The organism is Streptomyces durhamensis (assembly GCF_000725475.1).
Taxonomy (GTDB): domain Bacteria; phylum Actinomycetota; class Actinomycetes; order Streptomycetales; family Streptomycetaceae; genus Streptomyces; species Streptomyces filipinensis.
On record NZ_JNXR01000038.1, the window covers coordinates 1 to 55969 of the forward strand.

The following is a 55969-nucleotide window of genomic DNA, read 5'->3' on the forward strand; positions in this document are numbered from 1 at the left end:
CCTCACCACCCGCCCCGACTCGCCGCCACTCCCACCACCCCGAGCCCCTCACGGCCCGGCCCACCATTCCCGTCACCAGCCCGCTCCCGGCGACGACCCACGGCCGCTCCCGCCGCTCCAAGTCCCTCACCGTCCGGCCCACCGTCCCCCGCCCCGTCACCCAGCCCGCGCCCGCCGCTCTGGGCCCCTCGCCTCCGGCCCGTCAGCCGCCGGTCTCGCCGCCGGGCTGCGGCCGCCCGCTTCCTCGCACCACCCGGTCGCTGCCACCCGACCCAGTCGCCGAAGCCCGTCGCCCGGGTCCGCCCCACACCGCTCCACACCGCCCCTCAGCGAGAGGGGGCCGCACCAGCCCCGCCCCCGCCCGGAGGGCTACGGCTCCTGTGGGCCCCCTGCCCGGACCGGCTCGGCCGGGAGGGTCCAGGGAAGTTCGATGGAGACCGTCTTGCCGCCCTCGCGCGTGGGGCGGACGCGGAGCCTGCCGCCGCACTCGGCGGTGAGACAGCGGATGATGACCATGCCGCGACCGTTGTCCTGCTGGACCGCCGCGGGCAGTCTCTTCGGGAAACGGGGGTGGCTGTCCGTGACGCCGATGCGCAGATGTTCGTCACGGTCCAGCGCGACGTCGACCGTGAAGGTGGGTGACTGGCCGAAGGTGTGCTGTACGGCGTTCGTGGCGAGTTCGGAGACGATGAGCCGCACGGTGTCGGCCACGTCGGTGTTCGCCGGCAGGCCCCACTCCTCAAGCGTGCTCACGACATAGGAGCGGGCGGCGGACACCGAGGCGGGATCGCTCGGCAGAGTGACGGATGCTTCCAGATGGTCTGCCATGGCGACGTCGTCCCTTTCCCACGGGACCGCAGTCCGACACGGAGCGGATGGTTCGAGTACGGTCCCGGACTGGTGCTTGCTCGTCAGACTGCCATCACCGGGACGGTCACGGGGAGCGATCCACCAAGATGTGCATATATCTGTCGCCCGAAGCGGTGAACTCTGCGACGCGAGACCGTATTTGGGCGGCCCGGAAGGAGTAAGGAGGAGCCCATGCAGAACGGGCCGGCAGTCCGCCGTCGCAAATTGGGCGCCGAACTGCGCACGCTGCGGACCGGCGCTGGGCTCACGAGCGGTGAGGCCGCTCGGCTGGTCGGCTGGCACCAGTCGAAGGTGAGCCGTATCGAGACCGGTGCCAGCGGCGTGAAACCAGCCGATGTGCGGTTACTCCTGGACGCCTACGAGGTCCAGGACGAACAGCTGCGCGAGTTGCTGCTGATGCTGGCGGGCTCCGAGGGTGCCGGAGACCGGTACCGCTGGTGGCACGCCTACCGCGGGGTGCTGCCGTCCACGTACCGGGATTTCATCAGCCTGGAGTCGCAGGCGAGCGCGATGCGCACCCTGGAGACCACGGTCGTACCCGGTCTGCTGCAGACCCCCGAGTACGCCCGCGCGGTCACCCGGGCTGCTGTGAAGGGCCTCGACGAGGAACGCCTGGACGCGCTGGTGGAGGTGCGGCTGGCCAGGCAGGACGTGCTCCGCACCGACCCGCCGCTGACCCTGTGCGCGGTGCTGGACGAGGCGGTGCTGCGCCGCGAGGTGGGCGGCCCCGAGGTGATGAACCGGCAGCTGGAGCGGCTCACGGAGGCGGCCCGGCTGCCACAGGTGCGGCTCCAGGTGCTGCCCTTCGGCTCGGGAGCGCATGTCGGCCTCACCGGGCCTTTCGTTATCTTCTCATTTCCGAGCACTTCTGATCTGGACGTGGTTGTTCTCGACCAGTTGACGAGTAGCCTCTACCTGGAGCGGAAAGAAGACCTCATGGCCTACTCGGAGGCCTTCGACACCCTTCGCATGCATGCCCTTTCACCCGAGGACACGTTGGATTACATCGCCGGGATAGGTGACGGCGCGTAAGGAGGCACCATGTCAGCACTGCCTCGGAACGTCCCTGCCAGTACCGACCTGCATGACGTGTGCTGGCTGCGCAGCAGCTACAGCACGGGAGCCAACAACTGCGTGGAGACGGCCCGGCCGCGATCCGGCCCCTGGGCCGGACGGCTCGCCGTACGCGACTCCAAGCGTCCGGCCGGACCCGCACTCCTCTTCACCGCCGAGAGCTGGAGCGGGTTCCTCACCGCCCTCTGACCGAAGACGACCACGCGCGCAGCACGGCCGTGTCACGCCGACTCATGGTCGCGTTTCGCCGATCACACGTACAGCGCGTTCGATCTCGGCCCCGGACAGGTCCGCGCGGGCGGTCAGCCGCAGCCGTGAGATGCCGTCCGGCACGGAAGGAGGACGGAAGCAGCCCACGGCCAGCCCTGCGGTACGGCAGTCCGCCGCCCAGCGCACGGCCTGTTCCGGGGACGGAGCCCGCACGGAGACCACCGCGGCGTCCGGACGTACCGCTTCCAGACCCGCGGCGGTCAGCCGTGCGTGCAGTTCCGCGGCCACCTCACGGGCGCGCGCCGCCCGCTGCGGTTCGCGGACGAGCAGCCGCAGGGCCGCGAGCGCGGCGCCGGCCGCAGCCGGGGCAAGGCCCGTGTCGAAGATGAAGGTCCGGGCCGCGTTGACCAGATGGTCGATGACCGGCGCGGGGCCGAGCACCACTCCGCCCTGGCTGCCCAGTGACTTGGACAGGGTGGCCGTGACCACCACGTCCGCGGCGCCGGCCAGCCCCGCCGCCTGCGGCGCGCCCCGGCCGCCGTCGCCCAGCACACCGAGCCCGTGCGCGTCGTCCACGACCAGTCCCGCGCCGTGCTCCCGGCACGCCTCGGCCAGCTCGGCCAGCGGCGCCCGGTCACCGTCGACCGAGAACACCGTGTCGGAGACGACGATCGCCGGTCCCTGATGACCGGCCAGGGCCTTGCGCACCGCCTCCGGGTCGGCGTGCCCGACGACCTGCCTCTCGCCGCGGGCGAGCCGGCAGCCGTCGATGAGCGAGGCGTGGTTGCCCGCGTCGGAGACGATCAGCGAGCCGTGCGGGCCGAGTGCCGTGACCGCGGCCAGGTTGGCGGCGTATCCGGAGGAGAAGACCAGCGCGGCCTCGAAGCCGCAGAACGCGGCCAGCTCACGCTCCAGCTCGGTGTGCAGCTCGGTGGTGCCGGTGACCAGCCGGGAGCCGGTCGAACCGCCGCCCCAGACCCGGGCGGCCCGCGCCGCTCCCTCCGTCACCTCGGGGTGGTGGGCCAGGCCCAGGTAGTCGTTGCTCGCCAGATCCAGCAGCGGCGAGTCGGCCGGGCGCGGGCGCAGGGTCCGTACAAGTCCGGCGCGGCGACGCGCCTCCGCCTGCTCCTCGATCCAGCCGAACGCCATGGCTCCTCCGATGATTTTGTAGGTAGCGGACAGACACTAGCGGCACGACCAGCCGCCCAGGGTGTGGCAATACCCACACGGTGATCCGTCTCCGTTGTGCAAACTCTCCTTGGCCCAGGGCGGCCCCGTAGGACAGGATCGGACCTCATGGACCTGCTGAACACGCTGGTGGACAAGGGGCTTCGGCGCGAGCTGCCGACCCGCGAGGAAGCACTCGCCGTACTGGCCACCTCTGACGACGACCTGCTCGATGTGGTGGCCGCGGCCGGCAAGGTGCGCCGGCACTGGTTCGGCCGCCGCGTGAAACTGAATTACCTCGTCAACCTCAAGTCCGGCTTGTGCCCGGAGGACTGCTCCTACTGCTCCCAGCGGCTCGGCTCCAAGGCCGACATCCTGAAGTACACCTGGCTCAAGCCCGACGAGGCCTCCCAGGCCGCCGCCGCGGGGCTGGCCGGAGGCGCCAAGCGGGTGTGTCTGGTGGCCAGCGGACGCGGCCCGACGGACCGGGACGTGGACCGGGTCTCGGAGACCATCAAGGCGATCAAGGAGCAGAACGAGGCCGTCGAGGTGTGCGCCTGCCTCGGTCTGCTCTCCGACGGCCAGGCCGAGCGGCTGCGCGAGGCGGGCGCGGACGCGTACAACCACAACCTCAACACCTCGGAGTCCACGTACGGGGACATCACCACCACCCACACGTACGCCGACCGGGTGGACACGGTGAACAAGGCGCACGCGGCCGGCCTGTCCGCCTGCTCCGGGCTGATCGCGGGCATGGGCGAGAGCGACGAGGACCTGGTCGACGTGGTCTTCTCGCTGCGCGACCTGGACCCGGACTCGGTGCCGGTGAACTTCCTCATCCCCTTCGAGGGCACCCCGCTGGCCAAGGAGTGGAACCTCACCCCGCAGCGCTGCCTGCGGATCCTCGCGATGGTCCGGTTCGTCTGCCCGGACGTGGAGGTCCGCATCGCGGGCGGCCGCGAGGTCCACCTGCGCACGATGCAGCCGCTCGCGCTGCACCTCGCCAACTCGATCTTCCTCGGCGACTACCTGACCAGCGAGGGCCAGGCCGGCAAGGCCGACCTGGAGATGGTCGCGGACGCCGGGTTCGAGGTGGAGGGCGCCGGTGAGGTGACGCTGCCGGAGCACCGGGTCGAGGCCGCGGGCGGCTGCGGCTCGCACGAGAGCGCCGGATGCGGCTCCGTCTGCGGCTCGCACGAGGGCTGCGGCTCGCACGAGGGCGCGGACGCGTGCGGTACGGCGGCCGCCGCGTGCGGTACGGCGGGTCCGGCGACCGCGCCGGCCCCGCAGGAGGCGCGCACCGACCTCGTGGCGGTCCGCCGCCGGGGTGCCGGAACGGACCTCGCGCCCAATGCCTGACCTGCCCGGCCTGAGCGTGCCCGAGCTGCTGGAACTGGACCGCCGGCATGTGTGGCACCCGTACGGCCCGATGCCCGGCCGTGCCGAACCGCTGGTCGTGGAGTCGGCGAGCGGGGTCCGGCTCCGGCTCGCCGACGGCTCGGGCGAGCTGGTGGACGGCATGTCCTCCTGGTGGTCGGCGATCCACGGCTACAACCACCCGGTCCTCAACGAGGCGGCGCACGGGCAGCTCGGGCGGATGAGCCATGTGATGTTCGGCGGGCTCACGCACGAGCCCGCCGTGCGGCTCGCGAAGCACCTTGTCGACATGTCGCCACCGGGCCTGGAGCACGTCTTCCTGGCCGACTCCGGTTCGGTGTCGGTCGAGGTCGCGGTGAAGATGTGCCTGCAGTACTGGCGCTCGCTCGGACGGCCCCGCAAGCAGCGGATGCTGACCTGGCGGGGCGGCTACCACGGCGACACGTGGAACCCGATGTCGGTCTGCGACCCCCAGGGCGGCATGCACGCGCTGTGGTCCGGCGTGCTGCCCCGTCAGGTCTTCGCGGACGCGCCGCCGACGGCGTACGAGGAGTCGTACGCCGACCAGCTGCGCGAACTGATCGCCCGCCACGCGGACGAGCTGGCCGCGGTGATCGTGGAGCCGGTCGTGCAGGGCGCGGGCGGGATGCGCTTCCACTCCCCCGCGTATCTGCGGGTGCTGCGCGAGGCGTGCGACGCGCACGACGTGCTGCTGGTGTTCGACGAGATCGCCACCGGCTTCGGCCGCACCGGCGCGCTGTTCGCGGCGGAGCACGCGGGCGTCACCCCGGATGTGATGTGCCTGGGCAAGGCGCTGACCGGCGGCTATCTGACGCTAGCGGCCACGCTGTGCACCGCGCGGATCGCCGACGGCATCTCGCGGGGCGAGGTGCCGGTGCTCGCGCACGGGCCGACGTTCATGGGCAACCCGCTGGCGGCGGCCGTCGCCTGCGCCTCCATCGAGCTGCTGCTCGGGCAGGACTGGCGGGCGGAGGTCAAGCGGATCGAGACGGGCCTGTGGGACGGGCTGTCACCGGCCCGCGAACTGCCTGGCGTACGGGACGTCCGCGTCCTCGGGGCCATCGGCGTCGTCCAGCTGGACCACGAGGTGGACATGGCCGCGGCCACCGCGGCCGCCGTGCGGGAGGGCGTGTGGCTACGCCCGTTCCGCGACCTGATCTACACGATGCCGCCGTACGTCTCCTCGGACGAGGACGTGACACGGATCGCGCGCGCGGTGTGCGCCGCGGCGCGGGAGGGATGACATGCCGGTACTGGTGATCACGGGCACGGGCACGGAGGTCGGCAAGACCGTCACCACCGCAGCCGTCGCCGCCGCGGCGCTCGCGGCGGGGCGCTCGGTGGCCGTGCTGAAGGCCGCCCAGACGGGGGTACGGCCGGACGAACGCGGGGACGCCGACGAGGTCGTGCGGCTCGCGGGTGCGGTGACGGCCACCGAACTGGCCCGCTATCCGGAGCCGCTGGCGCCCGGTACGGCGGCCCGGCGGGCCGGCATGGCCCCGGTGCACCCGCACGAGGTGGCCGACCGGGCGGCCAAGCTGGCCGCCGAGCACGACCTGGTGCTGGTCGAGGGGGCGGGTGGGCTGCTCGTCCGGTTCGACGCGGCCGGCGGCACCCTGGCCGACGCGGCCGGGCTGCTGGACGCACCGGTGCTGGTCGTCGCCCAGGCCGGTCTGGGCACGCTCAACACGACGGAACTGACGGCACTGGAGCTGCGGCGCCGGGGGCTGGAGCTGGCCGGCATCGTGATCGGCAGCTGGCCCGACTCCCCCGACCTCGCCACCCGCTGCAACGTCACCGACCTGCCGGAGGTGGCGGGCGCGCCCCTCCTCGGTGCGATTCCCTGCGGGGCGGGGGCACTTTCCCCGGCGGACTTCCGCGCGGCGGCACCGGCTTGGCTGGCCCCCCGCCTGGACGGCACCTGGGACGCGGACGCGTTCCGAACCCACGAGGCGCCGTAACCGACGAAGCCGGTGACGAACCGCCCCCAGCCGCCCGAGCCGGCCGGCGGACCACTCTCCGACCGAGGCACTCCGCCGCCGGCCCTCCAGCCGGGGAACGCCGACGGCGGGCCGCCCAGCCGGCCAAACCCGGTGACGAGCCCACTCCCCCAACCGACCGAGCCACACCGGAGGCCCGCCTTCCAGCCACCCTCCATCCGAGGGCGGCCGACGGCGGGCCACCCAGCCGACCCAGCCCAACCGTGGGCCGCCCCTCGCTGACGGAGCCCGGCGACAAGCCCCACAGAAGCCCCACCCTCCAGCCGGCCGAGCCCGACAGCGGCCCACCTCCAGCCGACCTAGCCCAACCGTGAGCCGCCCCTCTGACCTAGCCCCGTGGTGGGCCACCCCCTCACCGAGCCCGGCGGCAAGCCGCCCCCAGCCGGCCGAGCCCCGCAGGCAGTTCGCCCTCCCGCCGACGGGAGCTGCGGCGGGTCCGCCCTCCAGCCGAGCGAGTCGGGTGGTGGGTGGGCGGGGCGGGGTCCAGGGGCGGAGCCCCTGGCGGGGTGCGGGGCGGAGCCCCTGGCGGGGTGCGGGGCGGAGCCCCGCGGTGCGCGGCCCACCCTCCGTGAAGCCCCGTGGCGGGCCCGAGGTGCGGCAGCCCTCCGCGAAACCCGAGCGGTCCTTGAGGCGCGGCAGCCCTCCACTGAGCCCCCGGCGGTCCTGGAGGCGCGGCAGCCCTCCGCAAAGCCCCCGGTGGTCCTTAATGGGGCGGCAGCCCTCCGCGGAGAACCCCTGACGGTCCTGAGGGTGCGGCAGCACTTCGCGGGGGACACTCCTCCTAGGCCGTCCGTCCCGGGAGGTTCGCCATGCGGCTGCTGTCCTCCGGCTCCGACAAGGTGACGCGGAGCCCCGTGCACCATCCGCTGTTCGCCCGCTGCTACGCCCGGTACAGCGTGAGCGCCGAGACCCGGCTGGGCATGGCCGGCGTGCGCGAGCGCCTGCTCGCGGGACTGGCCGGGCGGGTGATCGAGATCGGCGCGGGCAACGGGCTGAACTTCTCGCACTATCCGGGCACCGTCTCGGAGGTCGTGGCGATCGAACCGGAGCCCCTGCTCAGGAAGTTGGCACTCGAATCGGCCCTGCGGGCCCAGGTCCCGGTCGACGTGGTGCCGGGCGCCGCGGAGGCCCTGCCGGTCAAGAGCGAGGCCTTCGACGCGGCCGTGCTGTCCCTGGTGCTGTGCAGCGTGCGGGACGTGCGACGGGCGCTGAGCGAGGTACGGCGTGTGCTCAGGCCGGGCGGCCAGGTGCGGTTCTTCGAGCACGGGCAAGGCGGCGGCCCCCTGATGACGCTGACCCAGCGCACGCTGGACCGGACCCTGTGGCCCCGGCTGACCGGCGGATGTCATGTGGCCCGCCGGCCGGTGACCGCGCTGCGCGAGGCCGGGTTCGCCCTCGGCCCGCACCGCCGGGTGATGATGCCGGAGAAGGGTCCGGCACTGCCGTCCTCGTACTGCGCGCTGGGCGTCGCGTGGCGTCCGGACGAGCCGGCCGCGCGCTGATCACAGGCTCCAGCGCCGCAGCTCCCGCGCGATCTCGTCCACGTCGGCCGTGCCCTGCTTCACCAGCCGGGCGAGGTCGCGCACCTGCTCGGCTGTGGTGACCACCTTCACGCCGCTGGCGACCAGGTAGGCGTAGGCGACCGCCGAGGCGAACAGCGCGTTGGAGCGCTCCAGTGCCGGCAGGTGGATCAGCAGCTGGAGCAGGGAGGCGGCGCGGGCATGCGGGGTGTCGTAGACCGGCACGCCGAATATCTCGGCCCGGTGCCGGGCGACGGCGGCGACCAGCGCGCCCCAGTCCGTGACCTGCGGGTCCCCGGGTGTCTTCTGCTCGGCGAGCATGAGGAGCCAGGCGAGGTCGATGCTGAGCTCGTTCAAGGGATCAGCGGCCGTCCCCGGCGCCGGTGCCCGTGCCGCGGGTCTCGCTGAACTCCTCGGCGAACACGGACTCGTACTGCTTCATGAAGTCGGCGGCGGCCTCGACGAACGTACGGCCGGGTTCCCCGGTGTCCTGTCTGACCAGCTCTTCGATGTAGCGGTTGACGCTGATGCCGCGGGCCAGGGCGCGTTCGCGGGCCGCGCGGGCGGTGCCCTCGTCCACGCGCACGTTCAGCTGGGTCTTCGCCATGCTTCGACGCTAGCGCCGGGGTGCTAGCAAGGCAAGGGGGTGCGTACCCGCTGCGCCGGGACGGCATGTCCCTTACGCTCGCCCGGAACGGGCGTTTCAAGCGACCGGGAGGCGGTCTTGTCCACACCAGCTGCGCAGCACGCCCCGGGCCGCGCGCCGAACGGCGGAATCGCGGCCCGCGCCCACGGGCTGACCAAGACCTACGGGTCCGGCGAGACGGCCGTCATCGCCCTGGACTCGGTGGACGTCGACATCGCGCGCGGCCGTTTCACCGCCGTGATGGGCCCCTCGGGCTCCGGGAAGTCCACGCTGATGCACTGTCTGGCGGGGCTCGACACGGTGTCGGCCGGTCAGGTGTGGCTGGGCGACACCGAGATCACCGGATTGCGGGAACGGGAGCTGACCCGTCTCAGGCGGGACCGAATCGGGTTCATGTTCCAGTCGTTCAACCTCATCCCGACGCTGACGGCCGCCGAGAACATCACCCTGCCGATGGACATCGCGGGCCGGAAGCCCGACCAGCCGTGGCTGGACCAGGTCATCGACACGCTGGGGCTGCGCGGGCGTCTGACGCACCGGCCCGCCCAGCTCTCCGGCGGCCAGCAGCAACGCGTCGCCTGTGCCCGGGCACTGGCCTCCCGGCCGGAACTGATCTTCGCCGACGAGCCGACCGGGAACCTCGACTCACGGGCCGGCCTGGAGGTGCTGGGCTTCCTGCGCGGCGCGGTGGACGATCTCGGGCAGACGGTCGTCATGGTCACGCACGACCCGGGCGCCGCCGCCCACTCCGACCTCGTGCTGTTCCTCGCCGACGGGCGGATCGTGGACGAGATGGCCCGGCCGACGGCCGAGGCGGTACTGGAACGCATGCGCGTCTTCCCCGGTGGGAACCCGCAGGCCGCCGGCTCCGACATGGTCCGGGCCCGATCCGGCGACGACGCCGTCGCCCGGGAGGACTGACCCGGTGCTCAAGGCGACCCTGAGGAGTTTCCTCGCGCACAAGGGGCGGCTCGCGCTGTCCGCGCTGGCCGTGATCCTGTCGGTGGCGTTCGTCGCGGGCAGCCTGATCTTCTCCGACACCGTCACGCGCACCTTCGACCGGCTGTTCGCCTCCACCGCCGCCGATGTCACGGTCCAGCCGAAGCAGGATCTGAGGTCGGCCCGGCTCAGCGGTTCGGTGCAGACCCTGCCCGCCGCGCTGCGGGACCGCGTGGCGCGGGTCGACGGCGTCACGGCGGCCCGTGCCGAGGTCTCGGTGGAGAACGCCGTCGTGGTCGACGCCCGCAACAAGTCCGTCGGCCCCACCACCGGGGCCCCGACCATCGCGATGGCCTGGTACGTCACACCCCGCAGCCCGGTGAAACTGACCTCCGGCCGTGCGCCGCACGGTGCGGGTGAGGCCCTGCTGGACGCCGACACGGCCGGCAAGAAGCACGTACGGATCGGCGACACGCTGACCGTGCAGGCGCAGCCGGGCACGGTCCGGGTGCGGGTGGTCGGCATCGCCACGTTCACCACCACCAATCCCGGCGCGGCCCTGGTCTTCCTGGACCCGGCGGTGGCGGGCCGCGAACTGCTCGGGTCGGCGGCCAGGGCGACCAGCATCTCGGTGGACGCCGCGCCCGGAGTGACCGACGCGCAGCTCAAGAAGCGTGTCGGCCAGACGCTCGGGACCGGCACCTACGACGTGAAGACCGCCGGCGAACAGGCCAAGTCGGCGGCGGCCAGCCTCGGCACCTTCCTGGACGTGATCAAGTACGTGATGCTGGGCTTCGCCGGTGTCGCGCTGCTCGTGGGCGTGTTCCTCATCGTCAACACCTTCTCCATGCTGATCGCCCAGCGCACGCGCGAGCTCGGCCTGCTGCGGGCACTCGGCGCGGACCGCAGGCAGGTGCGGCGCTCGGTGCTGACGGAGGCGCTGCTGCTCGGGCTGGTCGGTTCGACACTCGGCCTCCTGGCCGGTGCCGGGCTGGCGCTGGGGCTGATCCGGCTGATGAGCGCCTTCGGGATGAACCTGAAGGCCACGGAGATGGTCATCGGCTGGGGCACGCCCGTCGCGGCGTACGTCGTCGGTCTCGGTGTCACCTTCGTGGCCGCCTATCTGCCCGCGCGGCGCGCGGCGGCCGTCTCGCCGATGGCGGCGCTCGCCGACGCCGAGGTCGCCGGTGTGGGCAGGCCGTTGAAGGCGCGAGCGGTCGCCGGTGCGGTGGTCGGGGCGGCCGGTGCGGCGGCGCTGGCCGGCTGCGCGGCGGCCACGAAGACCGCGCAGGCGGCCTCGCTGCTGGGGCTGGGCGTGGTGTTGACGCTGATCGCGACCGTGGTGGGCGGCCCGCTGCTGGTGCGGCCGGTGATCCGGGTCCTGGGCGCGGCCTTCCCCGCTCTGTTCGGCCCGGTCGGCCGGATGAGCCAGCGCAACGCGCTGCGCAATCCGCGCCGTACGGGCGCCACGGCCGCGGCGCTCATGGTGGGCCTGGCGCTGGTCGGCGGGATGTCGGTGGCGAGCGCTTCGATGTCGGCCTCGTTCGACCGGCAGATCGACAAGAACCTCGGCGCCGACTTCATCGTCCAGAACACCAACTTCGCCCCCTTCACCCAAGAGGTGCGGCACAGCGTGGCCCGCACGCGCGGCGTCGGGCTGGTGGTACCGCAGCGGCTCACCCCGGTCGCCGTACGCATGCCGCAGGGGGGCGAGGTCCGCACGTCCGCCGTCGCGTACGGGCCCGGACTCGACGACGTACTGCACCTCACCTACGCGCGGGGCACCTCGCGGGCCGCGCTGGCGCCCGGGCACCTCGCCATGGACGCCGGCTTCGCCCGGGACCACGGCGTGCGCGTCGGCAGCGTCCTCCCGGTCGAGTTCCCGGGCGGACGGCACGCGGAGCTGACCGTCGGGGCGCTCACCGACCAGGAGACGACGCAGGGCTTCGGCGCCCAGGGAGGCCTGTACTTCGGCCTCACCACCCTCGACAGGTACGCGCCGGGCGCCCAGGACTCGGCGCTCTACGTCAACGCGGCCGCCGGAACGAAACCGCAGGATCTGCGACCCCGCCTGGAACGGGCGCTCAAGCCGTTCCCGCAGGTGCAGGTGCGCGATCAGAGCGACTACAAGCAGCTGGTCCACAACCAGATCGCCGTCCTGCTCTACCTGGTGTACGCGCTGCTCGGCCTCGCGATCGTCATCGCCGTGCTCGGCGTGGTCAACACCCTCGCCCTGTCGGTGGTGGAGCGGACCCGCGAGATCGGGCTGCTGCGCGCGATCGGGCTGGGGCGACGGCAGCTGCGCCGGATGATCCGGCTGGAGTCGGTGGTGATCGCGGTGTTCGGCGCGGTCCTCGGGCTGGCGCTGGGGCTGGTGTGGGGTGTGTGCATGCAGCAGGTGCTGGCCCTGCGGGGGCTGACGGCGCTGGCGTTCCCCTGGCCGACGATCGTCGCCGTCGTGATCGGTGCGGCGGTGGTGGGCGTGGTCGCGGCGCTGCTGCCGGCGCTGCGGGCGTCCCGGATGAACATACTGGCGGCGATCGCCCACGAGTGAGGGCGCCTGCCGAACGCGGGGCGGACGTGATGGAATCGCAGGTACAGGCTCAAGTCACCTGCTGACGAGGAGAGTTCATGTCACGCCCGTTCCGCTTCGGGGTCAATCTGCTCACGCCCGCACCCGCCGCCGAGTGGCGCGCCAAGTGCCGGCGCGCCGAGGAGCTGGGGTACGACGTGATCCTCGTCCCGGACCACCTCGGGATGGCCGCTCCGTTCCCGGCACTGGTCGCGGCGGCGGAGGCGACCGAGCGGCCCCGGCTGGGCACGTTCGTGCTCAACGCGGGTTTCTGGAATCCGGCGCTGCTGGCCCGCGAGGTGGCGACCACGGACGCGCTCACCGGCGGGCGCCTCGAACTCGGGCTGGGCACCGGGTACGTGCCGGCGGAGCACGAGACGGCCGGGCTGCCGTACGGCTCGCCCGGCGAGCGGGTGGACCACCTGCGCCGTACGGTCGCGGAACTGGGCCGGCTGCTCGGCTCACCGGAACACCAGCCTCGGCCCGCCCAGTCCCGGGTCCCGCTGCTGATCGGCGCCAACGGCGACCGGATGCTGCGGCTGACCGCCGAGCACGCGGACATCGCGGCCTTCACCGGGGCCCGGCCGGGGAAGACACCGGGAGATCTGGAGCCGCTCACCGCCGATGAGCTGGACGAGCGGGTGGCGCGCCACCGGCAGCTGGCGGCGGACCGCGCGGAACCGGCGGAGCTCAACCTGCTCCTCCAGCTCGTCGCGGTCACCGACGATCCCGAGCCCGTGCTGAAGCCGCTGCTGGAGCGGCAGTCGCAGCTGACCGTGGACGACGCCCTGGCCCTGCCCATCGTGCTGGCCGGCCCGCTGGAGGACGTCGTCGCGCGGGTGCGGGCGCAGCGCGAGCGGTTCGGATTCTCGTACCTGACGGTCCTGGAGCCGTACATGGAGGCCTTCGCGCCGGTGATGGAGCGGCTGCGCGAGGAGTCCGCATAATGAAAACCCGCACGCGGGGCACCCACGCCGTGATCCGATGATCACATGACCGACCTGCTTATACGCCCGGCGGTGCACGCCGACCTCGACATCGTTCTCGCCTTCTGGAAGACGGCCGCCGAGGGCACCAGCATCAGCGACGACCGGGCGGGGGTGGAGCGGCTGGTCGCCCGCGACCCCGAGGCGCTGATCCTGGCCGAGAGCGACGGTGAGCTGGTGGGCACGGTGATCGCGGGCTTCGACGGCTGGCGCTGCCATCTGTACCGGCTCGCGGTGTGCCCGCAGCGGCGCCGGCAGGGCATCGGTTCGGCGCTGCTGGCCGCCGCCGAGGACCGGTTCGTACGGCTCGGCGGGCGGCGCGCGGACGCGATGGTGCTGGTGCGCAACGAGCAGGCGCACCCTGCGTGGAGCGCGGCCGGGTACGGCCCGCAGGAGCACTGGCGGCGCTGGGTGAAGCCGCTCACCGACTGAGCCACCGAGCACTCTTTGCTCATCCTTTACCATTGAGGGAGCACTCGGCCCTCTATGAAAGGTTGTGAGCGTCCGCCCATGGGCGAGCCTCCCGGTACGCGCCACCGCGCGACCCGCCCTGCCCTGTCCGATCATGGGACGGGGGTGACCCGATGACCGAAGTGCTCCTCCTTCTGGTGGCGATCCTGCTGTCACTCGCCTGTGGCGCCTTCGTGGCGGCGGAGTTCTCGCTGACCACGGTGGAACGCGGTGAGCTGGAACGGGCCGCCCGGCGCGGCGAACGCGGCGCCCCCGGCGCCCTGAAGGCCGCCCGGAACCTCACCTTCCAGCTCTCCGGCGCCCAGCTCGGCATCACCGTGACCAACCTGGTGGTCGGCATGCTCGCCGAGCCGTCCATCGCCAAGCTGCTCGCCGGTCCGTTCCGTGCGATGGGGCTGTCGGGCGGCGCGGCCGCTTCGGCCGCCCTGGTCCTCGGTACGGCCCTGTCGACGGTGTTCCTGATGGTCGTCGGCGAGCTGGTGCCGAAGAACTGGGCGATCTCCTCGCCGCTGGCCGTGGCCAAGCGGGTGGGCAATCCGCAGCGCTGGTTCAGCGCCGCCTTCCGGCCCTTCATCACGCATCTGAACAACACGGCCAACCGTTTCGTCCGCAGGCTCGGTATCGAACCCGCCGAGGAGCTGGCCTCCGCACGCGGACCGCAGGAGCTGGCGGCGCTCGCCCGGCACTCCGCCAAGGAGGGCGCGCTGGAGCCCGACACCGCCGAGCTGTTCGTGCGCACGCTGAACCTGGCCGACCTCACGGCGGAGAACGTGATGACCCCGCGCGTCCAGGTCGTCGCCCTGGACACCCAGGCGACCTGCGAGGACGTGGCCAACGCGACCCGGGCCACCGGGCTGAGCCGCTTCCCGGTCTACCGGGGCACCCTGGACTCGGTCGTCGGGACCGCCCACATCAAGGACGTGCTGGCCGTCCCCGCCGACGAGCGCCGCCACCGCACGGTCGCCCAGGTGATGCGCCAGCCGCTGCTCGTGCCCGAGTCCCTGACCGTCGACCGGCTGCTGGACCGGCTGGGCGGCAGGCGCACCATGGCCGTCGTCATCGACGAGTACGGCGGCACGGCCGGCGTGGCGACCCTGGAGGACATCGTCGAGGAGGTCGTCGGCGAGGTACGGGACGAGCACGACCCGCACGAGACACCCGACCTCGCCCCCGCGGGGGCGGACGAGGACGGCCGGGCCCTGTACTCGGCCGACGGCGCCGCCCGGGTCGACCAGCTCGCGCGCGTGGGCCTGCGGGCGCCCGAGGGGCCGTACGAGACGCTGGCCGGCCTGGTCGCGACCCTGCTGGGCCGGATACCGGCGACCGGTGACACGGTCGCGGTCGCGGGCTGGCGGCTGGACGTGGTGGACGCCTCGGGCCGCCGCGCGGCGCGGGTGCTGCTGCACGCGCCACTGGACGACGAACAGGCCGACGAGACCACGGGGGAGGCGCGATGACCGCCGTACAGCTGCTGATCGGCCTGGCGACCCTGGTCGTCAACGCCTTCTTCGTCGGTGCGGAGTTCGCGCTGATCTCCGTGCGCCGCTCGCAGGTCGAACCGCTCGCACAGGAGGGCGACCGGCGGGCGAAGAGCGTGCTGTGGGGCCTGGAGCACGTCTCGGCGCTGCTGGCCGCCGCGCAGCTCGGCATCACGCTGTGCACGCTGGTCCTGGGCGTGGTCGCCGAGCCGGCGATCGCGCATCTGCTGGAGCCGGTGTTCCACGCGGTCGGCGTGCCCGTGAGCGCGGGCCACGCCGTGTCGTTCGTGATCGCGCTGGCCCTCGCGACCTATCTGCACATGCTGCTGGGCGAGATGGTCCCGAAGAACATCGCGCTCGCGGAACCGGTGCGCAGCGCGCTGCTGCTCGGCCCCCCGCTGGTCGCGCTGTCCCGGGTGCTGCGCCCGGTGATCTTCACGGTGAACGCGTTCGCGAACGGGCTGCTGAAGCTGCTCAGGGTGGAGGCCAAGGACGAGGTCGCGGCGACCTTCACGGACACGGAACTCGCCGAGATCGTCAAGGACGCCAGCCAGGCCGGTCTGATCGACAACCGGGCGCAGGAGCGGCTGCACGACGCCCTGGAGCTGGGCAGCCGGCCCGTGCGGGACGTCGTGGTGCCACTGGAGCGGGTGGTGTACGCACGTGTGGGTGTCACCCCGGAGGAACTGGAGGGGCTGTCGGCCCGGTCGGGCTTCTCCCGGTTCCCCGTGGTCGACGTGGGCCGGCGGATCGTGGGCTATCTGCACGTCAAGGACGCGCTGGACGCCTCGCCGCGGGACGTGCCGTTCCGGCTGCGGGACATGCGGCCCATCGCGCGGGTGCGGGAGAAGACCCCGCTGGACGACGTGCTCACGGCGATGCGCGGCAGTCGTACGCATCTGGCGGCGGTGCTCGGCGACGACGGCCGGCTGGCCGGCCTGGTGACCATGGAGGACGTGCTGCGGGAGCTGTTCGGGCAGCCCGCCCCGAGCTGATCGCGCCGGTGGTGCGACGGCGCCCGACCCGGGGCCCTGGCCCTGGCCCTGGGGGGAACGCAGGGCGACCGACCGACGGGTATGGCGCCGGGATACCATCGCTGACGCCATGCAGACGAATCCCACACCTCCCCCGTACCGCAGCCTGGTCGCGGTCGGCGACTCCTTCACCGAGGGCATGTCGGACCTGCTGCCCGACGGCTCCTACCGGGGCTGGGCCGACCTGCTCGCCGGGCGGATGGCCGCCCGCACGCCGGACTTCCGGTACGCCAACCTGGCCGTGCGCGGAAAGCTGATCCGGCAGATCGTCGACGAGCAGGTGGACACGGCGGCGGCCATGAACGCCGATGTGATCACCCTGGTCGGCGGGCTGAACGACACCCTGCGCCCCAAGTGCGACATGGGCCGCGTGACAGCCCTGCTGACCGAGGCCGTGGAGCGGCTGGCACCGTCCTGCGGGCAGCTGGTGCTGATGCGCAGCCCCGGCCGCCAGGGCCCGGTGCTGGAGCGGTTCCGGCCGCGCATGGAGGAGCTGTTCGCCTGCGTGGACGAGCTGGCCGGCAAGCACGGCGCGCTCGTCGTCGACCTGTACGGGGCGCCCTCCCTCAGCGACCCCCGGCTGTGGGACGTGGACCGGCTGCACCTGACGGCCGAGGGGCACCGCCGGGTCGCCGAGGCGGTGTGGCAGACGCTCGGGTACGAGCCTGAGGACACCGAGTGGCGGGTGCCGATGCCAGCGAGCCTCCCGCCGGGCTGGGTGACGCGCCGGGTGGCGGACGCGCGCTTCGCCCGGCAGCACCTGCTGCCGTGGATAGGCCGGCGCCTGACCGGCCGCTCCTCGGGGGACGGCCGCCCGGCGAAGCGGCCGGAGCTGCTGCCGTACGAGGGCCCGGCATAGCCTCACGGGCTCGGCCGTCGTCCGTCCACGGCGCGTCGTGACCGCTCGCGTCCCCGCGGCGGAGCCGCCCATCGGATACGGCCCCAGCCCCATCGGCGCTTTCGTAGGTTCCGACGAACGGGGGCGTGGCGCTGGCCTGCACAAACCGCCAGTAGAATCTGGACACGTGACTTCTGCGCCCGCCAAGCCCCGCATCCCGAACGTCCTCGCCGGACGCTACGCCTCCGCCGAGCTCGCCACGCTCTGGTCCCCCGAGCAGAAGGTGAAGCTGGAGCGGCAGCTCTGGCTCGCCGTGCTGCGGGCCCAGAAGGACCTCGGTATCGAGGTCCCGGACGAGGCGATCGCCGACTACGAGCGTGTCCTCGACACCGTCGACCTGGCCTCGATCGCCGAGCGCGAGAAGGTCACCCGGCACGATGTGAAGGCGCGGATCGAGGAGTTCAACGACCTCGCCGGGCACGAGCACGTGCACAAGGGCATGACCTCCCGCGACCTCACCGAGAACGTCGAGCAGCTGCAGATCCGGCTGTCTCTGGAGCTGATCCGCGACCGCGCGGTCGCCGTCCTCGCGCGTCTCGGCAAGCTCTCGGGCGAGTACGCGGAGCTGGTCATGGCCGGCCGCTCGCACAACGTGGCCGCGCAGGCCACCACCCTGGGCAAGCGTTTCGCGACCGCCGCCGACGAGCTGCTGGTCGCCTACGGCCGCGTCGAGGAGCTGCTCGGCCGCTACCCGCTGCGCGGCATCAAGGGCCCGGTCGGCACCGCGCAGGACATGCTGGACCTGCTCGGCGGCGACGCGGCCAAGCTCGCCGAGCTGGAGAACCGGATCGCCCGGCACCTGGGCTTCGCGCAGGCGTTCACCTCGGTCGGCCAGGTCTACCCTCGCTCGCTGGACTACGAGGTCGTCACCGCGCTGGTGCAGCTGGCGGCGGCACCGTCCTCGCTGGCCAGGACGATCCGGCTGATGGCCGGGCACGAGCTGGTCACCGAGGGCTTCAAGCCGGGCCAGGTCGGCTCCTCCGCGATGCCGCACAAGATGAACACCCGCTCCTGCGAGCGCGTCAACGGCCTCATGGTCATCCTGCGCGGCTACGCCTCGATGACCGGCGAACTGGCGGGCGACCAGTGGAACGAGGGCGATGTGTCCTGCTCGGTGGTGCGCCGGGTCGCGCTGCCGGACGCGTTCTTCGCGCTGGACGGTCTGCTGGAGACCTTCCTGACCGTCCTCGACGAGTTCGGTGCCTTCCCCGCCGTCATCGCCCGTGAGCTGGACCGCTACCTGCCGTTCCTCGCCACCACCAAGGTGCTGATGGGCGCGGTGCGGGCCGGGGTCGGCCGTGAGGTCGCGCACGAGGCGATCAAGGAGAACGCCGTGTCCACCGCGCTCGCGATGCGCGAGCAGGGCGCCGAGCGCAACGACCTGCTGGACAAGCTCGCCGCCGACGGCCGGCTGCCGCTGGACCGGGAGCAGCTCGCGGCGCTGATGGCCGACAAGCTGTCCTTCACCGGTGCCGCCGCCGACCAGGTCGGTGTCGTCGTCGGCCGCATCGAGGAGATCGTCAAGCAGCGTCCGGAGGCGGCCGGTTACACCCCCGGGGCGATCCTCTGACCCGCACGCCACGCTCTCTCCCCGCTTCACGCAGGCGGACCTGGAGGCCGCCCGCGGCCGTCTCGTGCCGGACGTCGTCGCGGACGGCCTCCGCGTGCTCTTCTGCGGGATCAACCCGGGGCTCATGACGGCGGCGACCGGTCACCACTTCGCCCGCCCCGGCAACCGCTTCTGGCCGGTGCTGCACCTGTCCGGCTTCACGCCGAGGCTGCTGAAGCCGGCCGAGCAGCGGGAGCTGCTGGGGTACGGGCTGGGCATCACGAACGTCGTGGCGCGGGCGACCGCGCGGGCCGACGAGCTGACCGCCGAGGAGTACGTCGAGGGCGGGCGGCTGCTGACCGAGAAGGTGATCCGGCTGCGCCCGAGGTGGCTGGCGGTGGTCGGGGTGACCGCGTACCGGGCCGCCTTCGGCGACCGCACGGCCCGGGTGGGACCGCAGGAGCGGGCCATCGGGGACACCCGGGTGTGGGTGCTGCCCAATCCGAGCGGGCTGAACGCGCACTGGACGGCGGCGACGATGGCGGAGGAGTTCGCCCGGCTGCGGGAGGCGGCGGGCGCGGCGGATCAGGGCGGGTCGGTCTCGGTCACTATGCCGAGCAACTGAAACGGAAGCTCCTGGTACCCGTGGGACACGCCGAGGCAGACCCAGCGGTCCGACACGGGCGCCTGCCACAGGTGGACGTCCGGCACGTGCTCGCTCAGCTCGGCCCAGGGCTCCTCGATGTCCTCGCCCTCCATGGTCCGGACGAGGACGCTGCGCAGGCTGAAGCGCTGCGGTGGCCCCCACCGGCCGGTGAGCAGTTCCGTGAGGCCGTCGCGGTCGGCCTCGTACTGAGCCGCCGTCTCCTCCCGTGCCGTGCCGTCGTCCTCCCAGAAGTCACCGCTCCTCTGTAAGGCCGCTATGTGATAGCCGGGCCCGCTCTCGCCGTGTTCCGTCCTGCCGTGCTCCGCGGGGAACTCCCGGGCACACAGCACGTCGATGACGGCCAGGCACTTCGCGATGTCCATGTGATCCAGTAAAGCGGGCCCCACTGACAATTGGTGTGCCGTCAGGCGTCCCTGCGCTGCAGGCTCCACGCGCCCGCGAGCAGCGCGGCCACCGACCACAGCGCGGTCACCGCGAGCCCGGTCCACGGGCCGAGGGCGCCGTCCCAGGTGCTGTGCAGGGCGACTTGGCCGGCCCGGTCGGGCAGGAAGTCGGCGACACCTCCGGACAGATCGCCTACGACGAAGGACACGATCAGCAGGAACGGGATCAGCACGGACAGGGTCGCGACCCCGCTGCGCAGCACGGCCGCGAGTCCGGCCGCGAACAGCGCCATCAGCGTCAGCTGCAGTGCGCAGCCGACCGCGCCGCGCAGGCCCTCGCCCCAGGCCGGGCCCAAGGCGCCGAGGACCGACTTGCCGACGAGCAGGGTGACCAGCCCGGTGAGGAGACCGACGGCCAGCACGGGCAGGGCGATCGCGGCGGCCTTGGCGGCGAACCACCGCAGGCGGTCGGGCGCCGCCGACAGCGTCAGCCGCAGGGCGCCGCCCCGGAACTCAGCCGAGACGGCCGTCGTACCGAAGGCGATCGCGGCGATCTGGCCGAGGCTGACGCCGAAGAACACCGAGTACAGCGGGTCCGAGCCGTCGGCGTCGGCGGCCGCGAGCGCCGAGAACGCGGTGGTGACGAGGAGGACGGCGGCCAGGCTGCCGAGGAGCGAGCGGAGGGTGCGGATCTTGATCCACTCGGCGTGCAGAACGGGTGTGAACTCCATGATCAGGCCTCCTGGGGCGGTGCGGTGAACTCGGTCTCGGCCGCGGTCAGATCGAGATAGGCCTCCTCCAAGGTGGCCTCGCGCGCGGTGAGTTCCAGTACGGGCAGGCCCGCGTCGGACATGAGCCGGCCGATGTCGTCCACGCGTGTGTGCCACACCGTCCGGGATCCGTCCGGGTCCGGGGAGGCGTCGAGGCCGTGGCGGGCCAGCAGGTCGTCCAGTGCGGAGGGCTCGCTGGTGCGGATCCTGACGTGCGGCCGCACACGCGCGTGGATGAACTCCTGTACCGGTGTGTCGGCCAGCAGCCGCCCCCGCCCCAGGATCACGAGGTGGTCGGCGAAGGCGGCGGTCTCGCCCATCAGATGGCTGGAGACCAGGACGGTACGGCCCTCCCGGGCGAGCCGGCGCAGCAGCGTGCGGATCCAGACGATGCCCTCGGGGTCGAGGCCGTTGGCGGGTTCGTCGAGCAGGACGACCTCGGGGTCGCCGAGGAGGGCGGCGGCGATGCCGAGCCGCTGGCGCATGCCGAGGGAGTACGTCCGTACCCGGCGCCGCGCCACCTGGGCCAGGCCGGTCTCCTCCAGGACGGTGTCGACCCGGCGGTCCGGGATGCGGTTGCTCGCGGCGAGGGCCCGCAGGTGGTCGCGGGCGGTACGGGAGCCGTGCGCGGCCCGGGCGTCGAGCAACGCGCCCACCCGGCGCAGCGGTTCGCGCAGGGCCGCGTAGGGGTGGCCGCCGATGGTGGCGGTGCCCGAGGTGGGCCGGTCGAGGCCGAGGACGAGGCGCATGGTGGTGGACTTGCCGGCGCCGTTGGGGCCGAGGAAGCCGGTGACGCGGCCGGGGCGCACGCTGAAGGTGAGCTGGTCCACGGCCCGCCGTCCGCCGTACTCCTTGCCGAGGTCGCGTACGTCGATGCTGGTCATGGCAACAGCCTTGCCGTTCGGCGGTGTCGGGGCCTCCCCCGCCGGTGGGGATCACCTCCCCCGTGCGAGGGAGGCCCGTTGTCGGTGCCGGCTGCGAGGATGGCGTCATGGTCCGCTTCCTGCGCCCGCTTCTGCGCGGGACGACGTACACGCGCCTGCTGCATCTGTGGGTGCCGATGCTGATGGTCAGCGTCTGGCTGTTCATCGGCCCGTCGGTCCCCTGGGTGCCCGCGCTGGTACTCGTCCCGCTCGCACTCGTGCCCGCGGTCCGCAGGGGCGAGGGCGTGCAGGCGCGTCTGCTGCTCACGCCCGGCGAGGCGGATCCGGGTATCTCCGAGGCGCCGTCGGCGACCTGGCGGGACCGGCTGCGCACGCTGCTCTGGCTGGAGCTGCGGATGCTGCTCGGCGCGGCGGCGATGTTCGCCACGGTGTGGCTGCTCGTCACCGCCTTCGAGCTGGCGCGGTGCGCCTGGGGAGGGGCGCCGTCGGGGGTGCCGCTGCTGGACGGGCTGCCGCCGCACCGCGCCTGGGCCCTGCTGGCGCCGCTCCCGCTGTTCGCCCTGTACGGCGTGGTCGTCGGGCTCGGCGAGCTGGTCACCGCCTGCGCGCGCCGGCTGCTGGGCCCCTCCGCGGCCGAGCGGCTTGCCGCGCTGGAGGAGCGCACCGAGCAGCTGCTGGAACGCACGCGGATCGCGCGGGAGTTGCACGACTCGATCGGGCACGCCCTGACGGTGGCGGTGGTGCAGGCCGGCGCGGCGCGGGCGGCGGGTGATCCGGAGTTCACCGACCGCGCGCTGGACGCCATCGAGGAGACCGGGCGAGCGGCCCTGGAGGATCTGGAGCGGGTGCTGGGCGTGCTGCGGGAGGCCGAGCGGCCGGTGAGCGCCCGGCCCACCCTGGCCGACGCGGGCCGGCTCCTGGAGTCGGCGCGGGCCTCCGGCGCGAAGGTCGACGCCGAGGTGACGGGTCCGGTCGCGGCCGTGCCCGGAGCGGTGTCCCGCGAGGGCTACCGGATCCTGCAGGAGGCGCTCACCAACGTGCTGCGGCACGCCGGAGCGGTGCCCGTGCGGGTGCGGGTCGCGGTCGGCGACCGGACGCTCGCCCTGGAGGTCCGCAATCCCCTGCCGGGCGCGATACCGGGCGCCGGACGGGGCAGCGGGCTGCGCGGCATACGGGAGCGGGCCGCGCTGCTCGGGGGCAGCGCCCGGACCGGCCCTGACGAGGGCGACTGGCAGGTGCGCGCGGAGCTGCCGATCACCTGACCTAGGCTGGCCGGATGCCGGTCACCGTACTTCTCGTCGACGACGAACCCCTGGTCCGCGCGGGTCTGCGGGCCGTGCTGGAGGCGCAGCCCGACATCGAGGTGGTGGGCGAGGCCGCCGACGGGGCCGCGGTCGTCCCGCTGGTGCGGCAACTGCGGCCGGACGTCGTCGCCATGGACGTCCGCATGCCGCTGCTGGACGGCATCGAGGCCACGCGCGTGGTGCTGCGTACGGTGGCCGAGCCGCCGAAGATCCTCGTGGTGACGACGTTCGAGGACGACGAGTACGTGTACGAGGCCCTGCGCGCGGGCGCCGCCGGGTTCCTGCTGAAGCGGGCCCGCCCGGCCGAGATCGTGCACGCCGTACGGCTGGTCGCGGAAGGCGGGTCGTTGCTGTTCCCGGCTTCGGTACGGCGCCTCGCCGCCCGGTACGGCGACGGCGACCGGCCGGCGCGTGCCACGCTGGAGCGGGCCCGGCTGACGGAGCGGGAGGCGGAGGTGCTGCGGCTCATGACGCGGGGGCTGTCGAACGCGGAGATCGCCGCACGGCTGGTCGTGGGCGGGGAGACGGTCAAGACGCATGTGAGCGCCGTGCTGGCCAAGCTCGGCGCGCGCGACCGCACCCAGGCGGTGATCACGGCCTACGAGTCGGGGTTCGTCGAGCCGCGCTGAGAGCGGCGGTGCCGCTGCTGATGCGGAACCCGGCACTCGCCGGGGTGCGCCGGGCCGAGTACGATCCGGCCAACACGCGCGCGAGCTGGAAGGACGGACGGTGGGGCAGCTGACCGGCGGCGATCCCTCGCTGCTGCGAAGGATCAATTCCGCGGTGGTGCTGCACGCGCTGCGTGCCACGGACTGCGCGACGCTCACCGAGATCACCCGGGTCACCGGACTGTCCCGGCCGACGGTGGAAGGTGTCGTCGAAGGGCTCATCGAGGCCGGGCTCGTCGTGGAGAAGGCCGCCGACGAGGGCATCGCGCGCCGACAGGGGCGGCCCGCGCGCCGGTTCCGGTTCCGGGCCGAGGCGGGGCATCTGCTGGGCCTGGAGATCGGGCCGCACCGGGTCGCCGCGCTGCTGTCCGACCTGGACGGCCGGGTGCTGGGCGCGCAGGCCGAGGAGGTCGACGAGACGGCCGCGGCGGACGAGCGGCTCGAACGGCTGCGCGGCACGGTCGCCGAGCTGCTGCGGCGGGCCGGGGTCGCGCGCGACTCGCTGCGGGCCGTGGGCGTGGGCACGCCGGGGATCGTGGAGGCCGACGGCACGGTACGCCTGGGCACGGCGCTGCCGCAGTGGACGGGCCTGCGGCTGGGTGAGCGGCTCGGCCGTTCCTTCCCGTGCCCGGTGCTGGTGGAGAACGACGCCAACGCGGCCGTCGTCGCCGAGCACTGGAAGGGCGCGGCGGCCGAGTCGGACGACGTGGTGTTCGTGCTGGCCGGGCTGAGCCCGGGCGCGGGTTCGCTGATCGGCGGTCGGCTGCACCGCGGCTACGGCGGTGCGGCCGGGGAGATCGGCGCGCTGCATCTGCTGGGCCGGGAGGCGACCCCGGAGACGCTGCTGTCCACCACGGACGAGCCGCTGCACCCGCTGGACGAGCAGGCGGTCGCCGAGGTGTTCGCGCTGGCCCGTGAGGGCGACCAGCGGGCGCGGGCGGCCGTGGAACGGTTCATCCAGCGGCTCGTGCACGACGTGGCCGCGCTGGTGCTGGCGCTCGATCCGCAGCTGGTCGTGATCGGCGGCTGGGCGGCCGGCCTCGACGGCGTCCTGGAGCCGCTGCGCCGCGAACTGGCCCGCTACTGCCTGCGGCCGCCTCAGGTGGCGTTGTCCCTGCTGGGTGAGGCGGCCGTGGCGACGGGGGCGCTGCGCCTGGCCCTGGACCACGTCGAGGACCAGCTGTTCGCCGTCGACGGCACGGTGACGCGGCGCTGAGCCCGCCCCCTGCCGGTGCGGCTCCGCGCTCCTGGGGCGTCAGCGGCCTACCCCGGGGCCCGGAGACCCGCGAGACCGGCGCCTGCGGTGGAAGCACCGGCACGGCACCGTCCGTTCGGCGGATCCGTATATCGACAGGGTTCCGCGTCCCTGGGGCGTCAGACCCGCCCGGTGATGTCCGGACACCCAAAGACACGGCAGACCGGCGGCTACCGGGCGAAGTCGTCGCAGCGGCGCGGCGCTGTGAGGCCGGGGGCGCCCGCGGGGCGGAGCCGTATGTCGGCACGGTCTCGCGCCCCTGGGCGCCCCTGGGGCGTCAGACCCGTCCGTCGATTCGGAGGTGTCCGGAGGTCAGGAAGCCTGGCGCTCCGGGTCATGGTGTATCTCGACGTCCGGTGAGTCGCCGAAGGTCAGCCGGCAGGTGTCGGCGCGGTAGGTCGCCACGGAGAGGGCGGCGGTGCGTCCCCCGGCGTAGAAGCGGGTGGTGACGACGAGGACCGGTGAGCCGGGGAGCCGGTCGAGTTCCTTGGCATCGTCCGCGCGGGCGGAGCCCAGTTCGACGGCGCGGTCCTGGCCGTCGAGCGTCAGGTGCTGGAGTTCACGCAGCACCGCACGCGCGCGTGCCGGGCCGGAGGGGGCGTCGATCGCCGTGAGGTCGGGCACCGAGGCCGCCGGGACGTAGAGGAGTTCGGCGGCGACCGGCTGGCCGTGGGACATCCGGGAGCGGCGCACGGTGTGGACGAGTTCGTCCGCGCCGGTCTCCAGGGCGGTGGCGACGGCCGCGGGCGGCACCGCCTGCTCGCAGTCGACGGGCTGCCAGGCGTCCGAGGCGGCGCCCGGCCAGATGTGCCGCTCGGTGCCGACGGCCACGCCCACGCGCGGGGGCGCGACGGTCGTGCCGACGCCGCGGCGGCGCTGCAGCCGGCCCTCCAGCTCCAGCTGTTCGAGGGCCTGGCGGAGCGTGGCGCGGGCCACGCCGAAGCGGGCGGCGAGGTCGCGCTCGTTGGGCAGGATCTCGCCGACCGAGAACTCCGAGTCCAGTGCCTCGCTGAGCACGGTCTTGAGATGCCAGTACTTCGGTTCCGGCACCGATTCCAGCTGCGTGGTCCCCACCCTGTCCTCCGCAAGAGCCGTGGTCCGGCGGTTTTTCGCGCCCTTGTTTATTAAAGGTTGTTGCACTTCTCTGCGACCATAGGGCGGCCTTCATGCTTGGTCAAGACCAATCCTCGATCCCTTGGGCACCTCTCAGCCGCCCTGCCGCGGAGCGTTCATGAGGCGTTCGCACGCGCCGGTGTGTGTGACACGGCGGCAAAGCCCCCGTCGCAGGACGGGGGCTCGCGGGCGTGCGGGGTTCAGCTGTCGGCGAGGTGCCGCAGCTTGTCGGGGTTGCGGACGACGTACACGGTCGTGACGCGGCCGTCGGCGACGTCCAGCTGGACGAGACTTTCGGGCTTGCCGCCGGACAGGAGCAGCAGCGCGGGGCCGCCGTTGGTCTCCAGGAAGCGGTAGGAGGGGTCCACCCAGGGCTGCTGCGCGACACCGAGGAGGAAACGGCCGACCTTGTCGGCGGTCTGCAGGATCCTGAGCGGCGCCTTGGCCTTGCCGCCGCTGTCGCCGACCAGCCGCACGTCCGGGGCCAGCAGGGTCATGAGCCCGTCCAGGTCACCGCCCGCCGCGGCGGCGAGGAACCGTTCGGTCAGCTCCCGTCGCTGGACGGGGTCGACCTCGTAGCGCGGCCGCCGTTCGTCGACGTGCCGGCGCGCCCGCCCGGCGAGTTGCCGTACCGCCGGCTCGGCGCGGTCGAGCAGGGCGGCGATCTCGGCGTACGGGTAGCCGAAGGCCTCCCTGAGCACGAAGACGGCCCGCTCCAGCGGGGACAGCGACTCCAGGACGACCAGCACGGCGAGGGAGACGCTGTCGGAGAGCACGGCATGGTCCGCCGCGTCCGGGACGGCGTCGCCGAACTCGGTGAGGTACGGCTCCGGCAGCCACGGCCCGACGTACGCCTCGCCGCGTGCCTGCACCTGGCGCAGCCGGTCGATCGCCAGGCGGGTGGTGACGCGCACCAGGTAGGCACGGGGCTCGCGGACCGCCGCGCGGTCGGCACGGGACCAGCGCAGCCAGGCGTCCTGGACCACGTCCTCGGCGTCGGCCACCCGGCCGAGCATGCGGTAGGCGACCCCCGTGAGCAGGGGGCGGTGCGCTTCGAAGAGGTCGGTCGCGGTGTCGGCGGTCACCGCTCCATCCCATCCGACACGCGCGGGGCGTGTCCACCCGGAATCGGCCCGTCCGGCAGCGGTGCGGATCACAATGACCGCGGACCGCCGGGGGCCGGCGGCCGGTGACCTGGAGGTGGCCGATGCGGTACGCGGTGCTGGGCACGGGCGAGGTGGGGCGCACGCTGGGCGGCAGGCTCGTGGAGCTGGGACACGAGGTGACCCTCGGCTCGCGCGTCAAGGACAACCCGGTGGCGCTGGAGTGGGCCACGGCCGCGGCGGAGCGGGCCCGCGCGGGCACCTTCGCGGAAGCGGCCGCGGCGGCCGAGGTGGTCATCAACGCGGTGGGCGGCCGGGTGGCGCTCGACGCCCTGCGGGCGGCCGGCGCGGAGCACCTCGACGGCAAGGTCGTGGTGGACGTCTCCAACCCCCTGGCCTTCGAGGACGGCCAGGCGCGTCTGGACCCGGTGGAGTCGGACAGCGTCGGCGAGCAGATCCAGCGGGCCTTCCCGCACACACGCGTGGTGAAGACCTTGAACACGGTCAACTGTCAGGTGATGGTGGATCCGGGGCGGGTGCCGGGCGCGCACCACCTGTTCGTGTGCGGGGAGGACGCCCGGGCCAAGCAGCAGGTGACGGACCTGCTCGTGGAGTTCGGCTGGCCGGCGGAGCGGGTGCTGGACCTGGGCGGGATCCGCGCCGCGCGGGCGACGGAGATGTATCTGCCGCTGTGGCTGACCATGATGCGGCAGTTCGGGACCGCGGACTTCAACATCGAGGTGCGCCGGTCCGGTTGACCACCGCTGGAGCCCGGCACGCCCCCTCGGGGGCTACCGGCCGGTAGTAATTGCTGACAAGCTGTCTACGGCGTCCGTCAGCACCCAGACGAGGAGCACCCCATGTCCGCCACCGTCTCCTTCAAGGTCCCCACCCCGCATGGCCCGAAGGACGTGGCCGTGTCCTACGCGCGCGTGGGACGCGGTGAACCGCTCGTCCTGCTGCACGGCATCGGCCATCACCGGCAGGCCTGGGACCCGGTCGTGGACATCCTCGCCACCGAACGCGACGTGATCGCCGTCGACCTGCCGGGCTTCGGCGCGTCCCCGGGCCTGCCGGACGGCCTCGCCTACGACCTGCCGACCACCAACTCCGTGCTCGGCGCCCTGTTCGAGACGCTGGAGCTGGACCGTCCGCACATCGCCGGCAACTCGCTGGGCGGGCTGCTCGCCCTGGAGCTGGGCCGGGAGAAGCTGGTGCGCTCCGTCACGGCCCTTTCCCCGGCCGGGTTCTGGACGCAGGCCGAGCGGCGGTACGCCTTCGCGGTCCTGCTCGCGATGCGCGGCATCGCCCAACGGCTCCCGCTGCCGCTGGTGGAGCGTCTCTCGCGCAGCGCGGCCGGCCGTACCGCGCTGACGAGCACGATCTACGCCCGCCCCGCGCGCCGCGCCCCCGAGGCCGTGGTCGCCGAGACGCTCGCGCTGGTGGGCGCCACCGGGTTCGACGCGACGCTGCGGGCGGGCGGCACGGTGCAGTTCACCGACGCGCTGCCGGGCCTGCCGGTCACGGTGGCCTGGGGCACCCAGGACCGGCTCCTCGTCCGCCGGCAGGGCGTGCGGGCCAAGCAGCTGATCCCGCACGCCCGGCTGGTGCGGCTGCCGGGCTGCGGGCACTGTCCGATGAACGACGACCCGGCGCTGGTCGCGCGGGTCATCCTGGACGGCAGCCGCTGAACGGGCCGACGGACGCCAGGCAGCCGCCCGGCCCGCGTCCGGAACCGGGCCGGGACCGGCCGACGTTGGCCGGTCTGCGCTGAAGGCGCCCAAAGCGGCATCGGCGCCGAGCCCTCGCAGAGGCCGAGGGCCGGGTACGCCCCCTACGCGCGCGTACCCGCGGAGGGCGACGCACCTCCCGCCGGACCGGACCCGCTCCCGGATCCGACCCCGAACCCGAACCGGACCCTGATCCGACCCCCGGACCGGACCCGGAGCCGACCCCCGACCGGACCCGAACCCGGATCCGACCCCACACCCCGACCCGGACCCTGATCCGACCCCGACCGGACCCGAACCGGATCCGGATCCCACCCCGCACCCGGATCCCACCCGAGACCCGAACTGAACCCCGAACCCGGACCCGGACCCGGACTCGCCGCACGCGGCACGCCGCGCGCCGCGCGCCACGCCCTCGCAGCCCGGCTCCCGCCCGTACGCGCGCGTGCGAGCGGATCCGAACAGCGGCCGTCCGTGGGACGCGTACCGCGCAGCCGGCTGACGGACCGTCCGGGACCGCGGCTCAGCGGTCGGTGACACCGCCCCACGGCCCGTTGTTCACTCGGGGTTTCCGCGCGCGCCGCAGCGTCCCCGTAGGTGTGGCTCTGCACACCGGCCGGATCCCGTCCTTGGAGGCGCAGCCATGTCAGACCGTCCGTTCCCCGGCCGCCGCAGCGTTCTGCGCGGCTCCCTCGCCGCGTCGGCGGCACTCACCCTGCCGGCCGGCCTCGGCGCGGCCCCGGCGTTCGCCCGCTCCGGGCGGCCCCAGGCGGGCTGGGGCGTACAGGCCGGCGACGTGACCACCGACTCCGGGCTGGTGTGGGTGCGTTCCGACCGGCCGGCCCGGATGATCGTGGAGACCTCGGCCACCGAGTCGTTCCGCAACCCGCGCCGATGGCACGGCCCGCTGCTGGGTTACGGCACGGACTTCACCGGCACCACGCGGCTGCGCGGCCTGCCGTCGGGCGAGCAGATCCACTACCGCGTGCTGCTCGCCGACCCGGACGACCCGCGCCGCACGGGCGAGCCGGTGACCGGCACCTTCCGTACCGCGCCCGCGAAGCGGCGCCAGGGCGTGCGCTTCGTGTGGTCCGGCGACCTGGCCGGACAGGGCTGGGGCATCAACGAGTCGATAGGCGGTTACCGGATCTTCGACGCCATGGCGAAGGCCGACCCGGACTTCTTCCTGTGCAGCGGCGACAACATCTACGCCGACGGTCCGATCGCGGCCACCGCCACCCTGCCCGACGGCAGCGTCTACCGGAGCCTCACCACCGAGGAGAAGTCGCACGTCGCGATCAGCCTGGACGACTACCGGGGCAACTTCCGCTACAACCTGCTGGACTCGGCGCTGCGCCGGTTCAACGCCCAGGTGCCGAACATCATCCAGTGGGACGACCACGAGGTCCGCAACAACTGGTACCCGGGCGAGGTCATCGGCACCGGCACCCCCTACCCGGCGGGCACGAGGCTCGACGATCTGGCGCTGCGCTCGCGACAGGCGTTCTCGGAGTACTTCCCGGTCTCCACGATCAGCGGCCGCCCCGACGGCCGGATCTACCGCGCCGTCCACCACGGCCCGCTGCTGGACGTGTTCGTGCTCGACATGCGGACGTACCGCAACGCCAACTCGCCCGACGACCAGACCACGGACCCGGTCGGCATCCTCGGCCGCGAGCAGCTGGAGTGGCTCAAGCGAGAGCTGGCGAAGTCCCGCGCGGTGTGGAAGGTGATCGCCAACGACATGCCGCTCGGCCTGGTCGTGCCCGACCCGGTCGAGGGCAAGCCGGACTTCGAGGCGGTCGCCCAGGGCGACCCGGGCGCTCCGCTCGGCCGCGAACTGCAGATCGCCGAGCTGCTGCGCTTCATCAAGCACCGGCGGATCACCGGCACGGTGTGGCTGACGGCCGACGTGCACCACACCTCGGCCCAGCACTACGACCCGTCGCGGGCCGCGTTCAAGGACTTCGAGCCGTTCTGGGAGTTCGTCTCCGGCCCGCTCAACGCCGGCGCCTTCCCGGCCAACGCGCTGGACGGCACCTTCGGCCCGGACCGGGTGTTCGTCAAGGCGCCCACCACCTCGAACGTGTCTCCGGCCGAGGGGTACCAGTTCTTCGGCGAGGTCGACATCGACGGCGGCAGCGGCGAACTGACGGTCCGGCTGCGCGAGTACGACGGCACCGTGCTGTTCACGCGGACGCTCCAGCCGGGCCGGGTGGGGCAGTAGCGCGGGCGGTTCCCGTGCCGGGGCGCGGCGACCCGACCACGGAAAGCGCAGCAAAAGGGACGGAGCATGCTTTACCCATCGGTCACAAACCGTTCGTGATCACGCAACACCCTTCCTTCACAGTGGCTGCATGACTGGAGACATGTCGAATGTGACCCGGGCGAAGCACGGACGCCCCGTACACCACTGGCGGCGGGACCTCGTCGAGCTCGCCGCCCTGTTCACCGCCGTCGCCGTCGCCGACGCGGTGGCGAACCTGATCGGGCACGGTCCCGACGGTCCCACGCTGCTGGTGATCTCGGCGCTGGTACTGGCCGCGACGGCGGGCTTCCACACGTGGTGGGCACGGCGCCACGGACACGCACCGCCGGCCGACGATACCGGCGCCCGGCCGGCCCCCGAGGCCCGGCCGGCCGGGCCCGCCGACCGGGAGGGCACCCCCGCGCACGACGTGACGGGCACCCGTGCGCTGTGGCGGATGCGGACGACGGTGAAGGACGAGCCGGGCTCGCTCGCGGCGCTGTGCACGGCGATGGCCGAGCGGCACGTGGACATCCTGAGCCTCCAGGCACACCCGCTCGCCGAGGGCACCGTGGACGAGTTCCTGCTGCGGGCGCCGGGCGCGCTGGCGGCGGCGGAGATCACCCGGGCGGTCTCGCTGGCCGGCGGCGCGTCCACCTGGATCGAGCGGGCCGACGCCCACGACCTCGTCGACGCCCCCACCCGGGTACTCGGCCTGGCCGCGCGCACCGCGCTGGACGCCGCCGAACTGCCGCTGGCGCTACGCCAGTTGCTGGGGCGGTGCACGATCCGCTCGCTGCCCGGGACACCGGTCGGCGGGGGCCGGGGACCGGAGCCGGTGCCGGCCGAGGGCGTGCTGGAGGACACCGTGATGCGGCTGCCGGCGCCGGAGGGCGGAGTGCTCACCGTCGAGCGGCCGTATCTGCCGTTCACACCGACCGAGTTCGCGCGGGTCCGGGCGCTGGTGGAGCTGGACAGCCGGCTGGGTCCGCGGATCCCGCACGGCAAGGACGTGCTGACGCTGCCCGAGGGCAAGGACATCACCGTACGCCGGGTCGACACCTCGGACCTCGCCGCCGCGAAGGCGATGCACGAGCGGTGCTCGCCGCGCACCCTCGGCATGCGCTACCACGGCCCGGTCGGCGACGCGGACCGCTATCTGAAGCACCTGCTCAGCCCCCGCTTCGGCCGCACGCTGGCCGCGCAGACCACCTCCGGCCGGATCGTCGGCCTCGGACATCTGCTGTGGGACGGCGACGAGACCGAGGTCGCGCTGCTGATCGAGGACGACTGGCAGCAGCGCGGTATCGGCGGCGAGCTGCTGGACCGGCTGGTGGCGATGGCCGTGGAGGCCGGCTGCGAGAGCGTGTACGCGGTGACGCAGGCGTCCAACACCGGCATGGTCACCGCGATGCGCGGCCTCGGGCTGCCCCTGGACTACCAGATCGAGGAGGGCACGCTGGTCATCACGGCCCGCCTGGACGCCACACCGGTCGCACGGCGCTCGCCGTACGGCACCGTTGTGCGCCACGCCGGCGACCCGGCCAGGCGCGGCTGACACACGGCCGGCCGGGGCCGGCGTGCCCCTGCGGGCGCCGGCCCGGCGGCCCTACCGAGGCCGGTACCCGAGGCCGGGCCGGCCGGCCGCCGAAGCCGCCGCACGGCGGACCCGCCGCGCCGGCGCCCAGCCACGACGGTGGCGCCCCGGCGACTCCGAACCCCGCCGAACCCCGCCGAGCCCACCACCGTCCGCTACGGCCACCACCGGCCGCCGCCGCTCAGCGCACCGCCTCCCGTAGCGGAACCGGCATCCGGACAGGCTCCCCCAACGCCTGGTCGAGGTCCGCCCACAGGTCGTCGACGTCCTCCAGCCCCACCGACAGCCGCAGCAGCCGGTCGCTCACGCCCGCGCCCCGCCGGTCGTCGGCGTCGACGATGCGGTGGCTGATGGAGGCGGGGTGCTGGATGAGCGTGTCGACGCTGCCGAGGCTCACCGCCGGGGTGACGAGCCGGACCCGGGAGATCACCTCGTGCGGGTCGCCGTGCACCTCGAAGGCGATCATCGCGCCGCCCAGCCGGGGGTAGCGGACGCGGGCCACGCGCGGATCGGCGGCGAGGCGACGGGCCAGTTCGGCGGCGTTCGCGGAGGCGGCGCGCACCCGGACCGGGAGCGTGGACAGACCCCTCAGCAGCAGATAGCCGGCCAGCGGATGCAGCACTCCACCCGTGGCGAACCGTATCTGCCGCAGCCGGCCCGCGAACTCCTCGTCGCAGGCCACCACGCCGGCCAGCACATCGCCGTGGCCGCCGAGGTACTTGGTGGCGCTGTGCAGCACCAGCCGGGCGCCGTGCTCGGCCGGACGTTGCAGCACGGGCGTGGCGAAGGTGTTGTCGGCGAGCAGCGGGACCGAGCCACAGGCGTGGGCGATGGCCCGCAGGTCGAGTTCGGCGAGGGTCGGGTTGGCCGGGGACTCGACCATCACCAGACCGGTGTCCGGGCGGAGCGCCGCGGTGATGCCGGCCGGGTCGGTCCAGGTGACCTCCGTACCGAGCAGCCCGGCGGTCAGCAGATGGTCGCTGCAGCCGTACAGCGGTCGTACGGCGACCACATGGCGCAGCCCCATGGCGGACCGGGCGAGCAGGACCGCGCTGAGCGCCGCCATGCCGCTGGCGAAGGCGACCGCGGACTCGGTGCCCTCCAGCCGGGCCAGCGCGGTCTCGAAGCGGGCGACGGTCGGGTTGCCGAGCCGGCCGTAGACCGGCGGTCCGACCGGGTCGGCGCCGTCCGTGGCGAAGGCGTCGATACGGGCGGCCTCGCTGCGGCTGTCGTAGGAGGGGTAGGTGGTGGACAGGTCGATCGGCGGGGCGTGCAGGCCCTGGCGGGGAAGATCGTCGCGGCCGGCGTGCACGGCCTCGGTGGCAAGGGCTCTGGATGCGGTGCGTACGCCGTCGTAGGCACCGGTGCTCGCTGTGTCCATGGGCGGAAGGGTGAACATCGAACGGTTCACTGAAATCGAACACCGTGCTACGTTCGGCCAATGGCCGAATCTGTCGTACTGGATCCGGTGGACCTCCATCTGCTGCGGCTGCTGCAGAACGACGCCCGGACCACCTACCGTGACCTGGCCGCGCAGGTGGGCCTGGCGCCGTCGACCTGCCTGGACCGGGTGACCCGGCTGCGCCGCTCGGGCGTGATCCTCGGTCATCAGCTGCGACTCGATCCGGCCAAACTCGGACGCGGGCTCCAGGCGCTGCTGTCGGTACAGGTACGGCCGCACCGGCGGGAGCTGGTGGGTCCGTTCGTGGAGCGGATCCGGGCGCTGCCGGAGGCGCGGTCGGTGTTCCATCTGACCGGGCCGGACGACTATCTGGTGCATGTGGCCGTCGCGGACCCGGCGGATCTCCAGCGGCTGGTGCTCGACGAGTTCACGGCACGGCGCGAGGTGGCCCGGGTGGAGACCCGGTTGATCTTCCAGCAGTGGGAGTGCGGACCGCTGCTGCCTCCCGGCCACGCCCAGAGCTGAATCCCCGGAACGTGGGTGACGCGATGATCCTCCGCGTACGAGGATGGGCCGCATGTCTGAGACCAAGAGCCCGCTGCCCCGTGAGGTGGCCGACGCGTACGTGGACGACCTGATCGCGCTCGACCCGGTGACCGGTACCTACCTCGGTGTGACGGAGAGTTCGCGCCGGCTGCCCGACTACTCGCCCGCGGGCGCGGCGGCACTCGCGGAGCTGGCCCGGGCCACCCTCGCGAAGCTCGACGAGGCGGAGCGGCAGCCCGGTGCGGACAGCGATGTGGAGCGGCGCTGCGGACGGCTGCTGCGGGAGCGGCTGACCGCCGAACTCGCCGTGTTCGAGGCGGACGAGCACTTGCGTGCGGTCGGCAACATGAGCACGCCGGGCCACTCGGTGCGGGACGTCTTCACGATCACCCCGGCACGGACGGAGGAGGACTGGGCGGCGATCGCCGAGCGGCTGCGCGCGGTGCCGGGCACGCTCGCGGGCTACCGCGAGTCGCTGCAACTGGGCCTGGACCGCAAGCTGTACGCCGCCCCCCGGCCGACCGCGACGTACATCGAGCAGCTCACCGAGTGGACGGACACCGACGGCAAGGGCCGCGGCTGGTACGAGGACTTCGCCGCCGCGGGGCCCGAGGCGCTGCGCGCCGAGCTGGACGAGGCGGCCGGCGCGGCGACCGGCGCCCTGGTGGAGCTGCGGGACTGGTTGCGAGACGTGTACGCGCCGGCGATCGAGGGTGCTCCGAACACGGTGGGCCGCGAGCGGTACGCACGCTGGTCCCGCTACTTCAACGGCACCGATCTCGATCTGGACGAGGCGTACGCGTACGGCTGGTCGGAGTTCCACCGGATCCTCGGCGAGATGAAGCAGGAGGCCGAGAAGATCCTGCCCGGCGCCAGGACGCCGTGGGTGGCGCTCGCGCACCTCGACGAGCACGGCCGGCACATCGACGGCGTGGACGAGGTCCGGGAGTGGCTGCAGGGCCTGATGGACCGGGCCATCGAGAACCTGGACGGCACGCACTTCGAACTGGCCGAGCGGGTGCGGAAGGTGGAGTCGTGCATCGCCCCGCCCGGCGGTGCGGCGGCCCCCTACTACACGGCTCCGTCGGAGGACTTCTCGCGGCCCGGCCGCACCTGGCTGCCCACGATGGGCCAGACCCGCTTCCCGGTCTACGACCTGGTGTCGACCTGGTATCACGAGGGGGTGCCCGGCCACCACCTGCAGCTCGCCCAGTGGGCGCACGTCGCGGAGAACCTGTCCCGCTACCAGGCGACGATCGGCGGGGTCAGCGCCAACGCCGAGGGCTGGGCGCTGTACGCGGAGCGGCTGATGGACGAGCTGGGCTACCTCACGGACCCCGAGGAGCGGCTCGGCTACCTGGACGCGCAGATGATGCGGGCGGCCCGGGTGATCGTGGACATCGGCATGCATCTGGAGCTGGAGATCCCCGCCGACTCGCCGTTCCACCCCGGTGAGCGGTGGACGCCCGAGCTGGCGCAGGAGTTCTTCGGCGCGCACAGCAGCCGGCCCGCGGACTTCGTGGAGAGCGAGCTGACCCGGTATCTGACGATCCCGGGCCAGGCGATCGGCTACAAGCTCGGTGAGCGGGCGTGGCTGCTGGGCCGGGAGAAGGCGCGGGAGCGGCACGGCGACGCGTTCGACCTGAAGGCCTGGCACATGGCGGCGCTGTCGCAGGGTTCGCTGGGGCTGGACGACCTGGTGGACGAGCTGTCCCGGCTCTGACCGCCCCGCGTCGGCCTCCGAAGCGGTCTTCGGAGCGGCCGGCCTCCCCGATGCCCCAGCCGCCTTCGCCGGCCCCGGCCACCGACCCAGGCGGCCCGGGGCCATCGGGGAGCCCGCGGACTCCCCCGCCGCGACTCGCCACCCGCAGACCACACCCACCCCGCGGCACGGCCGTACCACCGTGGGCGGTCGCCCCCGCGCACCGCGACAGGTGGGCACGAGCCCGAACCACCGCCAGGGACTCGCCACCCACAGACCGCCCGCCCGCGGCACGCCCTCACCGCCGTGGGCAGTCGTCCCACAGGGCGGGACGGGTGAGCACGGCCGACAGCGCCGGTCCCCGCCTCGCGCCGGAAGTGCAGGCCGTGCCGGACCCGTTCGGCCGTCCGGCCGTCCCCGGTGGCGCAGGTGACCGGGTGGCGGCTAGCTGGTGCCGGAGGCGATGCGGAGGAGGCGGGCCGGCATGAAGCAGCACGGGCAGCAGGCGCTGGAGACACCCCGGGCCGCCGGCCTCGCGGGCGTGGTGTTCGCACTGCTGCTCGCGGCGGCGATCGTCCTCGTACGGCTGGGCATCCCCGAAGGCGCCGCCGCGGCCGGCATCCCGGGATTCACGGACTCCGCTCAGCGGAAGGCGCTGCGGACGGCCCTCGCGCTCGTGCCGTTCGCCGGCATCTTCTTCCTGTGGTTCGTCGGCGCGGTGCGGGCGCACGTCGGCGCGGTCGAGGACAAGTTCCTCGCCACCGTCTTCCTCGGCAGCGGACTCGTCTACACCGCCACGATGTTCGGCGCCGCCGCGGCCGCGGCGGCCGTCCTCTCCGTCGGACACCCCACCGGCACCGCCCCGCAGCTGCCCACCTGGGACTTCGGCCGTCATCTCGCGTACACGCTGATGGCGTACGCCACGCGGATGGCGGCCGTCTTCGTCTGCTCCATGTCGGTGATCGGCCGGCGCCTGGGCGTCCTGCCCCGCTGGCTCTCGGCCCTTGGCTTCCTGGCCGCCCTCACGCTGCTCTTCGTCGCGTCCAGCGTGCGCTGGGCGGAACTGGTCTTCCCCGCGTGGTCACTGGTGCTCAGCGTGTACATCATCCTGGCCCGCGGTCGCGCCGGGACCCGCACCGCGGAACACCCCTGAACGGCCGGTTCCCGGTGGCGGGCGTGCCGCGGACGTCCGGCAGCCCGAATGGGGCTTCCCGACGGGCGATGTTGCCCCACCCCGCTCATGCTGGCAGACGGGACATGACCGCCGTCCGGGAATGCCGCGCCCCCGGCCGGCGCCACCGGACCTGGCCACCGGAAGGGCGGAGCGTCGATGAGGCTCGTCGTCGATCTCAACAAATGCCAGGGGTACGCCCAGTGCGCGTTCCTCGCTCCCGATGTCTTCGCCATGCACGGCGAGGAGTCACTCGTCTACAACCCGCACGCGCCCGAGGAGCAGCGGGAGCGGCTGGCCCGCGCCGTCGCCGCCTGCCCGGTGCAGGCGATCACGGCGGACGGGCTGGACGACACGGGAGACGCCCGGGAGGCGTCCGATGCCCGCTGACCACGTCGACTGGCTCAGGCGCGAAGGCCGTATCGTCATCGTCGGTGCCTCGCTGGCGGGTCTGCGGGCCGCCGAGACGCTGCGCGCCGAGGGCTTCACCGGCGAACTGACCCTGATCGGTGACGAGCCGTACGAGCCGTACGACCGGCCGCCGCTGTCCAAGTCCGTCCTGCTGGGCATGGCGTCCCCGCGCCACACCGAGCTGCCGCACCGCCGGGAGATCGACGCCAAGTGGCGGCTCGGTGTCCCGGCGACGGGTCTGGACCTGACGGCCAAGCGGGTCCGGCTGGCCGACGGGGACGAGGTGGAGTACGACCGGCTGCTCATCGCGACCGGCGTCCGCGCCCGGCCCTGGCCCAAGGAGGACGAGGCCCGGCTGGGCGGCGTCTGCCTGCTGCGGACCCGGGACGACGCCGCCGACCTGTACCAGCGGCTGAAGGCGGGGCCGCGCCGGGTGTTCATCATCGGCGCGGGTTTCGCCGGTTCCGAGGTCGCGTCGGCCTGCCGGGAGATGGGCCTGCCCGTCACCGTGGCGGAGCGTGCCGGTGCTCCGCTGGTGGGCGCCCTCGGCGGGGTGATCGGTGCGGTCGCGGCCGACCTGCAGACCGAGAACGGGGTGGATCTGCGCACCCGCGTCACGGTGACGGGGCTGGAGGGCGACTCGGCCGGCCGGGTGCGGGCGGTGCATCTGTCCGACGAGAGCTCCGTCGAGGCGGATGTCGTGGTCGTCTCGCTGGGGTCGGTGCGCAACACCGAATGGCTGACCGGCTCGGGGCTGGGTGCGGGACCGCGGGGCATCGCCTGTGATGCCGGCTGTCGCGCCTTCGACTTCCGGGGCATCGTCACCGACGACGTCTTCGTCGCGGGTGACGTGGCACGCTCCCCGCACGCGCTGTTCGGCTACCAGTTCCTCTCGCTGGAGCACTGGGGCAACGCCGTCTCCCAGGCGCAGACGGCGGCGCACAACATGATCTGCCACGGCGCCGACCGGCGCCCGCACCTGTGGATGCCCGCCTTCTGGTCGTCGATGTTCGGCGTGAACATCAAGTCGGTCGGTGTGCCGCCCATGGGCGACCAGATCATGATCACGCAGGGTTCGCTGGCCGAGCGCCGGTTCGTCGGCGTCTACGGCCACCAGGGCCGGATGGTGGCCGCCGTGACCTTCGACAACACCCGGTGGCTGGAGTTCTACCAGCGGCAGATCGAGCGGGGTGCGCCGTTCCCGGTGGAGTTCCCGACGGTGGACCGGCGTCCCGAGGGCCGGCAGCCGGTGGACGCCGACTTCCCCGACCCGTCCCTGCCGACCCACGGCCCCATGGTGACCCTCAGCGGCTACTCGCCGGCCGATCAGCAGCTGCTCTTCCACCCCGCCCGCCACTGACCGCCGCCCAGGCCGACGTCTCAAGGACCTGTCATGCCGCACGCCTCGATGTTGCGCCAGATCACCGACTTCGCGAACCGCGCCAACCCGTATCCGATCTACGAGGAACTCCGCCGGACACCGGTGCTCCACGAGGAGGACGGCCCCTACGTCATCAGCTCGTACTACGACATCGAGGCCCTGCTCCACGACCCGCGGATCAGCTCCGACGCCGCCAACCAGACCGCCGCCGGTGACGACGAACTCTCCCAGTCGGAGGGAACGGGGCTCCCCCCGAGCTTCATCCGGCTCGACCCGCCGGAGCACGACCGGCTGCGCAGGATCGCCAACAGCTCCTTCGGGCCACCGCACCGGCCGCGCCGGATCGAGAGCATGCGGGGCGAGCTGGGTGAGATCGTCACCGGGCTGATCGACGGACTCGGGGACACACGGCAGATCGACCTGGTCGACCAGTTCGCGTATCCCTTCCCGGTCACGGTGATCTGCCGGCTGCTCGGCGTGCCGCGCGAGGACGAGCCCCGCTTCCGTGCCTGGGTCGACCCGATCGTCGCCGGTCTTGACCCGGACACCCGGACGAGCGCCGAGTCCGAGCGGGTCGCGCAGGAGGCACGGTTGCAGCTCGGCCTGTACCTCAACGGACTGGTGGAGCAGCGCGCCAAGGAACCACGCGACGACATGCTGTCCGACCTGGTGAACAGCAGAGGTCCCGACGGCGCCATGACGACGATGGAAGTGCTCAGCACGGCGGTGCTGCTCCTCATCGCGGGCCACGAGACGACCGTCAACCTCATCACCAACGGCATGCTCACGTTGCTGCGCCACCCGGAGATCCTGGAGCGGCTGCGCAACGACCCGGGCCTGTCGGTGCGGATCGTGGAGGAGCTGCTGCGCTACGAACCCCCGGTGCAGATCGTGCCGCAGCGCACCTGTATCACCGACATCGAGCTGCGCGGGGTCACCATCCCCAAGGGCTCCCGCATCTGGCTGATGCTGGCTGCGGGCAACCGCGACCCGGAGCGGTTCAAGGATCCCGAGCGCTTCGACCCGGACCGCGAGGACATCCAGCACCTCGGCTTCGGCAGCGGCATCCACAGCTGCTTCGGCGCTCCGCTGGCCCGGCTGGAGACCCAGATCGCGCTGGCCGAACTGGCCCGGCGGCTGGAGAATCCGCGGCTGGTCGAGGACCCGCCGCCGTACCGCCAGAACGCGGTGCTCCGCGGCCCACGGCACCTGAACATCGCCTTCGACAACCTGCGTTGACCGTCGTGGCCGGTCCGGTCAGTGGCCGAGCCGCCTGAGCTGCACCAGGCCGACCCAGGTCTCCGGCCCGGGCTGGACGTACGCGGCGCGCACCGCGTACGAGCCCGGTGCCAGGTCGATCCGCAGATGCTCCTGGCCCTCCGCGCTGCCGCCGGGCCAGGCCGAGTCGAACAGCAGCACCGGGCCGGGCACCCGCCACTGCACCTCGCTCCCCCACGCCGCCGTGTCGAGGGCGGCGGGGACTTCGGCGAGCAGTTCCTCCTCGGAGTTCGCGGCGGACCAGCGTACGAAGGTGGCGTGGTCCGGCAGGAAGGACGTGGCGGCGGGTTCGTCACCGAACACCAGGGCCGCGCTGTCGCCGACCGGGAGCAGGCCCACGTACCCGTCGACCTCGCACGCCCGGTCGTAGTCCGTGTCGAGTTCCTCGCTGTCGGCGCCCGCCCAGAACGGCAGCACCGTCTCCGGTACGGCTATCAGCGGGCCGCCGCCCGATTCGACCCACTCCAGCGCGCCTGGTTCCGCGTATCGAGCCATGGGCAGAGAACCTACACGGTGTCGATCAGCAGCCGCACTCGCCTTCGGCGGGCGCGGTCAGCGAGTCGGCGGCGCGCTGCTCGCGCCCCTGCCAGGTCTCGTACGCGAGGCCCTCGCGCGCCCAGTACTCGAACCCGCCGAGCATCTCCTTGACCTGGTAGCCGCGTTCGGCGAGGGCGAGAGCGGCGCGGGTGGCGCCGTTGCAGCCGGGGCCCCAGCAGTACGTCACCACCGGCACGGACTTGTCCAGGAGCCGCTCGGCCTGCTCGGGGACGAGCGCGGTGGGCAGGTGGATCGCGCCGGGGAGGTGGCCCTGGTCCCAGGACTCGGCGGAGCGGGAGTCCACGACGACGAAGCCGGGGTCGCCGCCGGCCGCGAGCGCGGCGGCCACGTCGGAGACGTCGGCGTGGAAGGCCAGGCTCGCCCGGAAGTAGGCGGCGGCCTCGGCGGGCGCGGCGGGGGCGACGCGCAGGACGGGGTTCTCGTCTGTCTTGGTGATCATGACTGGAAATCTATGGCCCGCGAACCGCTTCCTGAAGGGACGATCCACGGCCCTCCCCTTGATGTGCCGGGGATTCCCCTGCTATCCATCCGGGATGACCGCGTATTCCCCGGACGCCACCGACTGGCGCATTCTCGAAGTCCTCCAGCGGGAGGGACGAGCCAGCTACGCCGAGCTGGCGCGCGCCGTCTCCATGTCGCCGAGTGCCGTCACCGAACGGGTCCGGCGGCTGGAGGAGGCGGGCGTGATCCAGGGATACGCCGCGGTCGTCGATCCCGAACGGCTGGGACTGCCGATCCTGGCGTTCGTACGGCTGCGGTACCCGAACGGCAACTACAAGCCGTTCCACGACCTGGTGGCCGCGACGCCCGAGATCCTGGAGGCCCACCATGTGACGGGCGACGACTGCTTCGTCATCAAGGTCGCCGCACGGTCCATGGCCCACCTGGAGCAGACCTCCGGGAAGATCGGCGCGCTGGGCTCGGTGACCACCAGCGTCGTCTACTCCTCACCACTGCCCCGGCGTGCCCTGGGCCACTGACGTCATCGTGAACGTGATCGGCACCATGCTCCCGCTCGCACCGATCAGGATCAGGTGATGCGGTGTCCTCCGTCCACGTGCAGCACGGTTCCGGTGATGAATCCGTTGTGCATCACCGACGAGAACGCCTGGGCGATGTCGTCGGGGGTGCCGACGCGGCGGGCCGGGAGCTGCTCGGCCAGCTTGGCGAAGGCGGCCTGTCTGTCCATGCCGAGCTGGTTCCAGATGGGGGTGTCCACCCAGCCGGGGGAGATCACGTTGACCCGCACGGGTGCCAGTTCGATCGCCAGCCCGCAGGCCAGCGACGCGAGCGCGCCGTTGGCCGCGGCCATGATCGTGTTCGACCCGTTCGGACGGTAGGCGTTGATGCCCGAGGTGTAGGTGATCGAGCCGGTGACTCGCCCGGCCGCGTGCTTGCCGACCAGCCAGGCCCCGAGCAGTTTGGTGTCGACGACGGACCGTGCGGTCGCGGTGGCGACGTCGGCGGTCCGGCCGTACACGCCGGTTGCGTCCGCCGCGGTGACCGCCACGTGGTCCACTCGATCCACCTGGGCGAACAGTTCCGCTATGTCCTCCTCCCTTCCCATATCGGCCGTGACGGTGCTGATCTTCCCGCGCTCGGGCCCTTCCAGGTGCGCCCGGGCCGTCGCGAGCCGGTCGGCGGATCGGCCGACGATCGTCACATCCATGCCTTCGGCGAGCAGGGTCCGGGCCAGGGCGAGGCCCATACCGGAGCCGCCACCGATGATGATCGCGTTGGTCATGGTTCGAGGCTGCACCGCCGGACCGGCGCCGGGGAGGCCGCGGGGTTCCTGGGTGTGCCACGGCCACCCAGGAGCGGTTCGACCGGTGGCAGACTCTCAGCCGTGAACGCGATGGCCAGGTTCCTTCGGATCCGGCGCGGGCAGATAGGCCCGGCCGATGTCGGGTTGCCCACCGGGCCGGGTACCCGGCGCACACCCGGGCTGCGCCGCGAGGAGCTGGCCGCGCTGGCCGGCGTGAGCGTGGACTACTACATCCGGATCGAGCAGGGGCGGGAGACCGCGCCCAGCGACGCGGTCCTGGGCGCGTTGGCCCGGGCCCTGCGCCTCAGCGCTGACGAGCACGCCCACCTGCTCGGTCTCGCCGACCGGGTCGCCGGGCGGACACCGCGCCACCGGCCCGCCGATCCGCGACCGGCCGGCCCTGGCCTACGGCTGCTGCTGGAATCGGTCCGGCCCAGCCCGGCGTACGTACTCGACGAGGTCAACGACGTGCTGGCCGCCAATCCTGAGGGCCTTGCGTTGATGCCTGGGCTCAGCGACTGGCCGCCCGGCCGGCGCAACACGATCCGGTACACCTTTGTGCACGCGGCCGCGCGGACCCTGTTCGCCGACTGGGACCGGGTGGCCCGCAACTGCGTCGCTCACCTGCACACCGCCGAACTGAGCGCGCCGGAGCGCACCGCCGCGCTGGTCGACGAACTCTCCTCGGCCAGCGGCGAGTTCGCCGCTCTGTGGCGCCGGCACGAGGTATGGGTCAAGCGCGCGGGCGAGACCGCGTTCCGGCACCCCGCGGTCGGCCCGATCACGCTCGCCAACGAGGTACTCACCCCCGCGGGCGACGGTCAGCGCGTGCTGATCTACCAGGCCCCGCCCAGGACGGCCGAGCACGATGCCCTGGTCCTGCTGGCCATGACCGCCGAGGACGTACGAAATCCTTGAACTCACCGGTCGGAGATGTGAACTGACGGGCAGCGGCTGCAGGCACCGCCGCGGATCAAGGATGGCTGCGGAACGGCGGGGGCAACGATCCAGGTCAGACGCCCCGTTGCCGCAGCGCCGACCCCGATCTGCCCTTGACGACCTCCAGTTGGGCGTGGACGCGGCGGCGCAGGTCGGCGACGTGACTGACGATGCCGACGCTGCGGTCCCGCTCCCGGAGTGAGTCGAGGACGTCGAGGACCTCGTCCAGGGTCTGGTCGTCGAGGCTGCCGAAGCCCTCGTCGATGAAGAGGGTGTCGAGCCGGACGCCTCCGGCCTCGTCGGTGACGACGTCCGCCAGGCCGAGGGCGAGGGCGAGGGAGGCGAAGAAGGTCTCCCCGCCGGACAGGGTGGCGGTGTCGCGTTCGCGTCCGGTCCAGGCGTCGACCACATGCAGTCCCAGTCCGCTGCGACCGCGTCCGGCGCGGTCGTCCGAGTGGACGAGCGTGTAGCGGCCCGAGGACATGCGCTGCAGCCGTGCGGTCGCGGCGGCGGCGACCTGTTCGAGACGGGCGGCGAGGACGTACGACTCCAGGCGCATCCTGCGTTCGTTGTCGGCGGAGGTGCCCGCGGTGAGGGCGGCGAGGCGGGCGACCCGGTCGTACTCCTCGCGGAGCGGGGCGAGCCGGCGTACGACCTCGGTGGCGCGCGCGGAGAGGCGGTCCAGCTCGGTGCGGCAGCGGGCCACCGCGTCCCGCGCGGACGCCGCCTCACGCAGACGGCGTTCGGCCGTGGCCGCCGCGTGCTCGGCCGTGGCCAGGTCGGCGGGCGGCTGCTGGGCGGCGTGCGCCGTGTCGGCCTCCGCCAGCATCGCGCGTACGGCGGCCTCCTCCGTCTGCCAGGTGTCCAGGCGGTGCTGCAGCTCGCGGTGGGCCGCGGGGTCGAGGAGGGCGTCGGCCGCGGCCTGCGGGGTGTCGAAGCCGGCGCGGTAGGCGACGTCGGCGAGGCGCGCGTCGGCGTCCTTCAGGCGCTGGGCGGTGTCCTCGGCGGTGCGCGCGGCGTCGGCCGCCTCGGTGAGCAGCGTCGCCTGCCGCTCCAGCTGTGCGGCGCGGGCGGCCACGCTGCCGGACGTGCCGCGCGCCTTGGTCAACTCCGCCTCCAGCTGGGCCTGTTCGCGCTCCAGGGTGTCCCGGCGGGTGAGCCGGGAGGCGGCCCGTACGGCGGCCTGCTGGCGGTCGGTGAGGCGCTGCTCGCGCTCCTGCTCGGCGCGGCGCAGCTCCTCGTGGGCGGCGTGCAGCGCGGAGGCGTCGCGGCGGGCTCGGGCGTACTCCCGCTCCAACTCGGCTTCCGCCTCTTCGAGTTGTGCGGTGGGAGTGTCCCCGGCCTCGGCGGTGGCGGCGGCCAGGGCCTCGCGGACGGCGCCGAGACGCTGGTCGTCCTCGGCGTGCCGGGTCTCGGCCTGCTGCCAGGCCCGGTGGGCCCGGTCCTCGCTCTCACGGTCGACATGTCCGGCGACCTTGCGGGCGGGAGCGGGGTGTTCGGTGGCTCCGCAGACGGCGCAGGGCTCGCCGTCGCTGAGGTGGGCGGCCAGCTCGGCGGCGATGCCGTTCAGGCGCTGTTCCTTGAGGTCGAGCCAGTGGGCGCGGGCGTCGAGGGCGCGCTGCCCGGAGGTGCCCGCGCGCTGCCGGGCCTCCTCCAGGTCCGCGGCCAGCCGGTCCCGGGTGCGCGCCGCGTCGAGGCGTCCGCGCATCGGATCCCGCCGCACGGCGAGCTGTTCGGCGCGGGTGGCGGCCTCCTGCGCGGAGTCGACGCGGGACTGCAGCGCCGCGCGGGTGGTGTCCCACTCGGCGAGCCAGGTCTCGGCCTCGCGGAGCACGTCCTCGTCGGCGCGCTCCTGGCGGTCCAGCCCGGACCGCTCCTCGGCCAGCTCGGTAAGCCGCCGCTCGGCGCGGCGGGCCGCGTCCAGGCCGCCCAGCTCCTCGGCGACCCGGCGGGCGGCGGAGGCGAGCCCGCCCGCGCCGGCGTCGGCGTAGGAGTCGGGGAGCATGCCCCGCGCGCGTGCCTCGGCCCGTGCGGCCCTGCGGTGCTCCTCCTCGGCGGCCTCGCGCAGCTCCAGCGCGGGCGCGACGGTCTCCGCCTTGCGCGCCCGCTCCATGCGCTGCTGGGCCTCGCGGTGGGCGCCGGCCCGCTCGTGGAGCCGCTCGGCGCGCTGCCGGGCCTCGGCGAACCGGCTCTGCAGCCGGGCGAGTTCGCGGGCCTCCTCCTGGGCGCGCCGGGTTCCGGCGTGGGCGGACTCGGCGGCGGTGAGACGGCAGTGGGCGACGGTCAGGCGTTCCCGGGCGGTGGCGCGGGCCACGGCGGCGGCGCCGAGCACGGCCTCGGCCAGGCCGGGATCGCCAGGTGCCAGCTCGGGCAGCTCCATGGCGTCGCCGGCCTCCTGCTGCATGCGGTGCGCGTCGGCGAGCAGGGCGGCGTCGCCCTCCCGGACGCGGGCCTCGGTGGCGCGACGGCGTTCGGCGAGGCGCTTCTCCACGTCGGCGAACCGCTGGGTGTCGAAGAGGCGGCCCAGCAGCCGGCCGCGGGCCTCGGCGTCGGCGCGCAGGAAGCGGGCGAAGTCGCCCTGGGGCAGCAGCACGACCTGGCAGAACTGCTCGCGGCTCATGCCGAGGAGCTGCTCGAACTCGGTGCCGATCTCCTGGTGGGAGCGGCTGAGGTCCTTCCAGGCGCCGGCCGCGCCGTCGTACTCGCGCAGCCAGGTCTGGGCCTTGTCGACGGTGGTGCCCTTGCCGCGCAGCTTGGGCCGCTCCCACGGCGGCTGCCGGGTGACCTCCAGTCTGCGCCCGGCGACGGTGAGTTCGAGGCGGACCTCGGTGCGGGTGCGGGGCTCGGCGTGGTCGCTGCGCAGGTTCATGCCCTGGCCGCTGCCGCTCTGCCGGGCGCCGGGGACGGCGCCGTACAGGGCGTAGCAGACGGCGTCCAGGACGGAGGTCTTCCCGGCGCCGGTGGGGCCGTGCAGCAGGAACAGTCCGGCGGCGGACAGGGCGTCGAAGTCGACGCTCTGCGAGCCGCCGAAGGGTCCGAAGGCGGTGATGTCGAGCCGGTGCAGCCTCACCGGGCCACCTCCCGCAGGGCGTGGTCGGCGCGGACGGCGTCGAACGCCTCGCGCAGCACGGCCGTCTCCCGCTCGTCGGGCCCGGCGCCGCGCACATGGGCGACGAAGTCCTGGGCGATCTGCTGGTCGCTGCGGCCCGCGAGGCGCCGGGCGTACGAGACCTGGGGATCGGCCGGGGCGCGCTCGGGGGCGAAGACCAGGCTGAGGGTGTGCGGGAAGCGCTCGGTGAGCCGGGCCATGGGGTCGGCGGGGCGGACCGCGTCGGTGAGGGTGGCCTCGACCCAGGCGTCCTCGTGGCGGCCCAGCTCCGGATCGGCCAGGAGGTCGTCCAAGGCGCCCTTGATGCGGGCCAGCGGGCGCGGCACCGGACAGTCGACGCGCTCGGCGGCGACCGAGCCGTCGGCGCCGAGGTCGACGAGCCACATGCTCTTGCGGTGGTCGGCCTCGGAGAAGGAGTAGGCGAGCGGGGAGCCGGAGTAGCGCACGCGCTCGGTGAGGGTCTGGCAGCCGTGCAGATGGCCGAGCGCCACGTAGTCGGCGCCGTCGAAGACCCCTGCCGGTACGGCGGCGACCCCGCCGACGGTGATGTCCCGCTCGCTGTCGCTGGCCTGGCCGCCGGTGACGAAGGCGTGGGCGAGGACGACCGAGCGGGTGCCGGGCGCTCGTGTGGCGAGGTCGGCGCGGACGCGGTCCATGGCGGCGGCCAGGACGGCCTCGTGGCCGGCCTTCTCCACCCCGAACTCGTCCTTCACGAGGGCCGGTTCGAGGTACGGCAGACCGTAGAAGGCGACGTCGCCGTGGGTGTCGGCCAGCATGACGGGGGTGCCGGCGGCGGACGGCTCGGTCCGCAGGTGGATGCCGGCGCGGTCGATGAGTCCGGCGCCGACGCCGAGCCGGCGGGCGGAGTCGTGGTTGCCGGAGATCATCACCGTGGGCACGCCGAGGTCCGCGAGGCGGTGCAGGGCGTCGTCGAAGAGCTCGACCGCGGCGAGCGGGGGCACCGCGCGGTCGTACACGTCGCCGGACACGACCACCGCGTCCACCTCGCGCTCGCGCACGGTGGTGACGAGGTGACCGATGAACTCGGCCTGGGCCCCGAGCATGGCCACCCGGTGGAAGGCCCGGCCGAGATGCCAGTCGGACGTGTGCAGCAGTCGCATGATCCCCGAGACTAACGGCCGGGTCTGACATCACGGGCGGTTACTCCCGTATCAGCCCGTGACGACCGGTCGGCATGGATGGACATATGCCCGATTAGGGCCATATGTCATGCATCTCCGTAGGCTTCTCCGCCCAGTTCGAAGGCCGCCGTGCCCGCCGTCACATCGGCGAGCCAGGCGCGGAAGGCGTCCACATCGGCGTCCGGCAGGCCGATCTCGATGGTGACGGCCTCGCCGTAGTGGACGTCCCGGACCTCGCGTCCGGTGGCGCGCAGGTCGTTCTGGACCTTGCCGGCGCGCTGGTGGTCGACGGTCACCGTGGCCAGCCGGAAGCGGCGCCGGGTGAGCGTGCCGAGGGTGTCGAGGGCCTCGCCGACGGCGCCGCCGTAGGCGCGGATGAGTCCGCCGGCGCCGAGCTTGACGCCTCCGTAGTAGCGGGTGACGACCGCGACGACGTAGCGCATCTCACGGCGCAGCAGCATCTGGAGCATGGGGACGCCTGCGGTGCCGCCCGGTTCGCCGTCGTCGCTGGCCTTCTGCACCGAGGCGTCGGCGCCGATGACGTACGCCCAGCAGTTGTGGGTGGCGTCGGCGTGCTCCTTGCGCACGGAGGCGACGAAGTCCTGCGCCTCCTGCTCGGTGGCGGCCGGGGCGAGGGCGCACAGGAAGCGGGAGCGGTTGATCTCGATCTCGTGCACGCCCGCGCGGGCCACTGTGCGGTACTCGTCCTGCATCCCGTCAGCGTATGCGCTTTGCCGGCGAGCGCCGGACGGAGGTGCCACGAGGTGCCGTCGCGCGCCCGCGCCGGCGCCGTGACCGGTCGCGCGGTTCCCCCCGCGCCCCTCCGGGCGCCACCCCTTCCCGGGCGCCACCCCTTCCCGGGCTCCACCCCTTCCCGGTCACTACCCCTTCCGGCCGCGCGGCACGGTGAGCGATGTCAGGAGGGCCACGCCGGGGCCGAGGGCCGGCCAGCCGGGGCCGTACCAGGACAGGACGGCGATCGCGGATGTGGGGAACTTCGTCCGCAACCGGTCCAGCGTGTCGTCCAGACCGTCCCCGGCCAGCTCCAGCACCAGCTCCTCCAGCCCGGGGTTGTGCCCCACCACCAGCAGCGTCTCCACCTCGGGCGGCGCCTCGCGGACCACCTCCAGCAGCTCGGGCACGCCGGCCGCGTACAGCCGCCGGTCGTAGCGCACCGGCGGCGGGGTGCCCCACTCCGCGGAGGCCAGCTCCCAGGTACGGCGGGCGCGTACGGCCGTGGAGCACAGGGCCAGGTCGGGCAGGCAGTCGGCGTCGGCGAGTGCGCGCCCGGCGGCCGCGGCGTCCCGCAGACCGCGCGGCCCGAGCGGCCTGCGGTGGTCCTCGACGCCGTCGGGCCAGGCGGACTTGGCGTGCCGCAGCACGACCAGCCGGCGCAGCGGGCCCGTGCCCGCCCGAGCGATCACGCGAGGCTCCCGAGGTCGCGGGCGAGGTCCAGGGCCAGCAGGCGGTCGGCGTAGACGTACGTCTCGAAGCGGGCCCCGTCGGGCAGGTCAGGGGCGCTCTCGACGGAGCGCAGCACGTCCAGCACCCCGGGCAGGTCGAGATCGTCCTCCCACGCGGCGCGCAGCCGTGCCCGCACCTCGTCGGGCACCGGCCGCGACGGCTGCCGGGCCCACCCGGCCACGGCCCGCCGCCATCGCGCCAGCCGCCCGGCGGCCTCGCCCAGCACGGCGGAGTCCAGCCGGACGGCTTCCCCGCGCGGGACGGAGCACAGGGCGAGCCGGAGGGCGGCGGGGTCGGCGAGCAGCACCGGGAACGCGGGGTGCGCCGCGGGCCGGGGAGTGCGGCCGGGGGCGGTCCCAGCCCCTGAGGCGCCCGGCACCGTACCGTCCGGGACGCGCGGTCCCGTGCCGCCGGCGGCCCCCGGCGGCTCCGCCCCACCGCTGCCGGGCGTCCCGGCCGGCGCCGGGCCGTCGGCCGGCCCCTCCCGCCACTGCACCGGCGCCACCAGCATCACCGGACCGGCGCCGAGGACGTCCGCGCCCTCGGGTGTCACATGGATCGCCTGCGCCTCCCCCAGGCCGGACGCCAGATCGCGCCCGTCCTCGAAGGGGCGGATGGACAGGGTGGTCGCGGCTGCGCGGAGTTCGGCCTGGCGGTGCGGGGCGGTGAGGATCGTCCAGACGGGCGTGCCGGACAGTTCCAGGGCGCGCACGAGGAGGTCGGCGGTGAGCAGCACCCGCAGGGCGGTCGGGTCGAGGCCGGAGGCGTAGGCCTCGACCCGGGTCAGGCCGCGGCGGGCGGGCGCGGCGGGGACGGGCTCACCGGTTCGGGCGTCGAGGATGCGCAGCACGGGGCGAGCGTAGGCGGGCGAGCGGCCGTGCGCAGGCACCTTGCGCCGATTCCGGACATGGTGGCGGCTAAGGGACGGGAATCCGGACCCGCGTGGGTGCTGTTGCCCAGGCGAACAGTTCCCCGCAGACCGAGGAGGCGGCCGTGTACGGCGACGAAGCGACGATCCGCAGGATCCTGACCCAGCTGGGCGACACCTGGGCGGTGGTCGGGCTGTCCACCAACCGGAGCCGGGCCGCGTACGGGGTGGCGCGGGTGCTGCAGCGGTTCGGCAAGCGGATCGTGCCGGTGCACCCCCAGGCCGAGGCGGTGCACGGCGAACAGGGGTACGCCTCCCTCGCCGACATCCCCTTCGACGTCGACGTGGTCGACGTCTTCGTCAACGGCGGGCTGGCCGGTGCGGTGGCCGACGAGGCCGTGGCGAAGGGCGCGCGAGCGGTGTGGTTCCAGCTCGGCGTCGTGGACGAGGCTGCCTACGAGCGGACCCGGACGGCCGGTCTGGACATGGTCATGGACCGCTGCCCGGCGATCGAAATTCCCCTTCTGGGCTAGCGAATCTCTCCTTCTACTCACAATTGGCCGCTGAATATTGACATTCGTAAACCCGTCTGACCTGTGACAAGTCCGTGACTGTGAGTGCGCCCAAGACACCTAAGATCCCAGGTCAAGTTTTGGTTAACAGTCTTTTGCTGACGTGGAAAGCGTCCCTAGCCTGTGGCCTCCTTGCTCCTTAATCCTGCGTTTACGATCTGAGAGGCCACTTGACATGGCGAATGTCGACCAGGCTGCACCGGTAGCCACAAGCGACACCGGTGGTGGTCTGCGCCGCGACGTCGGACTCATCGGTCTGATGTGGGCCTCAGTGGGCTCCATCATCGGCTCCGGCTGGCTCTTCGGTGCCGAGAAGGCGGTTGTGGCAGCGGGCCCCGCCGCGATCATCTCGTGGGTGATCGGCGCGGTGGCCATCGTGCTGCTCGCCCTGGTGCACGCCGAGCTCGGCGGCATGTTCCCCGTGGCGGGCGGCACCGCGCGCTACCCGCACTACGCCTTCGGCGGCCTCGCCGGCATGTCCTTCGGCTGGTTCTCCTGGCTCCAGGCCGCGACCGTGGCGCCGATCGAGGTCGAGGCCATGATCGGCTATGCCAAGCACTGGCACTTCGCCGACGGGCTGCAGAACGCCAACGGCACGCTGACGGCCAGCGGCATCACCGTCGCGGTGATCCTCATGGCCGTGTTCGTCGCGGTCAACTTCCTCGGCGTCCGCGTCCTGGCCCACACCAACAGCGCCGCCACCTGGTGGAAGATCGCGGTCCCGCTCGCGGCGATCTTCATCATCGCGATCGGCAACTTCCACCCCGCCAACTTCACCTCCGAGGGCTTCGCGCCGTTCGGCGCCAAGGGCGTCCTCACCGCGATCAGCTCCAGCGGCATCATCTTCGCGCTGCTCGGCTTCGAGCAGGCGATCCAGCTGGCGGGCGAGAGCCGCAACCCGAAGCGTGACCTGCCGCGCGCCACACTCGGCTCGGTCGCCATCGGCGCCGTGATCTACGTCCTGCTCCAGGTCGTGTTCATCGCCGCCCTGCCGCACGCCTCCTTCGCGAAGGGCTGGGGTCACCTGGCCTACGCCGGCATCAGCGGCCCCTGGGCGGGTCTCGCCTCGCTGGTCGGCCTGGGCTGGCTGGCCTGGGTCCTGTACGCCGACGCGATCATCTCCCCCGGCGGCACCGGCCTGATCTACACCACCGCCACCTCCCGCATCTCCTACGGCCTGGCCAAGAACGGCTACGCGCCGAAGGCGTTCGCCAAGACGGACAAGCGCGGTGTGCCGTGGTTCGGTCTCGCGGTCTCGTTCGTGACCGGTGTGATCTGCTTCCTGCCGTTCCCGAGCTGGCAGACGCTGGTCAGCTTCATCACCTCGGCGAGCGTGCTGATGTACGCGGGCGCCCCGCTGGCCTACGGCGTCTTCGCCGACCGGCTGCCGAACCACGAGCGTCCGTACCGCCTGCCCTTCGGCAAGTTCATCTCGCCGCTGTCCTTCGTGGTCGCCAACCTGATCATCTTCTGGTCCGGCTGGGACACCCTGTGGCGCCTGGGCTTCGCGATCCTGATCGGCTACGTGCTGCTCGGCTCGTACGCCTGGTACGCGATCCGCAAGAACCTGCCCAACGCGCCGCGACTGGACTTCAAGGCCGCGCAGTGGCTGCTCCCCTACCTGGCGGGCATCGGTGTGATGTCCTACCTGAGCACCTTCGGTGGTACCGGTGACCTGCCGCTGTGGTGGGACATCCTGGTCGTCGCGGCGTTCTCGCTCGGCATCTACTACTGGGCCAAGGCGACCGCCTCCAAGCCCGAGCAGATCGAGCGCGACATCGAGGAAGTCGTCGTCACCGACGCCCCCGCCCACTGAGCCACTCCCTCCCCTCCCAGGTGTCCCGTCAGCAGAGCCATGGCTGACGGGACACCGTCATAATGCGGGGGTGATCTTCCCTTCCCCCCACCCCGTCCCCGCGCCCGAGGAACGCCGTACGGTCGTCGTCGTGGGCGCCGGCCCCGCCGGGCTCACCGTCGGCGGCATCCTGCGGGCCGCCTCCGTCGACTGTGTCGTCCTGGAGACCGAGAGCAGGCAGTTCATCGAGACGCGGCCCCGGGCCGGTGTCCTGGAGGAGTGGGCGGTGCGCGAGCTCGGCCGGCGCGCGCTGTCCCAGCGGCTGCCCGAGCGGGCCGAGTCGCACAGCGCCTGCGAGTTCCGCTTCGAGGGCGAGCGACACCGCTTCGCCTACGCGGACCTGACCGGCAGTCACCACTACGTCTACCCGCAGCCCCTGCTGGTGACCGACCTGGTGCGGGAGTACGCCGACGTGCGCGGCGGCGACATCCGCTTCGGGGTGCGTGACGTACGGCTGCACGACCTGGACTCGGACCGGCCGGCGGTCTCGTACCGGTGCCCGGACACGGGTGAGCGGCGGCTGCTGCGCTGCGACTTCGTCGCGGGCTGCGACGGGGCGCGCGGCGTGACGCGGGACGCGATACCCGCGCAGCGCAGGCGGATCGCCCGGCAGGACGACGGTATCGGCTGGCTGGCGCTGCTCGCGGAGGTACCGCCGTCCACGGACTGCGTCCTGTTCGGCGTCCACCCGCGCGGTTTCGCCGGGCAGATGCCCCGCAGCCCCGAGGTGACCCGCTTCTACCTGCAGTGCCCGCCCGGCGACGATCCGCGGAACTGGCCGCACGACCGGGTCTGGACCGAGCTGCGCGAGCGGCTCGGCGCGGCCGGAGCGCCTGCGCTGACCGAGGGCCGGCTGATCGAGAAGCGCGTCCTGGACATGCACCACTACGTCGTGGAACCCCTCGCTCACGGGCGGCTGTTCCTGGCCGGGGACGCCGGTCACCTGGTCGCGCCCATCGCGGCGAAGGGCATGAACCTCGCCCTGCACGACGCCTTCCTGCTGGGCGACGCGCTCACCGCCTACGTCACGCGGGGCGACCACGGCCCGCTGGAGGGCTACTCGGCGGCGTGTCTGCGCCGGGTGTGGGACTACCAGGAGTTCTCACAATGGCTGTCGGACATCTACCACGGGGTCGCGTCGGGCGACCCGTTCCACGCCGGCACCACCCTGGCCCGGCTGCGCCGGCTGTTCACCTCGCCGGCCGCGGCGGCGGCCTTCGCCGAGCAGTACCTCGGCACGGCGGCCGCCTACTGACTGCCGGTGCGCCCTTCGGCGAGGTGGTGGTCCGCCGTCTTCAGTGCCTCCTCGACCAGCCGGCGCAGGTGTCCGTGCGGCAGTGAGTAGATCACCCGGCGACCCTCCTTGCGGGTCTTGACCAGGCCCGCGAGCCGCAGCCGGGCGAGGTGCTGGCTGACGGCGGGGCGGGCCGCGGCGCAGGCCTCGGTGAGCGTCGTGACGTCGGCCTCGCCGGCCGACAGGGCGTACAGCAGGGCGAGGCGGGTGCGGTCGCCGAGCAGGGCCATCAGCTCGGCGGCGAGCGCGAACTGTTCCTCGCCCGGGCTGCGCGGGTGCGCATGGTGTGCAGGTGACAGGTGCATGCGTGCGCTCATACGCACATAATGGTCCGGTGGGCGCCATGCGTCCACCCCGCACACCGGAAGGGGATCCCCGTGAACGACCGGCACCCTCATCGGCACGGACATGCCCACGACCACGGACCCGACCACGGCCACGCCCACGGTCACGGTCACGCCCACCACGAAGGCCGCACCCGCACCGCCGGCCTCCGGCACCGCCTCGCTCATCTGCTCACCCCGCACTCCCACGACAGCGCCGAACGGCTGGACCCGGCCATGGAGGCGTCGGCGCGGGGGATGCGGGCGCTGCGGGTCTCGCTGGCCGTCCTCGGGGCGACGGCGCTGACGCAGGCGGCCGTGGTGGCCGTGTCCGGGTCGGTGGCGCTGCTCGGGGACAGCGTGCACAACGCCGCCGACGCGCTGACCGCCGTACCGCTCGGCATCGCCTTCGTGCTGGGCCGGCGGGCGGCGACCCGGCGGTTCACCTACGGCTACGGGCGTGCCGAAGATCTCGCGGGGCTGGTCATCGTGCTGGCCATCGCCGCCTCGGCCGCCTTCGCCGCATGGGCCGCCGTGGGGCGACTGCTCGATCCGCGCCCGGTGACGCACCTGCCGGCGGTCGCGGTGGCCGCGCTGGTCGGGTTCGCCGGCAACGAGTGGGTGGCCCGGTACCGGATCCGGGTGGGCCGGGAGATCGGTTCGGCCGCGCTCGTCGCCGACGGGCTGCACGCGCGTACCGACGGCTTCACCTCGCTGGCGGTGCTGGTGGGTGCCGGAGGGTCGGCCCTGGGCTGGCGGCCGGCCGACCCGGTCGTGGGACTGGTGATCACCGCGGCGATCGTCCTGGTGCTGCGGGACGCGGCGCGGGAGGTGTTCCGGCGGATGCTGGACGCCGTCGATCCGGCGCTGGTGGACCGGGCCGAGCGGGCGGTGCGGGCGGTGCCGGGCGTGCGCGAGGTGGGCGAACTGCGGCTGCGGTGGATCGGACACCGGCTGCGGGCCGAACTCGCGGTGGTGGTCGACGGCGAGGCGACGCTCCGGCAGGCGCACGCGATCGCCGTCGACGCCGAACACGCCCTGCTGCACGCCGTACCGAGACTGGCGGCCGCCCTGGTCCACGCCGACCCGGCGCCGGCGCCGGGCGAGCGGGACCCTCATCTGGCGCTGGCCCACCATCTGACGGCGTAAGTCAGGGGAGAACTCATGGCTGCACGCCAGGTTCGCCCCCGGCGGGGCGCGATCCGGTGCACCCCAGGACCGGGGGGATATCCCCCCGTCACCGGTCTGGTGTCGCCCTGCCGGGGCGCGGTTCAGCGCACCGGCGGCACCGACACGGCCATCACCATCTCCATCGGGACGTCGCCCTCGTTGCCGTACGTGTGCGAGGTGCTCGCCTCGAACGTGGCGCTCGCACCGGTCGGCACGAGGTGTTCGACGCCGTCCACGGTGAGGGTCAGTTCGCCGGCGGTGACGTGGACGAGTTCGACCGTGCCCACCGGGTGCGGCTCGGAGGGACTCCGCTCGCCGGGCATCAGGCGCCAGTCCCACATCTCCAGCGGACCGGGTGCCTCCGTGCCGGCCAGGAGGCGGTTGTAGCTGCCGGCGTCGGTGTGCCACAGCCGTACGGCCTGCTCGGCCGGGACGATGCGGACGGCGGGGCCCTGCGCGTAGTCGAGCAGGGTGGTGATGCTGAT

54 protein-coding genes (1 of these 54 cut by a window edge) are annotated in these 55969 nt (G+C 73.3%); 34 read left to right on the plus strand and 20 right to left on the minus strand.

Annotated elements, in window-relative coordinates; genetic code table 11:
* Positions 1 to 369: 369 nt before the first annotated feature.
* Complete coding sequence (locus IO33_RS0137375; RefSeq protein ID WP_031173474.1) at positions 370 to 828, minus strand: ATP-binding protein; 459 nt, start codon at positions 826 to 828, stop codon at positions 370 to 372.
* 213 nt (positions 829 to 1041) lie between these two features.
* Here IO33_RS0137375 and IO33_RS0137380 point away from each other — a divergent pair, with 213 nt between their 5' ends.
* Positions 1042 to 1902 carry a helix-turn-helix domain-containing protein gene (locus IO33_RS0137380; protein WP_031173476.1) on the plus strand — a complete coding sequence of 287 codons (861 nt, stop codon included), beginning with the start codon at positions 1042 to 1044 and terminating at the stop codon, positions 1900 to 1902.
* Positions 1903 to 1911: 9 nt separating this feature from the next.
* Positions 1912 to 2133: a DUF397 domain-containing protein gene (locus IO33_RS0137385; RefSeq protein ID WP_031173478.1), complete on the plus strand. Its 222-nt coding sequence runs from the start codon at positions 1912 to 1914 to the stop codon at positions 2131 to 2133.
* Between the two features lie 42 nt (positions 2134 to 2175).
* On the opposite strand, the gene IO33_RS0137390 is transcribed toward IO33_RS0137385, so the two are convergent.
* Positions 2176 to 3303: an 8-amino-7-oxononanoate synthase gene (locus IO33_RS0137390; RefSeq protein WP_031173479.1), complete on the minus strand. Its 1128-nt coding sequence runs from the start codon at positions 3301 to 3303 to the stop codon at positions 2176 to 2178.
* A gap of 147 nt (positions 3304 to 3450) precedes the next feature.
* Between IO33_RS0137390 and bioB the strand changes: the two genes are divergently transcribed.
* The 4 genes from bioB to IO33_RS0137410 all read left to right on the plus strand — a co-directional run bounded on the left by bioB (position 3451) and on the right by IO33_RS0137410 (position 8221).
* Positions 3451 to 4680 carry a biotin synthase BioB gene (gene bioB, locus IO33_RS0137395; RefSeq protein ID WP_031173481.1) on the plus strand — a complete coding sequence of 410 codons (1230 nt, stop codon included), beginning with the start codon at positions 3451 to 3453 and terminating at the stop codon, positions 4678 to 4680.
* Entirely contained in the window at positions 4673 to 5962 is a 1290-nt protein-coding gene (locus IO33_RS0137400; RefSeq protein ID WP_031173483.1) for an adenosylmethionine--8-amino-7-oxononanoate transaminase, read from the plus strand. Before bioB ends, IO33_RS0137400 begins: the two co-directional genes overlap by 8 nt.
* Before the next feature lies 1 nt (position 5963).
* Positions 5964 to 6680: a dethiobiotin synthase gene (gene bioD, locus IO33_RS0137405; RefSeq protein ID WP_031173484.1), complete on the plus strand. Its 717-nt coding sequence runs from the start codon at positions 5964 to 5966 to the stop codon at positions 6678 to 6680.
* 848 nt (positions 6681 to 7528) lie between these two features.
* Positions 7529 to 8221, plus strand: coding sequence for a class I SAM-dependent methyltransferase (locus IO33_RS0137410; protein ID WP_031173486.1), 693 nt, complete (start codon positions 7529 to 7531; stop codon positions 8219 to 8221).
* Here the strand turns inward: IO33_RS0137410 and IO33_RS0137415 are convergent, their stop codons facing one another.
* Together IO33_RS0137415 and IO33_RS0137420 are read right to left on the minus strand one after the other, a co-directional pair.
* Complete coding sequence (locus IO33_RS0137415; protein WP_031173488.1) at positions 8222 to 8596, minus strand: hypothetical protein; 375 nt, start codon at positions 8594 to 8596, stop codon at positions 8222 to 8224.
* Positions 8597 to 8600: 4 nt separating this feature from the next.
* Entirely contained in the window at positions 8601 to 8846 is a 246-nt protein-coding gene (locus tag IO33_RS0137420; RefSeq protein ID WP_031173490.1) for a toxin-antitoxin system antitoxin component, read from the minus strand.
* A 117-nt stretch (positions 8847 to 8963) separates the two neighbouring features.
* On the opposite strand from IO33_RS0137420, the gene IO33_RS0137425 reads away from it, so the two are divergent.
* The 9 genes from IO33_RS0137425 (at position 8964) to mug (ending at position 19437) form a co-directional block, all read left to right on the plus strand.
* Positions 8964 to 9806, plus strand: coding sequence for an ABC transporter ATP-binding protein (locus IO33_RS0137425; protein WP_037686966.1), 843 nt, complete (start codon positions 8964 to 8966; stop codon positions 9804 to 9806).
* Between the two features lie 4 nt (positions 9807 to 9810).
* Positions 9811 to 12378, plus strand: a complete 2568-nt coding sequence (locus tag IO33_RS0137430) for an ABC transporter permease (protein ID WP_031173492.1) — start codon at positions 9811 to 9813, stop codon at positions 12376 to 12378.
* A gap of 77 nt (positions 12379 to 12455) precedes the next feature.
* Positions 12456 to 13343, plus strand: coding sequence for an LLM class F420-dependent oxidoreductase (locus tag IO33_RS0137435; RefSeq protein WP_031173494.1), 888 nt, complete (start codon positions 12456 to 12458; stop codon positions 13341 to 13343).
* Between the two features lie 45 nt (positions 13344 to 13388).
* A complete protein-coding gene (locus tag IO33_RS0137440; protein WP_031173496.1) occupies positions 13389 to 13814 on the plus strand; it encodes a GNAT family N-acetyltransferase in 426 nt (141 codons plus the stop codon).
* A 152-nt stretch (positions 13815 to 13966) separates the two neighbouring features.
* Positions 13967 to 15310: a hemolysin family protein gene (locus IO33_RS0137445; protein WP_031173497.1), complete on the plus strand. Its 1344-nt coding sequence runs from the start codon at positions 13967 to 13969 to the stop codon at positions 15308 to 15310.
* Positions 15307 to 16326, plus strand: a complete 1020-nt coding sequence (locus tag IO33_RS0137450; protein ID WP_031173499.1) for a hemolysin family protein — start codon at positions 15307 to 15309, stop codon at positions 16324 to 16326. The genes IO33_RS0137445 and IO33_RS0137450 overlap by 4 nt, the downstream gene beginning before the upstream one ends.
* 109 nt (positions 16327 to 16435) lie before the next feature.
* Positions 16436 to 17224, plus strand: a complete 789-nt coding sequence (locus IO33_RS0137455) for an SGNH/GDSL hydrolase family protein (protein WP_031173500.1) — start codon at positions 16436 to 16438, stop codon at positions 17222 to 17224.
* A 166-nt stretch (positions 17225 to 17390) separates the two neighbouring features.
* Entirely contained in the window at positions 17391 to 18833 is a 1443-nt protein-coding gene (gene purB, locus IO33_RS0137460; protein ID WP_031173502.1) for an adenylosuccinate lyase, read from the plus strand.
* A gap of 64 nt (positions 18834 to 18897) precedes the next feature.
* On the plus strand, positions 18898 to 19437 hold the full coding sequence (mug, locus tag IO33_RS0137465; RefSeq protein ID WP_078964055.1) for a G/U mismatch-specific DNA glycosylase: 540 nt from the start codon (positions 18898 to 18900) through the stop codon (positions 19435 to 19437).
* On the opposite strand, the gene IO33_RS0137470 is transcribed toward mug, so the two are convergent.
* The 3 genes from IO33_RS0137470 to IO33_RS0137480 are packed head-to-tail and all read right to left on the minus strand — an operon-like array spanning position 19398 to position 21516.
* Complete coding sequence (locus IO33_RS0137470; protein ID WP_031173505.1) at positions 19398 to 19841, minus strand: hypothetical protein; 444 nt, start codon at positions 19839 to 19841, stop codon at positions 19398 to 19400. The genes mug and IO33_RS0137470 overlap by 40 nt on opposite strands.
* Positions 19842 to 19882: 41 nt before the next feature.
* Positions 19883 to 20593 carry an ABC transporter permease gene (locus IO33_RS0137475; protein ID WP_031173507.1) on the minus strand — a complete coding sequence of 237 codons (711 nt, stop codon included), beginning with the start codon at positions 20591 to 20593 and terminating at the stop codon, positions 19883 to 19885.
* A gap of 2 nt (positions 20594 to 20595) precedes the next feature.
* Positions 20596 to 21516, minus strand: coding sequence for an ABC transporter ATP-binding protein (locus IO33_RS0137480; protein ID WP_031173508.1), 921 nt, complete (start codon positions 21514 to 21516; stop codon positions 20596 to 20598).
* Positions 21517 to 21623: 107 nt separating this feature from the next.
* Between IO33_RS0137480 and IO33_RS0137485 the strand changes: the two genes are divergently transcribed.
* The 3 genes from IO33_RS0137485 to IO33_RS0137500 all read left to right on the plus strand — a co-directional run bounded on the left by IO33_RS0137485 (position 21624) and on the right by IO33_RS0137500 (position 24704).
* Positions 21624 to 22778 (plus strand): sensor histidine kinase, encoded by a 1155-nt coding sequence (locus tag IO33_RS0137485; RefSeq protein WP_031173509.1) that lies wholly within the window; start codon positions 21624 to 21626, stop codon positions 22776 to 22778.
* A 14-nt stretch (positions 22779 to 22792) separates the two neighbouring features.
* A complete protein-coding gene (locus IO33_RS0137490) occupies positions 22793 to 23449 on the plus strand; it encodes a response regulator transcription factor (RefSeq protein WP_031173511.1) in 657 nt (218 codons plus the stop codon).
* A 100-nt stretch (positions 23450 to 23549) separates the two neighbouring features.
* On the plus strand, positions 23550 to 24704 hold the full coding sequence (locus IO33_RS0137500) for an ROK family transcriptional regulator (protein WP_031173512.1): 1155 nt from the start codon (positions 23550 to 23552) through the stop codon (positions 24702 to 24704).
* Between the two features lie 351 nt (positions 24705 to 25055).
* On the opposite strand, the gene IO33_RS0137505 is transcribed toward IO33_RS0137500, so the two are convergent.
* Both IO33_RS0137505 and IO33_RS0137510 read right to left on the minus strand, forming a co-directional pair.
* On the minus strand, positions 25056 to 25817 hold the full coding sequence (locus IO33_RS0137505; RefSeq protein ID WP_031173514.1) for a GntR family transcriptional regulator: 762 nt from the start codon (positions 25815 to 25817) through the stop codon (positions 25056 to 25058).
* 239 nt (positions 25818 to 26056) lie between these two features.
* The gene (locus tag IO33_RS0137510) at positions 26057 to 26941 is read right to left on the minus strand and encodes an RNA polymerase sigma-70 factor (RefSeq protein WP_031173515.1); all 885 of its coding nucleotides are present in this window, start codon (positions 26939 to 26941) and stop codon (positions 26057 to 26059) included.
* 122 nt (positions 26942 to 27063) lie between these two features.
* On the opposite strand from IO33_RS0137510, the gene IO33_RS0137515 reads away from it, so the two are divergent.
* From IO33_RS0137515 to IO33_RS0137530, 4 genes are all read left to right on the plus strand, one after another.
* Positions 27064 to 27717: an NADPH-dependent F420 reductase gene (locus IO33_RS0137515; protein WP_031173517.1), complete on the plus strand. Its 654-nt coding sequence runs from the start codon at positions 27064 to 27066 to the stop codon at positions 27715 to 27717.
* 102 nt (positions 27718 to 27819) lie between these two features.
* Positions 27820 to 28650 carry an alpha/beta fold hydrolase gene (locus tag IO33_RS0137520; RefSeq protein WP_031173518.1) on the plus strand — a complete coding sequence of 277 codons (831 nt, stop codon included), beginning with the start codon at positions 27820 to 27822 and terminating at the stop codon, positions 28648 to 28650.
* A 682-nt stretch (positions 28651 to 29332) separates the two neighbouring features.
* On the plus strand, positions 29333 to 30916 hold the full coding sequence (locus IO33_RS0137525; RefSeq protein ID WP_031173519.1) for an alkaline phosphatase D family protein: 1584 nt from the start codon (positions 29333 to 29335) through the stop codon (positions 30914 to 30916).
* A gap of 130 nt (positions 30917 to 31046) precedes the next feature.
* A complete protein-coding gene (locus IO33_RS0137530) occupies positions 31047 to 32495 on the plus strand; it encodes a GNAT family N-acetyltransferase (protein ID WP_245235977.1) in 1449 nt (482 codons plus the stop codon).
* 220 nt (positions 32496 to 32715) lie between these two features.
* Here the strand turns inward: IO33_RS0137530 and IO33_RS0137535 are convergent, their stop codons facing one another.
* A complete protein-coding gene (locus IO33_RS0137535) occupies positions 32716 to 33915 on the minus strand; it encodes a trans-sulfuration enzyme family protein (protein WP_031173522.1) in 1200 nt (399 codons plus the stop codon).
* 60 nt (positions 33916 to 33975) lie between these two features.
* Between IO33_RS0137535 and IO33_RS0137540 the strand changes: the two genes are divergently transcribed.
* From IO33_RS0137540 to IO33_RS0137565, 6 genes are all read left to right on the plus strand, one after another.
* Complete coding sequence (locus IO33_RS0137540) at positions 33976 to 34461, plus strand: Lrp/AsnC family transcriptional regulator (RefSeq protein WP_031173523.1); 486 nt, start codon at positions 33976 to 33978, stop codon at positions 34459 to 34461.
* A gap of 52 nt (positions 34462 to 34513) precedes the next feature.
* Entirely contained in the window at positions 34514 to 36205 is a 1692-nt protein-coding gene (locus IO33_RS0137545) for a DUF885 domain-containing protein (RefSeq protein ID WP_031173525.1), read from the plus strand.
* 463 nt (positions 36206 to 36668) lie between these two features.
* Positions 36669 to 37337, plus strand: coding sequence for a hypothetical protein (locus IO33_RS0137550; RefSeq protein ID WP_031173526.1), 669 nt, complete (start codon positions 36669 to 36671; stop codon positions 37335 to 37337).
* A gap of 177 nt (positions 37338 to 37514) precedes the next feature.
* Positions 37515 to 37745: a ferredoxin gene (locus IO33_RS0137555; protein WP_031173528.1), complete on the plus strand. Its 231-nt coding sequence runs from the start codon at positions 37515 to 37517 to the stop codon at positions 37743 to 37745.
* Positions 37735 to 39126: an NAD(P)/FAD-dependent oxidoreductase gene (locus IO33_RS0137560; protein ID WP_031173530.1), complete on the plus strand. Its 1392-nt coding sequence runs from the start codon at positions 37735 to 37737 to the stop codon at positions 39124 to 39126. Before IO33_RS0137555 ends, IO33_RS0137560 begins: the two co-directional genes overlap by 11 nt.
* A 33-nt stretch (positions 39127 to 39159) precedes the next feature.
* Positions 39160 to 40386, plus strand: coding sequence for a cytochrome P450 (locus tag IO33_RS0137565; RefSeq protein ID WP_031173531.1), 1227 nt, complete (start codon positions 39160 to 39162; stop codon positions 40384 to 40386).
* 18 nt (positions 40387 to 40404) lie between these two features.
* On the opposite strand, the gene IO33_RS0137570 is transcribed toward IO33_RS0137565, so the two are convergent.
* Together IO33_RS0137570 and IO33_RS0137575 are read right to left on the minus strand one after the other, a co-directional pair.
* Complete coding sequence (locus IO33_RS0137570) at positions 40405 to 40920, minus strand: immunity 21 family protein (RefSeq protein WP_031173533.1); 516 nt, start codon at positions 40918 to 40920, stop codon at positions 40405 to 40407.
* A gap of 25 nt (positions 40921 to 40945) precedes the next feature.
* Positions 40946 to 41422 carry a rhodanese-like domain-containing protein gene (locus IO33_RS0137575; RefSeq protein WP_031173534.1) on the minus strand — a complete coding sequence of 159 codons (477 nt, stop codon included), beginning with the start codon at positions 41420 to 41422 and terminating at the stop codon, positions 40946 to 40948.
* 94 nt (positions 41423 to 41516) lie between these two features.
* On the opposite strand from IO33_RS0137575, the gene IO33_RS0137580 reads away from it, so the two are divergent.
* On the plus strand, positions 41517 to 41963 hold the full coding sequence (locus IO33_RS0137580) for an Lrp/AsnC family transcriptional regulator (protein ID WP_031173536.1): 447 nt from the start codon (positions 41517 to 41519) through the stop codon (positions 41961 to 41963).
* Between the two features lie 50 nt (positions 41964 to 42013).
* Here the strand turns inward: IO33_RS0137580 and IO33_RS0137585 are convergent, their stop codons facing one another.
* Positions 42014 to 42727 carry an SDR family oxidoreductase gene (locus IO33_RS0137585; protein WP_031173538.1) on the minus strand — a complete coding sequence of 238 codons (714 nt, stop codon included), beginning with the start codon at positions 42725 to 42727 and terminating at the stop codon, positions 42014 to 42016.
* A gap of 111 nt (positions 42728 to 42838) precedes the next feature.
* Between IO33_RS0137585 and IO33_RS0137590 the strand changes: the two genes are divergently transcribed.
* Positions 42839 to 43666 (plus strand): helix-turn-helix domain-containing protein, encoded by an 828-nt coding sequence (locus tag IO33_RS0137590; RefSeq protein WP_031173539.1) that lies wholly within the window; start codon positions 42839 to 42841, stop codon positions 43664 to 43666.
* 94 nt (positions 43667 to 43760) lie between these two features.
* Here the strand turns inward: IO33_RS0137590 and IO33_RS0137595 are convergent, their stop codons facing one another.
* The 5 genes from IO33_RS0137595 to IO33_RS48270 form a co-directional block, all read right to left on the minus strand.
* Positions 43761 to 46757 (minus strand): AAA family ATPase, encoded by a 2997-nt coding sequence (locus tag IO33_RS0137595; RefSeq protein WP_031173540.1) that lies wholly within the window; start codon positions 46755 to 46757, stop codon positions 43761 to 43763.
* The gene (locus IO33_RS0137600) at positions 46754 to 47917 is read right to left on the minus strand and encodes an exonuclease SbcCD subunit D (protein ID WP_031173541.1); all 1164 of its coding nucleotides are present in this window, start codon (positions 47915 to 47917) and stop codon (positions 46754 to 46756) included. Before IO33_RS0137600 ends, IO33_RS0137595 begins: the two co-directional genes overlap by 4 nt.
* A 107-nt stretch (positions 47918 to 48024) precedes the next feature.
* Complete coding sequence (locus tag IO33_RS0137605; RefSeq protein ID WP_031173542.1) at positions 48025 to 48651, minus strand: YigZ family protein; 627 nt, start codon at positions 48649 to 48651, stop codon at positions 48025 to 48027.
* A 168-nt stretch (positions 48652 to 48819) separates the two neighbouring features.
* Complete coding sequence (locus IO33_RS0137610) at positions 48820 to 49362, minus strand: SixA phosphatase family protein (RefSeq protein WP_031173543.1); 543 nt, start codon at positions 49360 to 49362, stop codon at positions 48820 to 48822.
* On the minus strand, positions 49359 to 50252 hold the full coding sequence (locus tag IO33_RS48270) for a cysteinyl-tRNA synthetase (protein WP_037686977.1): 894 nt from the start codon (positions 50250 to 50252) through the stop codon (positions 49359 to 49361). Before IO33_RS48270 ends, IO33_RS0137610 begins: the two co-directional genes overlap by 4 nt.
* 143 nt (positions 50253 to 50395) lie before the next feature.
* Here IO33_RS48270 and IO33_RS0137620 point away from each other — a divergent pair, with 143 nt between their 5' ends.
* The 3 genes from IO33_RS0137620 (at position 50396) to IO33_RS0137630 (ending at position 53952) form a co-directional block, all read left to right on the plus strand.
* A complete protein-coding gene (locus IO33_RS0137620; RefSeq protein ID WP_031173547.1) occupies positions 50396 to 50803 on the plus strand; it encodes a CoA-binding protein in 408 nt (135 codons plus the stop codon).
* A gap of 214 nt (positions 50804 to 51017) precedes the next feature.
* The gene (locus IO33_RS0137625) at positions 51018 to 52658 is read left to right on the plus strand and encodes an APC family permease (protein WP_031173548.1); all 1641 of its coding nucleotides are present in this window, start codon (positions 51018 to 51020) and stop codon (positions 52656 to 52658) included.
* Between the two features lie 70 nt (positions 52659 to 52728).
* Positions 52729 to 53952: a 4-hydroxybenzoate 3-monooxygenase gene (locus IO33_RS0137630; protein ID WP_031173549.1), complete on the plus strand. Its 1224-nt coding sequence runs from the start codon at positions 52729 to 52731 to the stop codon at positions 53950 to 53952.
* Here IO33_RS0137630 and IO33_RS0137635 read toward each other — a convergent pair.
* Positions 53946 to 54308, minus strand: a complete 363-nt coding sequence (locus tag IO33_RS0137635; RefSeq protein WP_245235978.1) for an ArsR/SmtB family transcription factor — start codon at positions 54306 to 54308, stop codon at positions 53946 to 53948. The two genes, IO33_RS0137630 and IO33_RS0137635, sit on opposite strands and share 7 nt — an antisense overlap.
* 60 nt (positions 54309 to 54368) lie before the next feature.
* Between IO33_RS0137635 and IO33_RS0137640 the strand changes: the two genes are divergently transcribed.
* Positions 54369 to 55463: a cation diffusion facilitator family transporter gene (locus IO33_RS0137640; protein WP_031173552.1), complete on the plus strand. Its 1095-nt coding sequence runs from the start codon at positions 54369 to 54371 to the stop codon at positions 55461 to 55463.
* A gap of 122 nt (positions 55464 to 55585) precedes the next feature.
* On the opposite strand, the gene IO33_RS0137645 is transcribed toward IO33_RS0137640, so the two are convergent.
* Positions 55586 to 55969, minus strand: partial view of a helix-turn-helix domain-containing protein gene (locus tag IO33_RS0137645; RefSeq protein WP_031173554.1) — the 3' portion only. The gene runs 189 nt beyond the window's last position; the window shows 384 of its 573 coding nt (coding positions 190–573); its start codon lies off the right edge, out of view; it ends in the stop codon at positions 55586 to 55588.

Coding starts and splice junctions, on each gene's coding strand:
- IO33_RS0137535 (WP_031173522.1), bottom strand. CDS start 33,915: ATGGACACAGCGAGCACCGGTGCCTACGACGGCGTACGCACCGCATCC.
- IO33_RS0137635 (WP_245235978.1), bottom strand. CDS start 54,308: ATGAGCGCACGCATGCACCTGTCACCTGCACACCATGCGCACCCGCGC.
- IO33_RS0137480 (WP_031173508.1), bottom strand. CDS start 21,516: ATGACCAGCATCGACGTACGCGACCTCGGCAAGGAGTACGGCGGACGG.
- IO33_RS0137515 (WP_031173517.1), top strand. CDS start 27,064: ATGCGGTACGCGGTGCTGGGCACGGGCGAGGTGGGGCGCACGCTGGGC.
- IO33_RS0137560 (WP_031173530.1), top strand. CDS start 37,735: ATGCCCGCTGACCACGTCGACTGGCTCAGGCGCGAAGGCCGTATCGTC.
- IO33_RS0137530 (WP_245235977.1), top strand. CDS start 31,047: ATGACTGGAGACATGTCGAATGTGACCCGGGCGAAGCACGGACGCCCC.
- IO33_RS0137435 (WP_031173494.1), top strand. CDS start 12,456: ATGTCACGCCCGTTCCGCTTCGGGGTCAATCTGCTCACGCCCGCACCC.
- IO33_RS0137375 (WP_031173474.1), bottom strand. CDS start 828: ATGGCAGACCATCTGGAAGCATCCGTCACTCTGCCGAGCGATCCCGCC.
- IO33_RS0137550 (WP_031173526.1), top strand. CDS start 36,669: ATGAAGCAGCACGGGCAGCAGGCGCTGGAGACACCCCGGGCCGCCGGC.
- bioB (WP_031173481.1), top strand. CDS start 3,451: ATGGACCTGCTGAACACGCTGGTGGACAAGGGGCTTCGGCGCGAGCTG.
- IO33_RS0137455 (WP_031173500.1), top strand. CDS start 16,436: ATGCAGACGAATCCCACACCTCCCCCGTACCGCAGCCTGGTCGCGGTC.
- IO33_RS0137475 (WP_031173507.1), bottom strand. CDS start 20,593: ATGGAGTTCACACCCGTTCTGCACGCCGAGTGGATCAAGATCCGCACC.
- bioD (WP_031173484.1), top strand. CDS start 5,964: ATGCCGGTACTGGTGATCACGGGCACGGGCACGGAGGTCGGCAAGACC.
- IO33_RS0137525 (WP_031173519.1), top strand. CDS start 29,333: ATGTCAGACCGTCCGTTCCCCGGCCGCCGCAGCGTTCTGCGCGGCTCC.
- IO33_RS0137570 (WP_031173533.1), bottom strand. CDS start 40,920: ATGGCTCGATACGCGGAACCAGGCGCGCTGGAGTGGGTCGAATCGGGC.
- IO33_RS0137400 (WP_031173483.1), top strand. CDS start 4,673: ATGCCTGACCTGCCCGGCCTGAGCGTGCCCGAGCTGCTGGAACTGGAC.
- IO33_RS0137600 (WP_031173541.1), bottom strand. CDS start 47,917: ATGCGACTGCTGCACACGTCCGACTGGCATCTCGGCCGGGCCTTCCAC.
- IO33_RS0137385 (WP_031173478.1), top strand. CDS start 1,912: ATGTCAGCACTGCCTCGGAACGTCCCTGCCAGTACCGACCTGCATGAC.
- IO33_RS0137445 (WP_031173497.1), top strand. CDS start 13,967: ATGACCGAAGTGCTCCTCCTTCTGGTGGCGATCCTGCTGTCACTCGCC.
- IO33_RS0137420 (WP_031173490.1), bottom strand. CDS start 8,846: ATGGCGAAGACCCAGCTGAACGTGCGCGTGGACGAGGGCACCGCCCGC.
- IO33_RS0137580 (WP_031173536.1), top strand. CDS start 41,517: ATGACCGCGTATTCCCCGGACGCCACCGACTGGCGCATTCTCGAAGTC.
- IO33_RS0137470 (WP_031173505.1), bottom strand. CDS start 19,841: ATGGACATCGCGAAGTGCCTGGCCGTCATCGACGTGCTGTGTGCCCGG.
- IO33_RS0137390 (WP_031173479.1), bottom strand. CDS start 3,303: ATGGCGTTCGGCTGGATCGAGGAGCAGGCGGAGGCGCGTCGCCGCGCC.
- IO33_RS0137555 (WP_031173528.1), top strand. CDS start 37,515: ATGAGGCTCGTCGTCGATCTCAACAAATGCCAGGGGTACGCCCAGTGC.
- IO33_RS0137565 (WP_031173531.1), top strand. CDS start 39,160: ATGCCGCACGCCTCGATGTTGCGCCAGATCACCGACTTCGCGAACCGC.
- IO33_RS0137545 (WP_031173525.1), top strand. CDS start 34,514: ATGTCTGAGACCAAGAGCCCGCTGCCCCGTGAGGTGGCCGACGCGTAC.
- IO33_RS0137380 (WP_031173476.1), top strand. CDS start 1,042: ATGCAGAACGGGCCGGCAGTCCGCCGTCGCAAATTGGGCGCCGAACTG.
- IO33_RS0137490 (WP_031173511.1), top strand. CDS start 22,793: ATGCCGGTCACCGTACTTCTCGTCGACGACGAACCCCTGGTCCGCGCG.
- IO33_RS0137575 (WP_031173534.1), bottom strand. CDS start 41,422: ATGATCACCAAGACAGACGAGAACCCCGTCCTGCGCGTCGCCCCCGCC.
- IO33_RS0137585 (WP_031173538.1), bottom strand. CDS start 42,727: ATGACCAACGCGATCATCATCGGTGGCGGCTCCGGTATGGGCCTCGCC.
- IO33_RS0137540 (WP_031173523.1), top strand. CDS start 33,976: ATGGCCGAATCTGTCGTACTGGATCCGGTGGACCTCCATCTGCTGCGG.
- IO33_RS0137520 (WP_031173518.1), top strand. CDS start 27,820: ATGTCCGCCACCGTCTCCTTCAAGGTCCCCACCCCGCATGGCCCGAAG.
- IO33_RS0137410 (WP_031173486.1), top strand. CDS start 7,529: ATGCGGCTGCTGTCCTCCGGCTCCGACAAGGTGACGCGGAGCCCCGTG.
- IO33_RS0137450 (WP_031173499.1), top strand. CDS start 15,307: ATGACCGCCGTACAGCTGCTGATCGGCCTGGCGACCCTGGTCGTCAAC.
- IO33_RS0137485 (WP_031173509.1), top strand. CDS start 21,624: ATGGTCCGCTTCCTGCGCCCGCTTCTGCGCGGGACGACGTACACGCGC.
- IO33_RS0137605 (WP_031173542.1), bottom strand. CDS start 48,651: ATGCAGGACGAGTACCGCACAGTGGCCCGCGCGGGCGTGCACGAGATC.
- IO33_RS0137590 (WP_031173539.1), top strand. CDS start 42,839: ATGGCCAGGTTCCTTCGGATCCGGCGCGGGCAGATAGGCCCGGCCGAT.
- IO33_RS0137625 (WP_031173548.1), top strand. CDS start 51,018: ATGGCGAATGTCGACCAGGCTGCACCGGTAGCCACAAGCGACACCGGT.
- IO33_RS0137440 (WP_031173496.1), top strand. CDS start 13,389: ATGACCGACCTGCTTATACGCCCGGCGGTGCACGCCGACCTCGACATC.